The organism is Chromohalobacter moromii (genome assembly GCF_023091865.1).
Classification (GTDB): Bacteria; Pseudomonadota; Gammaproteobacteria; order Pseudomonadales; family Halomonadaceae; genus Chromohalobacter; species Chromohalobacter moromii.
This window is the reverse complement of sequence record NZ_JAHXDI010000001.1, coordinates 690,247-747,917: the sequence shown is the minus strand read 5'-3', so window position 1 is coordinate 747,917 and position 57,671 is coordinate 690,247. Positions and strand designations below refer to the sequence as shown.

The window sequence follows — 57,671 nt, the reverse complement described above, 5'->3', positions numbered from 1 at the left end:
AGGCTTGAGGATGACACTGTTGCCAGCCGCCAGCGCCGGGCCGATCTTCCAGGCCGTCATCATCAACGGGAAGTTCCAGGGCACGATCGACGCCACCACACCCAGCGGCTCGCGCAGAACCAGCCCCAGGCTATCCTCGCCGGTGGGCGCGATTTCACCATAGAGCTTGTCGATGGACTCGGCATGGTGACGAATGCAACCGATGGCACCGGCCATGTCGCCCATGGCACTCGATACCGGCTTCCCCATGTCCAGGCTGTCGAGCAGTGCCAGCTCGTGCTTGTGCGCCTCCATCAGGTCGGCCAGACGCAGCAGCACGGCCTTGCGTTCGCCCGGTGACGAACGCGACCACGTGCCGTCTTCGAAGGTACGCCGCGCCGCCGACACCGCCGTCTCGGCGTCGGCCGCATCGCAACTGGCCACTTCGGCGAGCGTCTCGCCAGTGGCCGGATTGAGCGTGATGAATGTCGCGCCATCGACGGCATCGACGAAGGTGTCATCGATATAGGCACGCGCCTCGAGGCCTGCTTCGACAGTCAGGTGCTCGGCCAGGGCCTGCCAATCGGCGTGAGTGACGGGGTTTGAAGGGGTGGAGTGAGTCATGTTGTTCTCCCAGTATCAGGATGCACGGTTGGCGCGTTCAAGAATCGCATCGCAGAGCACTTGCGTGCCTGCAGCACAGTCTTCCGGCGTGGCGTATTCGGCCTCGTTGTGGCTGATGCCGTCGCGGCAGGGCACGAAGATCATGGCCGTCGGCGCGACCCGCGACACATAGACGGCATCATGACCGGCACCGCTCATCATGCGACGGTATTTCAGCCCCTGCTCACGGGCGCCGCGTTCCACCGCAGCGACGCATTCGGGGGCGAACTCGACCACCGGCGAGGCCCAGATCCGCTCCTGGGTCACCGTGACGCCGCAGGTCTCGCCCACTTCGCTGAGCAGTCCCTCGAAATACGCCTGCAATGCGTCGAGTTCGTTCTCTACCACATGGCGCAGGTCGATGGTGAGCTTGACGTCGCCTGGCACCACATTGCGAGACGCGGACACGATCTCCAGGCAGCCGCAGGTCACCTTGGTGTCGCCGCTTGCGTCGGCCAGCGCATGGGCCTGCAGCCGGTCGATCAGACGCGCCGCCGCGGCCAGGGCATCACGCCGATAACGCATGGGGGTGGGACCGGCATGGGCCGACTGCCCCGCAAGCGTCACGTCGAACCAGCGCATGCCCTGGACACCGGTCACCACGCCGATGGTCTCGCCTTCTTCCTCGAGCACCGGGCCCTGTTCGATGTGCAGCTCGAAGAAGCTGTCCAGACGCGGCTCGCCGACCGGCGATTCGCCGGCATAACCGCAGGCCTCGAGAGCCTCGCCGAACGTCACGCCGTCGCGGTCCTCACGGGCCAGGGTCGACACGACGCTGAACGCACCGGCATAGGTACCGGAAGCGACCATGGCCGGCGCGAAACGGCTGCCTTCCTCGTTGGTCCAGACCACCAGTACCAGCGGCCGCTCGGTGACGATGTCGCGGTCCGCGAGTGTGCGCAGCACTTCGAGTCCGCCCAGAACGCCGAGAATGCCGTCGAAGCGACCGCCCTTGGGCTGGGTGTCCAGATGACTCCCCATGGCCACCGGCGCGAGATCGTCGCGCTGGCCGGCGCGGCGGATGAAGAGGTTGCCGACGCGATCGACCTGCCAGGTACAACCGAGCGCCTCGCACCAGTCGAGCAGCAGGCGTCGTCCGGCGGCATCTTCCGGCGTCAAGGCCAGGCGACAACTACCACCGTTTTCGGTCGGGCCGATCTCGGCCATCGCCATCAGACTGTCCCACAGCCGTTGGCCGTCAATGGAAACCGCCATGAAGTCTCCCCTTTGTGCTTGTCAGGTGTTTGGGTCATGGAACACATTAGGCGGCTCCCGGGTCGTTGCGATATACCCCTATCAGGATATATTCCCGCCCTACCCTTCCTCGCTAGTCTCTTTGCGAACGCAACGACGTATCACAACGACGACTCATCGCGGCCACCCATCCCGGCACTGACCGCTTTCAACGTGCGAGACGACACCATGACCATCGAGACCCGTGCCCACGATGCCCAAGCGCTGTGGCAGAAAGACAAGGATCACTTCATCCACCCGTTCACCGACTTCAGCACCTTTCACGAGGGGGGCTGCGACCTGATCACCGACAGCGACGGCATCTACGTCCAGGATGCCAAGGGCAACCGTTTCATCGACGGCATCGCCGGGCTGTGGTGCGTCAACGTCGGTCACGGCCGCCGCGAGATCGGCGAGGCGATGGCCGATCAGGCCACCCGCATGGCCTACTTCTCGACCTTCAACAACCTGTCCAACGCCCCGGCCGCCGAGCTTTCCGCCAGGCTGGCCGAGCTCGCCCCCGCGCACCTCAACCACGTCTTCTACAGCTGCGGCGGCTCGACGGCCAACGACGCCACCATCCGCCTGGTGCATTACTACTTCAACCGCCTCGGCAAGCCGGCCAAGAAGCGCATCATTTCACGCAACAACGCCTACCACGGCACCACCTACCTCGCCTCCACCCTGACCGGCATCGCCAGCAACAACTGGGACTTCGACACCCTCGATCACCTGGTCACTCATCTGAGCGAGGCCAATTGCTATCGGCGCCCCGACGGGATGAGCGAGGCCGACTACTGCGACCAACTGGTCCGGGAGTTCGAGGACACCGTCGCCGAGATCGGCGCCGACAACATCGCCGCCTTCATCGCCGAGCCGATCATGGGCGCCGGCGGCGTGCTGGTGGCACCGAGGGACTATCACAAGCGCATGCAGGCGGTGTGTCGCGCCAACGACATCCTTTACATCGCCGACGAGGTCGTGACCGGTTTCGGTCGCCTGGGGCACTTCTTCGCCTCCGAGGCGATGTACGAGACCCAACCCGATATCATCAACTGCGCCAAGGGGCTGTCGTCCGGCTATGCGCCGCTGGGCGCGACGCTGATCTCCGACGCGCTCTACGACGTGCTGTCCATCCCGCAGGGACCGGGTGGCGTACTGAGCACCGGCTTCACCTATTCCGGGCACCCGGTGAGCTGCGCGGCGGCACTCAAGAATATCGAGATCATCGAGCGCGAGGGGATCTGCGAAAACGTGCGCGAGGTGGGCCCCTATCTCGAGGAACGCCTGGCATCGTTGTCGCAACACGCCACGGTGGGCGACGTGCGCGGCAGCCATTTCATGATGTGTCTCGAAAACGTCGCCGACAAGCAGACCAAGGCGCTCTTCCCGGTGGAGGCACGCGTGGGCGACCGAGTCGCCTTCGAGGCACAGCAGCGCGGTCTGATCATTCGCCCGGTCGGACACCTCAACATCGTGTCGCCCCCGCTGATCTGGACGCGGGAAACCGTCGACCGCGTGGTGGATATCCTCGACGCCGCGCTGACCGCCACGACAGCGACCCTCAAGGCCGACGGCTACCTGTAAAAGCGCCTTCACGACCTGCCCGATGGGAGCAGCCGTGGCAGGTCGTCCGTCAGAAGGGCATTCGCCATGGGGGCGAATATAGCGCCCATGGAAGGGTTTAACGCGCCTTCGAACAGGGCGGCCTGCCGAGGTCCAACCACGGGCTCGATCCCCGACACCACAATCACAAAAGAGTATGACATGGACACTTACGGACTCTGGAGCCTGTTCCCCACCCTGATTGTGCTGATCATGGCCATCGTCACCCGCCGCACCATCGAGTCGCTGATGACCGGCGCCCTGGTCGGCATGTTGATGATCGATCCGACCAGCGTGGTGACCCAGGCTTCCGACACGTTGCTCACGGTGCTCGGCAACGACACCGTGACATGGATCATCCTGGTCTGCGGGCTGTTCGGCAGCCTAATCGCGCTACTGGTGCGTACCGGTGGCGTGCTGACCTTCGGCGACGTCATGACCCGTCGCATCCACGGCCGGCGCCAGGGACTGCTGACCACCTGGCTCCTCGGTCTGGCCATCTTCGTCGACGACTATCTCAACGCCCTGGCGATCAGCGCCTCGATGAAGAAGATCACCGACCGCTTCAAGGTCTCGCGAGAGATGCTCGCCTACATCGTCGACTCCACCGCCGCGCCGATCTGCATCCTGGTCCCCTTCTCGACCTGGGCCGTGTTCTTCGCCGGACTGCTCGAGGAAAACGATGTGACCGGCAGCGGCATGGGACTTTACATCGAGGCGATCCCCTACATGTTCTACGCCTGGATTGCCGCCGCGGTAGTCCCGCTGGTCGCGCTGGGCTGGATTCCCGCCATCGGTCCCATGAAGACGGCCGAACTGCGCGCCAGCGGCGGCCAGGTGATGCCCAACGGCGCCGAGGAAAACGCCCTGGAGACCGAAGACAAAGGCCAGCACCGCCCGCACCTGCTCAATTTCCTGCTGCCCATCGCCAGCCTGATCTTCTTCACCTGGTATTTCGATATCGACATACTGCGCGGCGTGATCGTGGCCCTGGCCGTGACACTGGTACTGATCTTCAGCCAGCGCCTGATGAGCTTTCACGCCACCTTCGATACCGCGCTCGATGGCTTCAAATCGATGCTCATGCCGTTGGGCACGCTGGTCGCCGGCTTCACGCTCAAGGAAGTCAACGATGGGCTGGGACTCACCGAATACGTGATCCAGACGCTGCAACCGCTGATGACGGCTCAGTTGTTGCCGGCAGTGAGCTTCGTCACCATGGCGTTCCTGGCCTTTGCCACTGGCTCGTTCTGGGGGCTGTTCGCCGTAGCGATGCCGATCGTTCTGCCGCTGGCGAGCAGCGTTCACGCCGAGATGCCATTGGTGATCGGCGCATTGATCTCGGCCAGCGCCTTCGGCAGCCATGCCTGTTTCTACGGCGACTCCACTGTGCTGTCGGCCCAAGGTAGCGGCTGCACGCCCATGGCCCATGCCCTGACCCAGCTTCCCTATGCGCTTATTGCCGCCTTCCTTGCCATGCTGGTATTTCTGGCGGCAGGTTATCTTTGAGGTTCGTCATGAACGACACAGACATCGCGACGGAGCGTCGCACCGCCACCCCGGCAGAACGCGGTTTTTGCATGCCCGCCGAGTTCGCCGCGCACGACGCCTGCTGGATGCTCTGGCCACAGCGTCCCGACAACTGGCGCTATGGCGCCAAGCCGGCCCAGGCGGCGTTCGTCGCCGTGGCCCGGGCGATCGCCGAGAGCGAGACGGTATTCGTCGGCGTCAACGACGATCAATACGAGAACGCCCGCAACCAGTTGCCGAGCCACATCCGAGTGATCGAGCTTTCCAGTAACGACGCCTGGATGCGCGATGTCGGGCCGACCTTCCTGACCCATCCGGATGGTCGCCTGGCCATGGTCGACTGGGAATTCAACGCCTGGGGCGGACTCAACGGTGGGCTCTACTTTCCCTGGGACAAGGATCGTCGCATCCGCCAGAAGATCGCCGAGGTACTCGGTATCGAACGCTTCATCACCCCGCTGGTGGTCGAAGGGGGGGCCATCCACGTCGATGGCGAGGGGACCCTGATCACTACCGAGGAATGCCTGCTCAACCCCAATCGCAATCCCGATCTCGACAAGCCCGAGATCGAACGGCTGTTGTGTGCCTACCTGGGTGTCGAAAAGATCATCTGGCTGCCGCGGGGCTGTTTCCAGGACGAGACCGACGGCCACGTCGACAACCTGTGCTGCTTCGTCGCCCCCGGCGAAGTGGCCCTGACCTGGACCGATGACGATAGCGATCCGCAACATGCCATCTCTCGCGAGGCTCTGGGGATTCTCGAGGCGGCCACCGATGCCAGGGGGCGGCGGCTGACCGTGCACAAGCTACCGATGCCCGGCCCGCTGACCATCGCCGAGACCGAAGCCAGCGGCGTCGACCGTCTGAGCAGTTCGCGTCCACGGCAACCGGGCGACCGCATGGCCGCCTCCTACGTCAATTTCTACATCGGCAACTCGGTGGTGGTGATGCCCAGGCTCGACCCGGCACATGACGACGAGGCTCGCGCCATTCTCGAGAACTTGTTTCCAGACCGCCGAGTGGTCGCCGTCGATGCCCGCGAGGTCCTGCTCGGCGGCGGCAACATCCACTGCATCACCCAACAGCAGCCGCGTGTCTGAGCGTTGCACGGGCTTTCGGGATCATCGGGCTATCGCGACATGGCCCGCCTGATCCCGAATGGCCACATCGAGCGTTGTATGGGCAAGCCGAGCGTTTTCAGATAACGCGTGAGCACGCTCAACGACGTCGCCCCTGCTGCAGGAACTCGGCCATCCAGTGGGCGACCTGCAGCGAATCCGTCTGCGCCGACGCCTCGTCGAGCGCGACCAGCGCCGGGTCGGTCGCCGTCGACGGAATCGGGGCGTCGCGACGTGACTGAAGCAACCGCGTTTCGAACGCCACGTCGAACTCTGGATGCGCCTGGAGGGTCAGGATGCGGTCGTCGTACTGAAGGGCCGCAAACGGGCAGAACGCCGAAGAGGCGATGACCTCAGCCTGCTCCGGTTTGCTCAGCACCTGATCCTGATGCACTGCATTCAGCGTGAATCGGCCATCCAGGGCGCTCAGTTCCGGCACGCTCTTCTCCAGTCGATAGGTATGCAGTCCCACGCCCCAGCCTTGCGGGTACTGGTTAACGTCGGCGCCGAAGGCTTCCGCCACGATCTGGTGGCCGAAGCAAATGCCCACGATCGGACGTCCGGTGTCGTAGATTTCCAGGATCAGGGCTTTCAACCGTGCCATCCAGGGTGTCTTGTCGCAGACGCTGGACTTCGAGCCGGTGATGATCCAGGCATCACAGGCATCGGCTGATTCGGGAAAGATATCGTCCCGGACATCGAAGGTAATGAAGGTAAAGGCATAACCGGCTTGCCCGAACAAACGAACGAACATGTCGGCGTAGGAACCATACATTTCGATCAGGTTGTCCGGCGTCGTGCCGGTGGCCAGTATGCCGACTTTCAGCGTCATGACTGATTCCTCGCTCACGGTCTTATCAGGCCTGGCCGGGGTCAGAGCAATCCCAGATAGGCCTCATATTCAACATCGGAGATGCGCTCGTTCAAAAGGCGGCGCTCCTGACATTTGGCATGCGCGTAGACACGCACGAACTCGTCGCTCAGGTATTCCCTGAGTTTCTCGCTCTGCTCGAAGCGAGAGATGGCGTCCTGCCATTCACAAGGCAACGGATATTGGGGATTCTCTTCGGCGTAAGCATCACCTTCCACCAGGGCATCCGGCTCGAGTGCGTTTTCCATGCCATGCAGCGCACCGGCGAGAATGGATGCCAATACCAGATACGGATTGGCATCCGCACCGGCCACCCGATGTTCGATCCGCCGCGCCTGATTAGGGCTTTCCGGCACACGCAGGGCCACCGTCCGGTTCTCGTAGCCCCAGCTAGCATGGGTCGGAGCATGGGCGCCCGGCATGAAGCGACGATAGGAGTTCAGATGCGGCGCGAACACCAGCATACTCTCCGGCATCAACTGCATCAGCCCGGCGATGGCATGGCGCAATAGATCACTGCCCTGCTCGGTGCCGTCATCGAAGACATTGTGACCGTCGCGGTCGAGCAGGCTGAAATGCGTGTGAAAGCCGTTGCCGCTTTCCTCGACGTAAGGCTTGGCCATGAAGGTCGCCGAATAACCGTGGCGACGGGAAACACCACGTACGAGACGCTTGAAGAGAATCGCCTGATCGCCCGCATTCAGCGGATCGGCCACGTGGTTGAGGTTCACCTCGAACTGCCCGGGGCCCATCTCGGCAATGATGGTGTCGGCGCCGATCCCCTGTGCCTGGCAAGCCGCGCGGATATCCGCGAAGAAGGCCTCGAAGCCATCCATTTCCTCAACGGAATAACCTTCCGCATTGGCGAGGCGACGCCCTTTACCATCGGCCAGTCCCGGCGGAATCGGCCGCTGGACGCTTTCCGACTCGGCATCCATCAGGTAAAACTCGAGTTCGGTGGCCATCACCGGTGTCAGCCCCTTTTCGGCGAAGCGATCCACCATGCGCTTTAGCACCTGCCGAGGATCGGCCTCGAAGGGCGTGCCATCGGGATTGAACATCATCGCCAACATCTGGTCACGCGGCGCCTCCGACCAGGGCACAGGAATCGGCTCTTGGCTGACAGGCATGCAAACACCATCACTGTCACCGGTCTCGAATACCAGCCCATTGGCCAGAACATCGGCGCCCCAGAAATCAAATCCCACCACCGAACGCGGCAGCTTGAGCCCTTCCTTGCGAACCTTTTTCAAACCGCTGGCAGGCAGGCGCTTGCCGCGTAAGTTCCCGTTCAAATCCGTGATGAAGAGATCCAGATCGCGGGTCTTGTCCTGTTTGTTATGCGTCGCCATACGCGTGACTCTTGAATGCTTTTCGAAAATCAGAGCATCAAGATATCCCATCCAGATAGCGGTGTATCTATCACCCCAGGGGTATCCGGTCGGTGTAAGACGTCATTTATCTCTGCCTGCCGCATGGCCCGAAGGCGCGCCGGACTGGTGCCAGCCCACCATCTAGCTTAGCCTTGGGGAAATTCCCGATAACGCCCTGCCGGCGGCGTACACGAGCAAGGACAAGCGATGAGAGATCGCGTCAATCAGATACAGACCAATGAAAGTTGGCAGAAAAACTTGGCCGTACTCATCGAGCATCAGCGACTGCGCAGTTTTCCGGCGATGCTGGAGGCCTTCCTGTCGACTCTGTGTTTCTTCGACACGATTTTGCTACTGACCTACAAAAAATCGCTGCGACCGATTCTCGTCCATCCTTCCGATCCGGCGGAGCAGAGCGATACTCTGCGCCAGTACATCAATCATGCCTATGTACTCGACCCGCTTTTCCACGCCATCAAGGACACTGCCTCCCCCGGCATCGTACGACTTGCCGACATCATGCCGGATTCCTTCAAGAGCACTGAGTACTATCAAACCTGCTACCAGAACTTCGGGCTGGTGGATGAAATCAATCTCTTGATCCGTCTCGATGACGAAGTGACCTGCGCCATCACGCTCGGGCGAAAAGCCTCACTAGAAAGCATTTCGCGCACCGAGTTGAATGCCCTACAAGAGTTTCACCCGGTCATCAGCGCGCTCATGCGCCAGTTCTGGCAGATCCAGTCCGACGAGTTCCTGCAATACGGCCGTTCCGACGGCCCCATGAAGCGCGCGCTGCGCACTTTCGCCAGTGGCGTGCTGACGCAGCGTGAACGGGAAATTACCGACCTCATCCTGCGGGGTTTTTCTTCTCAAGCGATTGCCGACCACCTAAAAATCAGCGTCGGTACCGTAAAGGTGCATCGCAAGAACATCCATACGCGACTGAACACCTCCACTCAGGCGGAAATTTTCACGCAGTTCATCAACCACCTGAATCATCTTGAAGAGCACCACTAGACGGGCCGATCAAGCGTATGAGCTGAATCATTACATTTAGCCGTCGCTGGAGCCCTAATCTCTCCGAGATCGTGAGCCCACTGTCAGACACACATGCGTCGGCGGCGATATAGCCACGCAACATCACTCATGAACGAGTACCACAGCAATACCAGCGCCAGGCCCACACTCCAAGTGGCCCAGAAGGGCGGTACCCAAGGCAGTAACGCCGCCAGAAGGCTGATCACCTGCCACACGCAAATCACCTTACGGCGTAAACTCGACGGCAACGGCCACCGCAACCATGTCCATGCATATCCTGCCGCGACGAAGACATATCGCAGCGCCCCGCATAACAGCACCCAACCGCCCAGCTTGTCGAGCACCACGAGCGCGCAGCACAACACTGCGATGAAGAAGGCATCCAGCTCCATGTCAAACCGGGCACCGAAGGCCGTGGCGGAATGCGTACGTCGTGCTACCCAGCCGTCGATGCCATCCAAGCACAAGGCCAACAATGCCAACCCAACCATTTCCAGCGCATGACGCTGCATAAAGGCGGGAAACGCCATACTACCGGCCAGCAGTGCGATCAATACCCCACGCAGCAAGGTCACACGATTGGCCCAGCCCAGCCAACGCAATGCTACTGGCCACCCCCATACGATCATGACCGCCATCGCCAGATACACGCCCCCTACCGTCCAGCCAAGCCCAGGGGGCGCCGCCAAATGCCACTGGAGGGTTTCCACCAACAGCCCCACCAGGCACAAGCCCAACAGTAGTTCCAATACCGCCGGCAACCCATGTACCCACGATGCTCTGCGACCAGTGGCGTGGTGTGATGTGTCACGCATGACCTTTCTCCCCAACGTCTGCGTCTAACTATGGCAGAAGGCCCAATAAACAGCGCGATTTTCACTACGCTGATAGCACTCAATACTCAAAATAAAATGGTACACAAACGCCTCTATGTACAATACCTGTACATGAATGGTGTCATGGACGATACTCAAGGTGAATAAGGAGATTTGCCATGCTCGCAACGAACGCCCAAGCCTTTTGGATACAGGCACCGGGGCACGGTGAAATTAGACAGCACGCCTTGCCTAGCCGCCAGACGCATGAGCTGTTGGTCAGAACACGCTACAGCGCCGTCAGCCGCGGCACCGAAAGCCTGGTTTTTCAAGGCAAGGTCCCGGAGAGCGAATACACCCGCATGCGCGCGCCTTTTCAAGAAGGGGATTTCCCGGGGCCGGTAAAATATGGCTATGCCAACGTCGGCGTGGTCGAAGAGGGGCCGGAGGCTTGGTGTGGTCGCGAAGTCTTCTGTCTTTATCCTCACCAGACACGTTACGTCGTTCCCATCGAGGCCGTCGTGCCCTTACCCGAGGATCTTCCCGCCACACGTGCGGTCCTCGCGGCCAACATGGAAACCGCCGTCAACGCTTTGTGGGACGCCGCCCCACGCGTCGGCGACCGGATCAGCGTCATCGGCGCCGGCGTGGTCGGCAACCTGGTCGCCTGGTTATGCCAACAAACGGCTGGTGTTCGCGTGCAACTGCTCGACATCGATGCCGGTAAGGCCGAATTGGCCGCCGCGTTGGGCTTGCCGTTTCGCCACCCGCACGATGCCGAGGAGGAACAAGACATCGTGATCAATGCCAGCGGCAACCCGCATGGCCTGCGCAGCGCCCTTGAACTGGCGGGATACGAAGCAGAAATCATCGAACTGAGTTGGTTTGGACGCGACGAGGTAACATTGCCCCTCGGCGAGGCTTTCCACTCGCAGCGGTTAACGCTGCGTGCCAGCCAGGTCGGCGGTGTCTCGCCAGCAAGACGCGCGCGGCGCAGCCATGCTCAGCGTCTACAACTGGCCCTAACGCTACTACGCGATGCCCGCCTCGATGCTTTGATCGACGGCGAAAGCGACTTCCTTGACCTACCCGCCGCGTTGGCACGGCTGAGCGACGCGGATCGCCCGCCACTGTGCCATCGCATACGCTATGCCTGACGCTGCCACTATGCGACGACGCCCACATAAAACGCATAACCGGTCATACACATACCGGCAATACAAAAGGAGCCACACGGATGTTCAGCCTAACGGTTCGAGATCATTTCATGATCGCGCACAGCTTCAACGGCGAGATATTCGGCCCCGCGCAACGTTTGCACGGCGCTACCTATGTGGTCGATGTCGCCTTCAAGCGCCCCGAACTCGACCGTGACGACTTGATCGTCGACATCGGCCTGGCCAGCCAGACACTTTCCCGCGTGCTGAGCGAGCTCAATTTCAACAACCTCGACGAGGTTCCCGAGTTCCAGGGGCGCAACACCACCACCGAGTTCATGGCCAAGGTGATTTTCGAGCGGCTCGCCCACGCCATTCGCCAGGGCGAACTCGGCGAGACCGGGCATGGCCTGACGGCCCTCAGTGTCACGCTACATGAGTCGCATATCGCCTGGGCCAGTTACGAGGGCGCGATATGAGCGAAGTGCTGACATTGATCGTGGCCGGCGATCCCGATCAGTTGACCGGCGGCTACATTTACGATGCGCGCGTCGTCACGGCCCTGCGCGAACACGGCTGGTCGGTCGAGGTCATCGGCCTCGAGGGGCGTTTTCCCGCCCCCGACGCCACGGCAAAAAAGGCACTGGAAAACGCCTTGGCGGCCCAGCCCGAAGGCGCCCATGTCATTATCGACGGACTCGCGATGGGTGGGTTGCCCGACGTACTTGAACCCCATGCCCAGCGCTTGACGCTCACCGCCCTGGTTCACCATCCGCTCGCCGACGAAACCGGTCTTGGTGACGCCGAACGCGAACGTTTCACGATCAGCGAAACCCGGGCGCTGTCGGCCGTGCGCGATGTCATCGTCACCAGTGCGTTCACCGCTCGCCGCCTCGCCGATTTCGGTGTGACGGCCGAACGCTTGCATGTGGTCGAACCCGGCGTGATGCGCGCCGCGCCGGCACGTGGCAATGCTGAGGTGCCTCGCCTTTTGTGCGTGGCTACGGTCACTCCGCGCAAGGGGCATGATGTGCTCGTCGAAGCGCTGGCCACGCTGACCGACCTGCCCTGGACATGCGATTGCATCGGTGGTCTGGATCGGGCACCGGCGCATGTCGAGCATGTCCAGGCACGTATCGCCGCCCATGGCCTTGAAGAACGCGTCCACTTGCTCGGCGAGCGGCCTGCCGACGCCCTCAGCGAGGCTTATCACACCAGCGACATCTTCGTGCTGCCCTCGCATTACGAAGGCTACGGCATGGTCGTCAGCGAGGCCTTGGCACATGCCTTGCCCGTGATCACCACGACCGGAGGGGCGCTGGCGCATACCCTGCCCGACGAGGCCGGCCTGAAGGTGCCCGCCGGCGATGTCGCTGCGCTTGCCGACGCCCTGCGCGAGATGCTCGGTGACCCGCGCAAGCGTCAGGCATGGCGCGAAGGCGCCGAGCGTGCACGAGCCTCGCAGCGCGACTGGTCGCAGGTCGGTTCGGCCTTCGCCGCCGCTTTGCAACGAGGCGCCGCATGAACGCCGCCGGTACGTTCAGCGAGTCTTGGCTGGCGATGCGCGAGCAGGCCGACCACGACGCTCGCGCCACGGCTCCCTTGCAGGCCGCCGGCGACTGGCTTGCCGCACACTGCCAGGCACGCGAAGCACGACTCGTCGATCTGGGCAGCGGCAGCGGTGCCAACGTGCGCTATCTCACACCGCGTCTTCCCGGGCCTCAGACATGGCGGCTCGTCGATCATGACGCCGATCTGCTGGAGCATGCCTTGGGACGCTGCCAACCGCTTCGCGACATGGACGGCATGCCGATTCGCCTGACCACCCAGCAACACGATCTGAACGCCTTGGCGGCAGATTGGCTGACAAACGTCGATCTGGTCACCGCCTCGGCGCTGTGCGATCTGGTCAGCGCCACCTGGGTCGAGGCCCTCGCCGACGCCTGTGCGGTTCATCGCTGCGCCGCCCTGATCACCCTAAGCGTGGAGGGCGATACGCGCTTTTGTACCAACGACGCCGATGCTACCGATCGCGACGATGCTTGGTTGTTCGCCACCCTGGCCGCGCATCAGCGCCGCGACAAGGGCTTCGGGCCTGCCTTGGGCACGGCCGCCCCTCAGGCGCTCGCCACTGCCTTCGGCGACCGGGGTTTCCGGCTCGTCGATGCCCCGAGTCCTTGGCGACTGGGCCCCGCCCAACGCCCTCTGGCCCTGAGCTTGCTCGACGGCTGGGCCGAGGCCGCCCGCGAACAGGCGCCGGAAGAACGCGCACGTATCGACCGCTGGTGGCGACGTCGCCGCGAAGCGCTGGATCAAGGCCAGGTCGACCTCTACGTCGGTCATCGCGATGTGTTCGCCGCACCGGAGCCGGACCATGACCCGCGCTAACGCCATGTGGCTGCGCCTGGGTGTCAGCGGCGCCTTGATCGGCCTGCTCGCCTGGCGACTGGATGCCCAGGCACTACGCGACGCTTTCGTCGCCCCCGCCCCGGGCTGGCTATTGCTGGCATTGGCCCTCAGCGTGCCCCAGGTCGTGCTCTCCGCCTGGCGCTGGCGACTGACCGCCCGGCGCATGGGGCTAACGCTGCCGCTACGTCGTGCCGTGGCGGAATACTACATGGCGACCTTTCTCAACCAAGTACTGCCGGGCGGGGTAATGGGCGATGCCTCGCGAGCCTGGCGCCATGCCCGATCGAGCGTGGACCGACCACGGGCATGGCGCGCCGTCATCATCGAACGCCTCTCCGGCCAACTGATGCTGGCACTGATCGCCATAATGGGACTGCTAGCTTCACCGACCTTGCGCGATAGCGTGCTCGGTGGCCTTGCCCGGCTGGGTAATGCCCCCGGGGCGCTGACGACAGGGGTTATCGTGCTGGGCGGGCTAGGAGTCTGGGGGTATCGCCACCCGCCGGCCTGGCTGCATCACACATTGGACGATCTCGGCACCGCCCTGGTCGCCTCGCGTATGTGGCTCTGGCAATGCCTCAGCTCCCTGGGTGTCGTGGCAAGCTACATCACGATCTATGCCATCACCGCCCGTGCCGTAGGGGCCGATATCGACCTCGCCACCCTGTTGCCCTTGATTCCACCGGTGCTGATGGTCATGGCGATTCCCCTCTCGATAGCCGGTTGGGGGCTCCGTGAGAGTGCCGCCGCACTGGTGTGGATGGGCGCCGGGCTCGAGCCCGCCCAGGGCGTGGCCATTTCGCTGATCTACGGGGTCATCGTGCTGATCTCGAGTCTGCCAGGTGCCTGGATGCTCTGCCGCCGGCGTCGTCAGCGTCGAGACCGTGACACCTCGACAGGCGCCCCGCTAACGAGCAAGAGCGGAGGAGGCTGCCATGCGCGATAACGCAGAGGGTATTTACAAAAGGCCTGCACTCGACAATCCGGCGTTAAAATCGGCCTCAAAAGACTCATTTACCCCATGTAAACTCCGTGTTTTCGGCCAATTTTGCCTTGTCTTGCCATCGTTCGCCTGTTTTGTAAACACCCTCTTACCCCACGTGACCGGGACGCAGCGCCAGATCGAACAGCGTGTCGTCGCCCATCGCAAACGTGCGACATGGCGGACGCAGAGCGGCATCGAGGGTCTCGATCTCGGCCAAGCTAACCGCTGGGCGCCCCGAACCGATCAGCAACGGTGCCACGACCACATGCAAACGGTCGAGCTGACCATCCGCCAGGAAGCGCGACACGGTCTGTCCGCCGCCTTCGATGAGCACGCGTCGAAGCCCGCGTGCCGCCAGGGTGTCGAGCATCGCGGACGGCGTCAGATCGGCCGCGCCGTCGGGCACCAGCGATTCGACATGGGCGCCCAGGGTTTCGCGCGGCAACGGATGCCGGGTGATATGCAACGTCGGGGCGTCGCCGCGCTGAAGTACGCCACTGGTCGCGGGCACGCGACCGTTGGGATCGAGAATCACGCGTACCGGGTTGTCCCCCGTCACATGCCGCACGGTGAGTTGCGGGTCGTCGGCACAAGCCGTGCCCGCCCCGATGACCACGGCATCGACCAGCGCGCGAAGGCGATGCAGATGCACACGGCTCGCCTCGCCAGTGACATAGTGCGAGGCCCCAGTGACCGTGGCGATACGTCCATCGAGGCTCTGCCCGAGTTGCGCGATGACGAAACGCCCGGGCGTGGCGCTGCTCGGCAGCAGGCTATCGAGCAGTGCCGCCGCCTCCGCCGTGACCGGGGCGTCGGCCTGCCAGGCGCCGCCGCGCCAGATTCGCAACCGGCCGGCTGCCAGCGTCAACGCCGCATGGGCGTCCCAGTTCTGGCGTCGAGCCTCGCGAATACCTTGCCAGGCCAGCGCCACATCGAGTGTCGCAGGGCTCATACGGTCTCCAGTGCCGTGTGCCAACGAAAGTGTCATGACACGTCATCGAAGCATTACGACGCGCAAAAACCAAGGAGAGGCTCATGAGACAGGTAGAACGTGCAATCTTCGACTTGCGCCGCGGCCTGCCGGTCGTGCTGCGAACCCCGCAAGAAGACATCTTGATCCAGCCATTGGAAGGCATCGACGACACCGCTCTGGCTGAGCTTGCCAATACGGCCGGCCATGCGCCAAGCCTGGTGATCACCAAGCATCGTCTCGCCCGACTGGGCGCAATCGCTCCCGATGACGCCGACGCAGTACACCTCCCCCTGGGCAGACATCACCGTGCCCGCGATATCGTCGCCTGGGCCATGGCCGCCATGGCCGAGCCTCCGAACGCCAATGCGCCCGAACCCGCATCCGCTGCCGAGACAGCCGCGTTGGGCTTGATGCGACGCGGCCTGCTGGTCCCCGCCGCGCTCAGCGCCCGGGTCGATGCCACCCAGCGCGAGGCACTGGCCGCGCTCATCGACGACGGTACTCTGCTCGGTGTGGCACTCGACGACGTGCAACGCTATGGCGAAGGCGATATGACCTCGCTCAAGCGTATCAGTGAAGCCGACGTGCCCCTCGCCAATGCCGAACACGCCCGCTTCGTGCTGTTCCGTGAAAGCGACGGCCTCCGCGAGCATCTGGCAGTACTCGTCGGCGATCCCGCCGACTGGACGGATGCCGTGCCGGTACGCTTGCATTCGGCCTGCCTGACAGGCGATTTGTTCGGTAGCCTGCGCTGCGATTGTGGCGAACAGTTACGCACCAGCGTGGCGGCCATTAGCGAACGTGGCGGCGGTATCTTATTGTATCTCGCCCAGGAAGGGCGCGGCATCGGCCTGGCCAACAAGCTGCGTGCCTATGGCCTGCAGGATGCCGGACTGGATACCGTCGATGCCGATCAGGTGCTGGGATTCGGCGAGGACGAACGGCAGTACCGCGCAGCGTTGCAGATGCTGGCCGAGCTCGATGTCACGCGTATCGCGCTTTTGACCAACAACCCCGAAAAGATCGCGGCCATGAGCCTCGGCGGCATCGACGTGGTGGGCCGCGAAGCTTGCTACGGCCAACTCAACGAGCACAATCGACGCTACCTGAGCGCCAAGGCCGAACGCGCCGGACACTGGCTGGAGGACCTGCTCGAAAGCCCCGACGCCAGCGACAGGCGCGTCCCGCGCCGCGATACGTCAGGCTCGCTCTAATGAACTCGCTCTAATAAGGTGACGCGCGCCATGCCGGCGCGCCACTCATCCTAAGGGCCTTGTTCGCGTAGCTGGGCGAGATCAAAGCAGCGCGCTTCCTCGATCACGCTCGCCAGACGCCCAGCGAAATGCGCGACCAACCGTTCTCCCAGGATCGGCGTGGCCAGCGTTGCGTTGCCTACCACGCCGCTGGGGTGCAGATCCTGCGCCATCCAGGCGAATCCAGCATCGCCCTCGGGGAGTAGCGTGCGCCCGGCGCGTTCCTGATGAGCCCCTAGCGAGACTGCCTCATCGAGTTCGGCCTGGCGTATCTTGTGTGGCGCAAGATGCATCATCATCGCGGTTTCCAACGCGCCACCATGCAGCCCGTGGCGCAATTCTTCGGCGGGCAGCGCGTCGTCGGGCGGCGCAAAGCGAAAGTAATTCGCTTTGACCACCAGCAAGCCATGGCGCTCACGTAACTTGAGTGCCGCTAAATCGACCACCGCCTTATTGCCGCCATGGCTATTGAACAGCACCAGGCGGCGGACCCCGGCGCGCGCCACGCTGGCGCCGATCTCTACCAAGTGCGCAATGGCAATCTCCGGCGTCAGACTCAAGGTGCCCGCGAAATCGCCATGCTCCATGCTCGCCCCCACCGCCACCGTCGGCAGTACCAGTAACTCGAGGTCGCGTGCCACGCGGGTACGAGCCGCCGCCACCAGGCCGTCGGCGATATCCACATCGGTCGACAGCGGCAGGTGCGCACCGTGCTGTTCAATGGCCCCCAGCGGCAATAAAGCCACGCTCTCCGGGCCTACGTGCCGAGCCAACTCGGGGCTGCTCAGCGACGCCCAGTCGATGCCACCGATCGCGGCATGTTCAAGCGATGAAGCATTCATGATGTCTCCTCCTCTTCCAATGCCGCCACCCAGTCGGCGAAGCCGCTGTCACGTACCACGCGTCGGTGCAGCGCGCTGTCCATGACCCGCGCGTCGCCGCCGGCCAACGTCAACCGGCGCTTGGCGCGGGTAATACCGGTATACACCAGCTCGCGAGTCAGAATCGGGGTGGCGTGCTCAGGCAGTACGAACAGCACGTGGTCGAACTCGGAGCCCTGCGATTTATGTACCGTCATCGCGAACACCGTCTCGCAGGCCTCAAGACGCGAAGGCAACACCGCCCGCGCGCCATCAGCGGTCGCAAAAAACACCCGCAGACGCTGCTGCGCCTCGGGGTCGGGCAAGACGATACCGATGTCACCGTTATAAAGCCCCAGTTGTGGATCGTTACGCGTTACCATCACCGGGCGCCCGGCGTACCAACCCTGGTGATCGTCGATGAAACCTTCCCGCCAAAGACGTGTGGCGATACGCGCGTTGAGCCCCTCGACGCCCCAGGGGCCACGTTTGAGCGCACACAGCACCTGGAAGTCCCCTAGCCGTTCCAGCACCTCTACCGCCGTGGTGCCTGCCGCGATACGCCGGTAAAGAGCGCGATAGCCGGCCAGCGCGGCACGCTCAATGGCCGCCCGATCATGCGCCGCCGCCAGCCAGTCGATATCCGCGTAACCTGCGTCCCACGCACGGCGAAACGCCGCGACGTCGCCGGCATTGGTCGCCGCCGCCAGGGCACCGATGCCGCTATGCGCATCGAAGCGATAGCTCTTGCGCAGCATGACCACGTGATCGGCCAGCGGCGAGCACGCGGCATCGGGTGTCATCGAGATTCCCGCCAGCCGCTCGAGAACGTCACAGGCATGAGGCGAATAGCCCTGATCCAGGGCATTGGCGCAAAGATCGCCAAGCACCGAGCCGGCTTCCACCGAGGCGAGCTGATCCTTGTCGCCAAGCAGAATCAGACGCGCCTCGGGCGGCATGGCCTCGAGTAGCGCGGCCATCAACTCCAGATCCACCATCGAGGCTTCGTCCACCACCAACAGGTCGAGACTCAGCGGGTGCCCGGCGTGATGGCGAAAACGACGCGTATCCGGTCGCGCGCCCAGCAAGCGATGCAACGTCAACGCCTCGCGTGGCAAGGCCGCCTTGACGTCATCGCCGACGTCGAGATCCTGCACCGCGCCAGCGATCGACTCGGACAAGCGTGCCGCCGCCTTGCCGGTGGGCGCGGCCAGTTGGATACGCAGACCGTTAGTCGCCTCCGCCGACGACAGCGCCTGCGTCTGAAGCAATGCCAAAAGCCGCGTCACGGTCGTGGTCTTGCCGGTGCCGGGGCCGCCGGAAATGATCGTCAGTCGGTTACGCAGCGCCAGCGTGCACGCCACCTTCTGCCAATCCGGCGTATCGTCGTGCGTGGCGTTCGCGGCAAAAAGCCGCGCCAAAGGGTCGGCCAACGACGCCTCCACCGGCAGAGGCCGCCCCAGACGCTCACCGAGATGCGCCGCCACTGCTCGTTCGGCCGACCAGTAGCGGCGTAGATACAATCGCTCGCCCTCCAGCACTAACGGCGTGGTACCCGGCCCGGGCGGCGCCACCAATGGCGACGCAGCCAATCGCGACGCCCAGGTAGCACTATCCAATCCCTGAAGGAAGTCCACGGGAAGCGGCACCTCGGCCTGTGGCGCGCTTTCTTCCAGCGGCGGCAGCGACAGCACGTCTCGCGGCGCTGCCAAGGCACGCGACAACGCCAGGCAGACATGGCCTCGTCCCAGTTGATGGCTGGCGAGCGCCGCCGCCAGCAGGACCTCGGCCGGTGCCTGGGCGTCGTGCTCGGCGAGAAAGCGCACGAAGTGAGCATCCAGCGCACGCAGCCAGCCCAGCGCCTCCCACCACGTCAGGCTCTCGAACAATCGCGTGCGCGAAGGCGGCGTCGCCTCCAGGATCAAGGAATACTGTGCGTCGCTCATAAAGCCTCTCCCGAAACGGTCTCAGGCACAGCGACGCCGTATTCGCGACGCAGCGCCTCGACGGGCGCCCCATCGCCGGCGAGCCAGGCATCCAGGGCCTCGATCAAGCGCCGCTCGGGGCGTCGATGAAAGACGCCATGATCCGGCGTGCCATCGAAGCCGCGTAGAAACACGTAACAGGCGCCCCCCATGTGAGTGTCGTAATCGTAATCCTCGAGACGCGCCGTCAACAGGCGGTGCAATGCCAACACGTACAACACGTACTGAAGATCGTAGCGATGCGCGACCATGGCCTCGGCCAGCCCCTCGTGGTGATAGTCGGCCAGGGCATCGCCGAGATGATTGGACTTCCAGTCGAGGACGTACCAGCGACCGTCCTCGGCCTCGAACACCAGATCGATGAAGCCCTTGAGCATGCCATTGAGCTTGCGCGGCGCCAGTCGGGGGCGCGGCGTCGGCAAGGGCTCCAATGCGCAAACCAGCGCATCCAGCGGCGTACTCCAGGCATCCTCGGCGGGCAACCAGAACTCCAGCTCGGCACGCCAGGCGGCCAGTCCATCGAGACGGATCACCGCGCCCTGATGGCCGGCGAACGGCGCCGGCAGCGCCTGGCACAACCAATCGAGCAATACCGGCGCCCACTCGGCGTCGAAGCCGCCGAGATGCAGACGCGTGCTGACCAGACGCTGCAATTCATCGCGATAAGTCGGTTCACTCAGACGGTCGAAGTCCACCGCTTCCAGCAGGCCATGCAGAAAGGTCCCTGGACGCGGGCCGCGCGGAAAATCACGCAGCGTACGTGCGGCGGGACGCGGCACCGGATCGCGCTCGCGACTGACCTCGACATCCAGTGTCGCCGGGGCATCCCAGGGCAGCGCCTGCGTGCCAGTGCCAGTGCCAGTCTCGAGACGCGCGTCGACGATCAACGCCGAATACGAGGCGATCCACCAATCATCGTCGATGCCTCCCGTAAAACGTCGCGCCGGCGCCACTTCCGGAGCAGTGTCGCCAAGCCGCAGGCGATGCGCGGGCGGCGCGGGCAGGTCTTCGACGTTCAGCGCCGCCGCCAGACGTTCACGCAAAGCATGGCCGTCGTCATCGGCCTGACAACCCAGCAACCGGCCCAACGCCGTTTCGTGTAGGCAGGTCGACGCGCCGCGCCCGCGCCCCAATGGGGCGACGCCCAAGCGACAGGCATGCGCGGCCCGCGTGAGTGCGACATAGAGCAGGCGTACATCCTCGTCCAACCGCGCCTGCTCGGCGGCCGCCAGTTGCGTGTCGTCGGCACCGTGCATCCAGACCCGTCCCTGTTGCGGATCGCGCCATTCGAGCAGGCCGGTATTGCGGTCCGGGGCCGCCGGACGATAATCGCAGACGAACGGCAACAGCACGATGGGATACTCGAGGCCCTTCGCCTTGTGGATGGTGATGACCTTGACCAGATCCTCGTCGCTTTCCAGGCGCTGACTGACGGCCTCGGCATCGAGCTCGGCCGCCCCTTCGAGGAGCGCGCGATGCCACCAGCGCAACAGCGCATGCTCGCCGTCGAGCCGCGCCGACACCGTCTGCGCCAGCTCCCCCAGATGCAACAGGTCGGTCAGCGCACGCTCACCATCGTCGCGCTGTCCCAAGCGTTCGGCGACCCGGAAATCGCGCATCACCGCACGCAGCATGGGCAGCACGCCACGCCGCTGCCATTGGCGATGATAGTCGGCGAAACGCTCGACTTCACGCTCCCACGCCAGCTCATCGGCGAGCAACGCTTCCAGCGTCGCTGGCGTGTCGCACAACAGGCGCGTCGCCAGCGCTGCCTTGAGGCGAGCGTCCTGGCGCGGCTGCGCAACCGCCTCGAACAGCTGCAACAGCTCGAAGGCCAACGGCGTATCGAAGACGCTGGTACGCTCACTGAGATAGACGCTGCGAATGCCACCCTCGGCCAGCGCGCGACGTACCGCCAAAGCCTCGGCGCCCTTGCGCACCAGAATCGCAATGTCCGCGGGACGTACCGGACGCCGGGCGCCGCTGGCAGCGTCGGAGCTGTTATCTACAAAATAAGCACCACCCTCGAGCATCCGCTGGACCTCGGCACGCGCGGCGCTTGCCATGCGGGCCTGGTAATCCGCCTTGGTGTGACGCTCCTCGTCCGGCCACCAGGCGCCGAGCGCCGCCATGTCGTGCCCATCGGCATCCACCAGACGCGTCGATTTCCCCTGAGCCTCGACCTCGATGAAGGGAATCTCATCGCTGCCGAAGGGTTCGGGATGGCGCACGAAGAGCGTGTTGACCGCCTCGACCATGGCCTGGCTAGAGCGAAAGTTGCGCGCCAACGTGAAGCGGCTCGGAGTGTCGCGCCGTGCCGCTAGATAGGTGTCGATATCGGCGCCGCGAAAGGCGTAGATCGCCTGCTTGGGATCGCCGATCATCAGCAAGGTGGTCGTGATCTCCACCTCGGGCGCCCGGTAAATGCGCGAGAAGATGCGGTACTGCAGCGGGTCGGTGTCCTGAAACTCGTCGATCAGCGCCACCGGCAGTGCCTGACGAATACGTCCCGCGAGGCGCAAGGCGGCTTCGGGGGCCGTGTCGGGGTCGAGCGCGACATCCAGGTCCCGCAGCAGATCACCGAATTCCCACAATCCCTGGCGACGCTTCTCCGCGGCGAACATCGCCGCCACCGTATCGCGAGCATGGGCCAGCACTTGCGGCGCCAACTGATCGAAGGGTGTGGCGGCCTCGGCCAGCTCGTCGAGCAGCGCGAAGAAGGCATGCGCGGGGGTGTCGTGGCCCTTCTTGGTGGCCCCCTCGAGCTTGGCCTGGCTCAGCCAGAAGCGTCCTTGGCTGTCGGTCGTATCGTCATCGCTGCCCGTTTCAAGTGTCGTCAGCCACTGCTCGAATGCCGCCAGGCGTGTCTCGAGCTCTTCCGACTTATAACTACGCTTGTTGAGGGCGCCACGCTCGAAGGCGTCTTGCAAGCAGGCCGCAATGGCGTCGCGATCCCACGCCTGTCGCAGCCGCGCTTCCAGTTCACTGCGCGCGGCCAACGAGCGCTCTGCGCTCTCCAACAACGCGGGCAGCGACGCGGGCGCCTGGATAGGCTCGCCATCCCACCACAGTGGCTGCGCCCGCCCTTCCTTGAGCAACGGTGTCAACGCACGGCTCAGCGCCTCCGGCCCCTCCCAGCGGCGGCGTATTTCGCGCTGCCAGTGCGCGGCGAGGGGATAAAAATGGCAACGCCAATAGTCCTCCACGACCCGCGTCAACAAGCCCGAGCCGTCTTGCAGCAGCTCGGCGCCGAAACGCGCGCCGGCATCGAAAGCGTGGCGCGTCAGCATGCGCTGGCAAAAACCATGGATGGTGAAGATCGCCGCCTCGTCCATCAGTCTCGCGGCCTGGTCGAGGCGCTTGGCGGCTCCGGCCAAGGCCTCGTCACCGGCCTCGACCAAGGGCCCCAACAGCGCCGCGAGCACCTTGTCGTCACGCGCCTCCTGCGACGCCAGCAACCAGTCTCGGGCCTCCTTGAGCCGTGCACGAATACGCCCACGTAGCTCGGCGGTGGCGGCTTCGGTAAAGGTCACCACGAGAATTTCCGGCGGCAATAGCGGGCGCGGGAAATCGTGCTCTTCGCGCCCGGGCAACGGACCGAGCACCAGACGCACGTAGAGCGCCGCCAGGGTGAAGGTCTTGCCGGTGCCCGCACTGGCCTCGATCAGGTGATGGCCGGTCAGCGGCAGGGTCTCGAGTACCAAGGGCTCAACGGCCGGCGCAGTGGCATGACCAGGCGATGTCATGAACGACCTCCGTGTACCCGTTGGGTGATCCGCGCCAGCATGTTCATGAGCGGCGCATACTGGTTGAGCGAGGCAGCGATGCCGCCCGCTGCCTCGAAGGTGGCAAAATCGGGCCACAGCTGGCCTAGGGCGCCGTCGCTGTTACGCAGCGCCGCCGGACCGGCGAAGGCATCGGTCTCATAACGCGCGATGAGCGCCTCACGCAGGCCAGCCTCCGGCACCTCGCCTGCCATCAACGGCGCCCAATCGGCACGCGGCAAACGTTTCCAGACCTCCTTGGCGATCTCATCGATGGCTGGCCACGGCGCCCGATAGGCACGCGCCCAAGCCGCCAGCAAGCCGTCGAGCTCGCCTGCGGCGCTGGCCTTGTCGAGGCCCGGAAGGCTCAGGCAGCGATCCTCGAAGATCGCCGTCCAGGCACACGACGCCTCCAACGTGGCGTTGGCGAGCAGCCAGCGCAGATAACCAGCATACAATCGATGCAACTTGCCAACATGGCGATAAGGACCTTCACCCTCGACCTTGAGGTGCCCATAGTGTCCTGGCTCCAGCGTCACCAGCCGCCAGGGCGCCGTGGCCTCTTCGGGCGCGGCGAAAAGCCCGTCGAGACGCGCTTCGAGTGTCAATGCTTTGTCGTGACCATCGACATAACGCACCAGCGGCGGCGGCGACGCGACGCATTCGGCCACCTCGCGGCGCCAGCTTTCCACCTGACGCGACAGGCGCGCCAGACGCGGTTCGATCAATGCCTCGCCGAAACCGGCCGTCGGCAAGCGCCCGGCCATGCGCAGCCGCTCGGCGACGGCGGTCAGCGACACACCCTCGCGAGCACCCTCGAGCAGCTCGCGCTTGAGACCATGATCTTCCAGGCCATCCGGAGCGAACGGTTCGTTGTCCTCATCGGGCACATGGGCGTCGGCGAAATGTACGCCCAGGCGCCCGAGATAAACCGTCCAAGGCCGACGCAGTACGCGTTGTAGATCACCCAACCCGAGCGGTTCACTAGGCAACTCGACCGCCGTGGCGGCATGGGGTGGCCCGGATTCGTCACGCTCGGATGCCATATACAGCGCCTCCCAACTCGACTCATAGGTGAAGCGCGGGTCGTCGCGTTCGAAGTAGCGTCGCGAGAACGGCTGCAGAGGATGTGTCTCGATCAGGCGCTGCGCGAGGCGCGTGGCACGGTCGGCGGCATCGCTCGCCGGCGCGTCCCAGCCTTGTTCGATGGTATCGAGCAACTCGCCAATCAGCACCGACGGTGGGCGCGGGGTATTGTCGCGCACGTCGCGCCCCACCCAGGAAAGCGTCAGGCGTTCGCGCGCCGATAGCATGGCCTCGAGCATCAGGTAACGATCATCGTCACGCCGCGAACGATCACCGGGACGCGGCCGCGTCGCCATCAAGTCGAAGTCCTGGGGCTGACGCACGCGGGGATAATCGCCGTCATTCATGCCCAGCAGATAGACATGGCGAAAGGGAATCGCGCGCATCGGCATCAAGGTGGCGAAATTCACCTTGCCGGCCAGGAAGCGCTGCGCGAGGCCGCCTTCGTCCAATTCGGCACGTAGCGCATCACGCACCACACCGAGTCCCACCGGGGCCTCGAAACCGGCCTGTCGACATTGCTGCGACCAACGCCCCAGCGCCGCATCGAGGCGCGCCACGACATCATGCTCCTCCGTCGTGGTGGGACTCAGACACGCCGTGAACAACGTCTGCAAACGCCCCAGCCATGCCTCGGGAGGCAACCGCTCACTCAGGGCCGCGCACTGCGTTTCCAAGGTATCGAGCAGGGCCGCCACACGCCCCGCCAGATCGGCCTCCAGACCGCCCACCTCGGCATACGGCACGACCCCCTGGAAGTCCCAACTCGGCGTGCGCCCCAGTGAGTCATCACTTTCGCCCCGAGATGCGACAGATGGCGGTTCGCCCACGGCGTAGCCGAGCAGCATGCGCGACAGCCCGAAGCGCCAGCTGTTCTCGCCCAGCGCCGGAAACCCAAGTGCCTGACGGTGCTCGGCACTCAGCCCCCAGCGCACGCCGCTGCCTGCCAGCCATTGGCGCAGCCGTTCGAGCTCGGCCTCGTCGATGGCGAAACGCGCGCGAAAGGCGGGCACTTCCAGGGCATCGAGTACCTCGCTGACGGTCAGCCGGCGCTCCGGCAAGTCGAGCAACAGCAAGGCCAGCACCATGAGCGGGTCCGCCTCGCTGGCTACCTGGTCGGCGATGGTGAAGGGGATGTGCCGGGGATGCGACGGCGGCAACTGGCCGAAGACCGCCTCGATGCAGGGCGCGTAGCGGTCGATCTCCGGCACCATAACCACGATGTCGCGAGGCCGCAGCGGTTCGCCCGCCGCTTCAGCGTCTTCAAAGGCCGCCAGCAAGCGGTCGTGCAGGATCTCTACTTCGCGCAGCGGTGAGTGAGCGCTGACCAGGGCCAGGGAGTCGTCGTCCTCGGCGATCGTTCTCGGCCCGCCTTCCTGTCGGGTCCGCTCGCCAGGGTGCACCAGCTCGAGCACGTCCTGCTGCAACTGCTGAAGCAATGTCGACGACTGCTCGGGCGCCATGTCGCGGAAGACGTCGGTTTCCAGATCGAATCCGCGGTCGCTTTCGAAATCGTAGAGACCCACGATGAAGTCACGTCCCTGCGTGCCCCACCCCGCCAATAACGGGTTGGCATGCAAATGCAGGGCCTCCTCGTCGAGTTCGGCCAGCCACGGCGCCTCGGGATGCCGTGCTTCCTGTTCATGGCGAGCCTGGGCCGATAACCGTCCGGCGCGCTTGATGGCATCGCGGTCGGAGACGATGTCCCCCCAGTAATGACGACAAGGGTTGGCGATCATCAGGAACACGTCGACCACGCCGGAGAGCGCGTGCAAGGCCTCCAGCGTTTGCGCCGGCAACGCCGAGATTCCGAACACGAAGACGCGGGGCGGCACGTCGCGAGGCCGCTCGCGAAGCTGCCGGGCAGCATCGAGAAAACGCCGGTGCAGACGCGCGCGATGATGCTCACGCGCCTGCGCCGGGGCATCCTCGATCAGCGCGCGCCACAGCGCCGGCTGCCAGCGTTGGTCGTCGGGCAGGTCCGCGGGCGCGTGTTCGCCTCGTTCCCAGGCCTCGATCCATTCGGGGCGGTAGATCAGGTATTGATCGAAGAGGTCGGCGAGGCGCACCGCCAGATGCCAACGGCGCCGCTCGCGCGCTTCTTCTGCGGCGCCCGGCAAGGGACTCGCTTCCAGTGCCTCGCCCTGAAGATAGTCGCGCAGCGGCGCATAGCATGTCGGGTCGTCGGGAGACGTCTCGGGATCGAGGCAACGTTCCAGCAACGCCATCAACCGCCAGGCCAGGGGTGTCTTGTCGAACGGGGACTGCTCGGGGATGTCGTCACCCAGCACCGCGCGATAGGCGCGCCACACGAAGCTGGAAGGCAGCGGAAAGTCCACCGAGGCGGCGATGCCATCGGCCTCGGCCAAGGTCATGCGCAGCCACTGCGCCATGCCGTTGGATTGCACGAGGAAGGTTTCCGGCACCAGCGGCGGTTGACGATGGCGCCGAATGACATCGAGCGCGAGCGTCCCCAGGTCCTCGAGGTGATTGGCGTGTATGACGCTGAACATGCAGGCTCCCGGCGGTCGAGGTGGCGTCCAGCGGCATCTTACACCATCGCGAGGGCCGCCCCGAGCCCGGGGCGGACGGAAGACAACCGACACGTCTCGCGGTCAGCACTTCAGACACCACGAGCCACCAGGCGGTCAACCTAAAATAATAGACAGGTTGACATATCGCCGCAGCCTCGTACCCTCTTGGTCAACTTTTTTAATTCCACAAGTTAACTAAGAGCGAGAACATCATGTCTGCCCCGCCCCGCGACCCTACTTGGGCCGATTCGTCGTCAGCCTCTCGACCGCCGATGCGTCACGACTGGTCCCTGGAGGAGATCGAAGCGCTGTTCGCGCTGCCCTTCAACGATCTGCTTTTCCGTGCCCAGCAGGTGCACAAAGCACATTTCGATCCCAACGCCGTGCAGGTCTCCACCCTACTCTCGATCAAGACCGGCGCCTGCCCCGAAGACTGCAAGTACTGCCCGCAATCCGGGCACTACAACACCGGGCTCGGCAAGGAAAAGCTGCTCGAGATCGAGAAGGTTGTGGAGCAGGCCCGTGCCGCCAAGGAAGCCGGCGCCAGCCGTTTCTGCATGGGCGCCGCCTGGCGCAGCCCGCAAGAGAAGGACCTGCGCGTGGTGGCGGAGATGGTCGGCCAAGTCAAAGCGCTGGGACTGGAAACCTGCATGACGTTGGGCATGGTCGACGTCGATCAGGCCAAGCGCCTCGCCGAGGCCGGGCTCGACTATTACAACCACAACCTGGATACCTCGCCGGAGTACTATGGCGAGATCATTACCACCCGCACCTACGCCGACCGCCTGGATACCCTGGCCAACGTGCGCGAGGCCGGCATGAAGGTCTGTTCCGGCGGCATCCTGGGCATGGGCGAGGCGCCCCGTGACCGCGCTGCCCTGCTCCAGCAGTTGGTACGTCTGGAGCCGCACCCCGAGTCGGTGCCGATCAACATGCTGGTCAAGGTGCCGGGCACCCCGATGGAAAACGTCGAGGACATGGACCCGCTGGAGTTCATTCGCGCCATCGCCGTGGCCCGCATCCTGATGCCCAAAAGCCACGTGCGCCTGTCCGCCGGCCGCGAGCAGATGGACGAGTCGACCCAGGCCCTGGCCTTCCTGGCCGGCGCCAACTCGATCTTCTACGGCGACACCCTGCTGACCACCGGCAATCCCCAGGTGGAACGCGACCGGGCACTGTTCGATAAGCTCGGCCTGCATCCTGAGCCTATCGATCCGAATGCGCGCGACGCCCGCAGCGACGACGAACAAGCCGAAATCACGCTGGCCCATGCCATTCAGCGCCAACGCGACGACGCTCTTTTCTACGACGCTACCCCGGGCTGAGTCATGGGCTCGCATACGGATCCCTGGTCGACACGGCTGGCGAAGGCCGCGGAACAGCGTCGTGCCGACGGCGGCTGGCGACAACGCCCCACGCTGAGCGATGTCGCGCCCTTCACCGACTTCGCCGGCAACGATTATCTGGGCCTGGCCGACGACCCGCGCTTGGCCGAGGCTCAGGCCGAGGCCGCGAGACGCCTGGGAGCCGGGGCCAAGGCATCGCACCTGGTCTCCGGGCATTTGGAGATCCACGAACGCCTCGAGCGACATCTGGCCGACTTGACCGGACGCCCCCGGGCGCTACTGTTCTCCACCGGCTACATGGCCAACCTCGGCGTCCTGCAGGCGCTGTGCGACCGCCATACGCGCGTGTTCCAGGATCGCCTGAACCACGCCTCGCTGATCGATGGCGCAAGGCTCGCCGGCGCGACCTCACGGCGTTTCCATCATCGCGACCTCGAGGATCTGGAGCGCCTGCTCGCCCGCGCCCCTGACGACACGCCGACGCTGGTGGTCAGCGACGGCGTGTTCAGCATGGACGGCGACGTGGCCGAGGTGGGAGAGCTCGCCGCGACCGCGCGTCGCCACGGGGCCTGGCTGATGATCGACGACGCCCATGGTCTCGGCGTGCTCGGCGAGGTCGGCGACGGTTGCGTGGGGCGCGCCCATGATCGTCGTGAGGTGCCGGTTCTGGTCGGCACGCTCGGCAAGGCACTGGGCAGCGCCGGCGCCTTCGTGGCCGGCGACGAGGCACTGATCGACCACTTGATCCAGTTTGCCCGTCCCTACGTCTACACCACCGCCCAGCCGCCCGGCGTGGTGGCGGCCACCCTGGCCGCCCTGGATGTGCTCGCGCGCGAACCCGAGCGCCGCGCCCGGCTGCATGAACGCATCGCGCGCTTTCGGCGCGAAACTGTGACGCTCGGCTTGCCGTTGACCGGCTCTCGGACGCCCATTCAGCCCCTTGTGCTGGGCGACAACGCCCGCGTCATGCGCTGGGCCGAGCGCTTGGCCCGGGCGGGATTGCGTGTCGGCGCCATCCGCGCGCCCACGGTCCCCAAGGGCGAGGCGCGGCTACGTATCACGCTCTCCGCCGCCCACGGCGACGATGCCCTGGACGCCCTACTCGACGGGTTGGCCGCTTGCCAGCGGGAGGAAGTCGCATGAGCGAGTCGGCAACGCCGCGACTGGTACTGCTTTCCGGCTGGGGCTGCGACGCTCGCCTGTGGCAGGCGCTGGACGATCACTTGCCGGCCGGGCTCGAGGTCATGACGCCAGACTGGCCCGGCTACGGCGCACACGCCGCGCTCGATAACCCTGCCTCGCTGGACGCCCTGGCCGAGGCCATGGCCGATGATCTGCCGCGTGACGCCGTCTGGGTCGGCTGGTCGCTGGGGGGCCTGCTGGCCGGCGCTCTGCTCGATCGGCTGCCCGCGCCCCGCGCGCTGGTGCTGCTCGGCATGGGAGAACGCTTCCCGCATCCCGAGGGCGTCAGCCCGACCGCTCTGGCCCGCTTTCGCCAAGCCTTCCGGCGCGATCCGGTGGCGACCCACGCCCACTTCATGCGCTGGCAGCTCGGCGGCGAGCCGTCACCTCGGGCCGCCCATCGAAGGCTGCGCACCCTGCTCGGCGACGAGATCAACGCCGATGCCGCCACCCTGGCCGCGGGGCTCGCGCATCTCGCGGAGATCGACAATACCCAGCGCCTGGCCACGCCGCCCTGCCCGGTGCATCGGCTGGCCGGCGAGTACGACCCGCTGCTGGCCCCGGCGGTCCGCGAACGGGCCGACTACCGCCTGCCCGTGGCCGGCCACTGCCCGCCGATCAGTCAACCGCTGCGACTCACCCGTGCACTGGCCGCCATCGCCGTGGCGCCGGCACAGTCACTCGCCGAGGCCTCCCTGGAGACGACGCCATGACCGCGCTGCCATGCCACGGCCTCGATGCGGGTACCGATGCCCGGGCGCGCGACTGGCGCACCCGGGTCGCGCATGCCTTTTCCCGAGCCGCACCGCATTACGCCCGCCGCGCCACCGCCCAGCACGCCATGGGCAAGCGACTGCTCGAGCGATTGCCCGATCACGCTCGCGATGTGCTGGATCTGGGCTGCGGCCCCGGCGACCTGACCGCTGCGCTGGCAACGCATTACGACGCCGCCTGCACGGTCAGCGGCCTGGACCTGGCGCCGGGCATGCTCGCCGAAGCGCGTCGACGCCACCCCGGCGCGATCCGCTGGCTATGCGGCGACGCCGCCGACCTGCCGCTACCCAGTGCGAGCCTCGACCTCGTGGTCTCCAACCTGGCCATCCAGTGGTGCCCGGACCTGGACGCGGTGCTCGCCGAGATCCGCCGCGTGTCGAGACCGGGCGGCCGCGTGCTGATCAACACCCTGGCGCCGGGCACGCTGGACGAGGTCGGCCGGGCCTGGGAACGCCCGGCCGCGCTGCTCGAATTTCGCGACGCGGCCCGCCACCGCCGTGCCGCCTACGCAGCCGGCTTCCGCCGGGTCGAGGTCACGGCGCGTCTCGAGCGCTTCCATTATCCCGACCTCGCCGCGGTGATGGCCTCCATCAAGGGGGTGGGCGCCCAAGTGGCCCGCAGCGGGGCGCGGCTCTCGCGCGCCGACGTGGCCCGCGCCGCCCGGCGCTTCGAGACGCTGCGCACCGACGCCGGCCTGCCCGTCTCCTACCACCTTCTGACGCTCGATCTGGAACGCTGACATGACCGCCTACTTCGTGACCGGCACCGACACCGACGCCGGCAAGACCTTCGTGGCCAGCGGCCTGCTAGCGCTGGCCCGCCGCCATGGACTGACCACCCTGGGGCTCAAGCCCGTGGCCTCCGGCTGCGAGTCTACCGCCGAAGGGCTGCGCAACATCGACGCCCTGACGCTGCAGGCCCAGAGCATGCCGACCACGCCCTACGCCACCATCAACCCTTACACCTATGAACCGGCCATCGCACCTCACCTGGCCGCCCGCCGGGCCGGCGAGATACCCACCCTCGATGCCCTGGTCGCGCACGTCGCCGAACCGTTGGCCGAGAAACGCGATCTGACGCTGATCGAGGGCGCCGGCGGCTGGCGCGTGCCCCTCAACGACGACGAGGATCTCGCCGGCCTGGCAGTGCGCCTCGAACTGCCGGTGATCCTGGTCGTCGGGCTCGAGCTCGGCTGCCTGAACCACGCCCGGCTCAGCGCCGAGGCGATCCGCGCCGACGGTCTGACTCTGGCCGGCTGGGTGGGCAACCTGATCGACCCGGGCCTGTCCTTCGACGAGGTCGCCGACGACGCCTGCTATCGCGACAACCTGGCGACCCTCGAACGCACGCTGGAGGCTCCCTGCCTGGGCATCGTGCCGCGCCTGGCCGCCGACACGCCGGATGCGCGCGCCCTTGCCGCCGCCGACTACCTGACGCTGCCCGGCGATGCGTGACGTCCAACCCACGCGCCCCGATACGCACCCCACATGCGAGGAACCCCGATGACATCTCCCGTCTGGCATCCTTACGCGCACCTCAAGACCCAAGCCCCCGCCCCCAAGGTGGTCGGCGGCGACGGGCCGCGCTTCACCCTGGACACCGGCGAGTCGCTGCTCGACGCCACCTGTTCCTGGTGGTGCATGATCCACGGCTATCGTCATCCCCGCCTGGTGCGCGCCATCCAGCAACAGGCCGATGAACTCTGCCACGTGATGCTCGGCGGCCTGACCCACGCGCCGGCCGACCGCCTGGCCCGCGAACTGGTGCGCGTCACGCCGGAAGGCTTGAACCACGTGTTCTTCTCCGACAGCGGTTCGGTGGGCATGGAAGTGGCCATGAAGATGGCGGTGCAGTACCACTATCTACGCGGTAAGCCGGCCAAGCACCGTATGCTGACGCTGATGAAGGCCTATCACGGTGACACCGCCGGCTGCATGGCGGTGTGCGATCCCGAGGAAGGCATGCATTCGCTGTTCGCCGGCTTTCTGCCGCAGCATCACTTCGCGCCGGCGCCTACCGCCGGCTTCGAGGCCGGCAAGGATGAGGTCCAGGCCGATCTCGACGCCCTGCGCGCCGTACTGGAAGCTCATCACGACGAGATCGGCGCGCTGCTGATGGAACCGCTGCTGCAGGCGGCCGGCGGGCTCAACATGACGTCGCCCCACTACCTGCGTGGCGCCCGGGAGCTGTGCGACGAATTCGACGTGCTGATGATCTTCGACGAGGTGGCCACTGGCTTCGGCCGCACCGGCAGGATGTTCGCCGCCGACCACGCCGACGTGACGCCGGACATCATGGTGCTCTCCAAGGGTCTCACCGGCGGCTACCTGGGCCATGCAGCGACCCTGGCCACCGACTGCGTCCACAACGCCTTCATCGGCGACAGCGAGCTTCACGCCTTCATGCACGGCCCCACCTTCATGGGTAACCCGCTGGCCTGTCGCGTCGCGCTGGAAAGCCTGGCGGTGTTCGAGGAGGACGACTACCTAGGCCGCATCCAGTCGCTCAACGGCGTGCTGCGCGAGGAACTGCTCGACGATGCGGCGCTGCGTGCGCATCCGGACGTGGCCGACGTGCGCGTGCTGGGCGCCACTGCGGTGATCGAGGTCCACGATGCCGAGGCACTCAAAGGCGTGGCCGACTTCGCCCGATCCCGGGGCGTGTGGTTGCGTCCCTTCGGTCGCTGGCTATACACCATGCCGGCCTACATCACCTCAAAGTACGACTTGCGCCAAATTACCGATGCCATGAAGCATTGGTTTTTCGAGTGCCACACAACCTCGAGCCCGCGATGAGACCGCTGCCCACCTCAATATCCACATACCCCGGCTAGGCGCCGGGTTACGTCTTCGCCCATCGGCAATGTTAACCTATCAGGCTCATGTGCCCTTTCATTCACCGGCACCGCGAATTCCGCGAGGAGTCATCCGTGCAGCCATTGCCGCCTCCCTACCCGAATACCGCCGAGGGACGCCCACGGCGGGTCGGCGTGGAAATCGAATTCGCCGGCATCATGCCCGACACCGCCGCACGGTTGGTCACCGACTGCTTCGGTGGCGACATTGTGCGCAGGAGCCCCCACCGCATGAGTGTCGAGGGCACGCCCTGGGGCAAGTTCACCATCGAGCTGGACAGCAAGTACGTCCACCCTGACGACGCGGTCATGAAAGCGAACGGGATGGCGCCCGGGCAGGCAGCGTCAGCGGGGCGCGAATGGCGCGTGGAGTTCCATCAACGCTCGCGCGAGTGGCTCGGCGAAATGGTCGCCGGCCTGGTGCCAACCGAAATCGTCTCACCGCCGATTCCCTGGTCGGAACTCGGCGAGTTCGACCGGCTTTTCGAAGCCTTGCGGCGGCATGGCGCAGAAGGTACCGATGCCAGCGTCTTCTATGGTTTCGGGCTGCATCTCAATCCCGAAGTCCCCGCGACCGATACGCCGAGCGTCCTCGCGCATCTGCAGGCCTATATCATCCTCGCCGCCTGGCTGCGCGATCAGATCCGGGTCGACATCACGCGCGAGATACTGCCGCATACCAATCCGTTTCCCAAGGCCTATGCCTTGAAGGTTCTCGACCCCGATTACGCACCGACGCAGGCGCAGTTGATCAGCGACTACCTGCGCGACAACCCGACGCGTAATCGCGAACTCGACATGTGCCCCTTGTTCGCCCATCTCGCGCCCGAGGCCGCGCATCCCTTGCTTCAGGAAAGCCTGGTCAAGCCGCGCCCTACCTTTCACTTTCGCCTGCCCAACGCCCAGCTCGACACGCTCGACTGGGGCAGCGTCACGGAGTGGAACCGCTGGGTAACGGTCGAACGACTGGCCGCCGACCCACACAGCCTGCGTACTCAGATGCAGGCTTATCGCGCCCACCATACGCAATCGACGATGGGCCACTGGCGGGACAAACTGAAACGCTGGGTCGAGAAATGAGTTCACGACCGCTGATCGGCATCACCACCTCGGACCACAAGAGCTTTCTGGCATGGGCATGTGACCGGCTTGCCGTGTGGCGTGCCGGCGGTCAACCGGTGCGGCTCTCGCCCTCGCGCGAGATTCCCGAGGGGCTCGCGGGCTTGATGATCGGCGGTGGCGACGACATCGGCGCTCAGCTCTACGGCGGAGAAATGCGACTCGACGTGCGCGTCGACCCGGCACGCGACCGACTGGAACTCGCTCTGCTCGAGCGCTTTCTGCCCCAGCAGTTGCCCGTGCTGGGGATCTGCCGAGGCGCGCAGATCATCAACGTGCACTGCGGCGGCACCCTGATCGGCGATATTTATACCACCTACGATCATGTGCGCCGCCAGCGCACCGTGCTGCCTCGCAAGCATGTCGACATCGCTACCGGAAGCCGCTTGCATACCCTGCTTGGCGTCTCGCGCTGTCGCGTCAACAGCCTGCATCACCAGGCAGTGGATCGGCTCGGCGATGCACTGGAGGTCGTAGCGCGCGATCGCGACGACTTGATCCAGGCCATCGAGGCGCCAACCCATCCGTACCTCATCGGTGTCCAGTGGCATCCCGAATTCCTGCTCTTCAATCGTCCCCAACAGCGCCTGATCCGAGGCCTCGTCGATGCCGCACGCCAGCATTGAGCGCTTTACAGCGCTGACCTCCCCACACGACGACGCCCCGCATGATGGCGGGGCGTCGCGGTCTGCGTGCGGCTTTCGTGGCGTACGTCTCAGCGGTTCATGAGGCCATGACCGCCAGCCGCCGACCACTCGTCGCACGCATCAGATAAAACCCGATGACGATGCCCAATCCGCCTAGCCCGGCAACATAAACCGCCGGAAACAGAGGATGTACGGTCATCAATACCGAGACGACGATGGGGGTAAAGCCGCCGAAGATGGCGTAGGCGACGTTATAGGAAAACGACAGCCCAGTGAAGCGCACCATCGCCGGAAACGACTTGACGGCAATCGTCGGTACCACGCCGACGATGCCCACGGCGAAGCCGCACAGGATGTAAAGCGGCGTCAGCCACTCGGGATGCGTCCCGACGGTGGTCATCATCGCCCAGTAGCTAATCGCCAGCAGCAATCCCCAGAGCATGATGGTGGGGCCGCTACCGAAGCGGTCCGCGCTCCACCCTGAGGCTAGGCATCCGACCAGCACGCCGAGGATGGCATAAACATTGGCCAGCGAGGCATCCAGTCCGTAGCGGCTTTGCAGAAGGCTCGGTGTCATCAGGATGACCACCACGACGGCGGCAGTCAGAATCCAGGTCACGCCCATCGACAGCACTACGCTCGGCAAATGATTGCGAAGCACGCTCTTGACCGGTAGCTCTTCGGCCAGCGCCTTCTTCGCCTGCATCTCGGCGAACACCGGCGTCTCGTGCAGCCAGCGCCGCAGGTACACGGCCACCAACCCGAACACGCCACCGATCAGAAACGGAATCCGCCAGGCGTACGCGGCCAACTCCGCATCACTGTAGGTGGTCTTGATGAACGCCGACATCAGCGAGCCGATGAGAATGCCCGATACCAGGCCAGCGGATAGTGTCCCGCAGGCAAAGCCCACGTGACGACGCTTGACGTGCTCAGTGACGAAGACCCAGGCGCCAGGGACTTCCCCGCCCACCGCGGCGCCCTGCAGGATACGCAGCGCCACCAGCAGCAGGGGCGCCGCATAGCCCAAGGTGTCGTAGGTCGGCATCACACCGATCAGCAGCGTCGGCAACGCCATCAGGAAGATCGACAAGGTGAACATCTTCTTGCGCCCCAGCAAGTCGCCGAAGTGCGCCATGATGATGCCACCCAATGGGCGAGCCAGATAGCCGGCGGCGAAGATCCCGAACGTCTGAATCTGGCGTAGCCATTCGGGCATCTCAGGGGGAAAGAACAACTGCCCCACCACCGTCGCGAAATACACGAAGATGATGAAATCGTAAAACTCCAGTGCACCGCCCAGGGCAGACAGCGACAGCACCTTGACGTCGCGGCGATTCAGCGGGCGCGACGAAGCCGCATCGGTCTCTTGCGAAGTAGCCATGATGAATGAAATCTTCCGTCGAATGATCGTTGGTTATGTTATGTCAGCGTCCAGCGTCGCGGCACCCAAACAAGGCGGGAGGTACCGACCGACGAGCGTATAGGAGGCTAACAGATTCGCGGAAAGACTGCATCGGCGACGTTGTCAAGCACCAACGACGCTAAGGTAAGAGGCCTATGTAAAGGGCCGGCACAAGGCCGGCCCCGGAGAATCGATACTGATCAGCTTTCCAGCGTTGCGTCCAGCGTGATCTCGGCATTGAGCACACGCGAGATCGGGCAACCTTCCTTGGCTTTCTGGGCGGCGTCGTCGAAGCTCGACTGATCGATGCCCGGCACCTTGGCGCGGGTGACGAGATGCACCTTGGTGATCTTGAAACCGCTGTCGTCCTGATCCAGCGTCACAGTTGCCTCGGTACGCACATCGTCAGGATCATGGCCAGCTTCTCCCAAGATCATCGACAGCGCCATCGAATAACAACTGGCGTGGGACGCCGCGATCAATTCCTCGGGGTTGGTGCCCGGCTCGCCTTCGAAGCGCGTGTTGAAACCATAGGGATTGTCCTTGAGTGCACCGCTTTGGGTAGAGACCGTCCCCTTGCCACGCTTGAGACTGCCTTGCCAATGGGCGGAACCGGTTTTCTCGATACTCATTCGTGCCTCCTTTCGTGAGTGGGCGTCATGCCCCTACACCATAGTCCATATGGGTGATGTCGTGGACTTCAAGGGGCCAGTGATTAGTCTCTCGCCCGCACACGACGACACGCCGCCCACTGCTCGGCCAGCGCGGCACTGCCGATTTCACGCAAGGCCGCGACATTGATCTCGGGAATCGACTCGGGGTCCGGGTATGCCGCCACGGCCGCCTCGACGCTGGACTCGCGCAGCAGATGCCACATCGGCCACGGCGACCGATTGGTGTAATTGGCAGGATCGTCGGCCGCTACGCCCTCAAAGACATAGTCGGGATGAAAGCTCGCCAACTGGTAAACCCCCATATAGCCCTCCGCCTCGAGCAACGCATCGGCGACACCTAGCAGATCCAGATAATCGTCGAAGTCGGCCACCCCTTCCGGCAGGATCATCAGCGTGGTCTCGATGGCCGGCTCAGCATCCAGACGATGACATTCCTCGATCAAGGTATGCAGAAGATGTTCGGGGTCATCATCGTTCGCCACGACATAACGCAGGCTGTCACGGCGCACCTCGCGGCCAGCAAAGGGACAAACGTCGTGCGCCACGACGAAGTTCGCCACCCAGGCGCGGGTCATGGCGATGACATCGGCATCCAGGGGACGCTCGGACATATGAATCGATCCTGAAACGAGAAAGAGCTGCCAGTATAACGGACTTGTCGCATCCCGCCGTATCGGCGCACCCTGAAGGCTAGCCCACATCCATGCCAGACTTGCCAGGGAGGCTCCCCCATGACCACGTCCCCCGCCAACGACATTCCCCGCGTCACGCTTGACGCCACCGAGCGTGAACCCGCCGTCGCCCTGCCCGCCATCGGCCAGGGCAGTTGGCACATGGGCGAGAACCGTGCCCCGCGCCGCGACGAGATCCATGCCCTGCAATACGGCCTCGATCTAGGGATGACACTGATCGACACCGCCGAGATGTACGCCGACGGTGGCGCCGAGGAAATCGTCGGCGAGGCCCTGCGCGGGCGTCGCGACGAGGCCTTCGTGGTCTCCAAGGTCTACCCGTGGAACGCCGGCCGTCACGACGCCGTCGCCGCCTGCGAGCGCAGCCTGCAACGCCTGGGCACCGACTATCTGGATATGTATCTGCTGCATTGGCCCGGCAACGTGCCCTTGGAAGAAACGCTGGAAGCGTTCGAGCACCTGCAAGCCCAAGGCAAGATACGTCGCTACGGCGTCTCCAACTTCGACGTCGACGAGATGCAAGCCCTGCAGGCCGTTCCCGGTGGCGACCGCTGCACCGTCAACCAGGTGCTCTACCATCTCGGCTCGCGCGGCATCGAGCACAGTCTGCTGCCCTGGCAGCGTGAACGCGGCCTGCCGGCCATGGCCTACTGCCCCTTGGCCCAAGGCGGTCGAGAACTCGACCACCCAGAGGTTCGCGCTATCGCCGACGCGCTCGGCGTCAGCCCTGCCCAGGTGCTGCTGGCCTGGGCGACCCGCCCCGCGCCCGACGGGCAACGCGATGTCATCGCCATCCCCAAGGCCGTACAGCCCGCACACGTCGAAGCCAATGCCGCCGCCATGCGGCTCGCGTTGGACGACGCCAGTCTCGCAAGGCTGGACGCCACCTTTCCCGCGCCGTCGCGCAAGCCGCCCCTGGATATCGTCTAGGCGTTGACGGCGCCATACCGACGCTCAATCCTCGGGTGTGACACCGCCAAGGCAGGCGGCCTCTTGCTCCCCGTAGCCATATTCATCTTGCAACCCCTGATGAATGGCTCGGCGTTCGTCGAGCGACTTGTGCTGGCTCGCCTTGCGCTTGCCTTCGAGGCGGTCGACGGTGATCTCAATCCCGACGATGGCGCGGCACATCGCGGCGATATAATCGTCGGGGGCATCGCTTACCCGCCAAGGCCTCTCCCGCTCGCCTTCGAAGCGCTCGGTGAGGGTGGTCACCATCTCGCGAAGCCAGTGTGGATCGTCGATCAGGCGTAGCCGGCCATGCACGTGCACCACCTGATAATTCCAGGTCGGCACCACCTTGCCGTGTTCACGCTTGGCCGGGTACCAGCTCGGCGTGATGTAGGCCTGAGGACCATGAAAGATCGCCAGTGCTTCGATGCTCCCCAAGGGGTTTTCGATTCTCCTGGCAAGCGGGTTGGCACGCGCGATATGGCCAAGCAGGATATCCGATGCGCACTCGTCCTCCGCCGGTGCCAGCAAAAGTGGCAAGTGATCGGCGCTTAGCTCGCCGGATGCATCACGGGTCACAAGCGTGGCGAAGGGAGCAGCCTCGATGATCCGCTGGCATTCGGTGCGACTGTCGATGCAAAACTGGGGCGGCTGATACATGGCTCGACTCTCAGGAGGGAAAAGGATCGTGACGCAGGGCGGCCGTCATCGACGTGAGCGAACGATGCTGGCGGCCCGTGGCATCGAAGTTCTCGGGGGCCAGCCAGCGGCGGTGGCACTCGCGAACCGCCGGCCACTCGCCATCTAGGACCGAGAACCATGCCGTGTCACGATTGTTCCCGGCCACGACTCGATGCTGACGGAAGACACCCTCGAAGCGAAAACCGAGCCGCTCGGCGGCGCGGCGCGAAGGTGCGTTCAGGGCATCGCACTTCCATTCGAGACGCCGATATCCCATATCGAAGGCGTGCGCCATCATCAGCATCAGTGCCTCACTGGATATCGGCGTGCGTGCCATGCGGGGCGAGAAGCTGATATGGCCGATCTCGATGCGACCATCGACCGGCACGATATTGAGATAAGCCGCCATGCCCACCGCCGTCTCATCGGCGAGGTCGACCACGGCATAGCAAAGCAACTCGCAGTCCGCGCCCATACGCGCCAGCCAGGCCCGGCAACCAGCCTCGTCGTCGAAGGGGCGACCGCCCAGATAGGTCCAGCGGGCGCGTCCCTCGGTGTCGTTGTCGATCTCCGGGGCCGGCACCTGCCACGCCTGCCACAGGGCCTCGGCGTGACGGGCGGCATCCAGCGGTTCCAGTCGGCAGAAACGCCCTGCCAGGCATTCGGCACTGGGTTTTGACGGCGCTTGCCAGCGGTCGAGGTTCGAGCCGATCGGCTGTCCGTAAGCGTTATAGGCTTGGCTCATGGAGGACTTTCCTCAGGATATGACGAAGCATTAGTCTGGCGACATAACGGTTCCCCAAGAAGAACCAATATTGCCGATATGCGAGGAACCAGTGACCGATCCGAATGCCCACCGTCTCTGGATTCAAGAGGCATTGAATCTTCAACTGGCCGAGCCGGACGACCGCACGCTCAGCCAGCGTCTTTATGATGCCCTGCGCGGCGGCATCCAGCAGGGCCGGCTCCCTCCGGGGAGCGCCCTGCCCTCGTCCCGGCAATTGGCCGCCAGCCTGGGTATGGGCCGCAATACCGTGCTGAGCGCGGTCGACCGTCTCATCGCTGAGGGCTTTCTGGTATCGCGTCCCGGTGCCGGGGTTTTCGTTGCCGATTGGCAGTGGGGAACACAGCAGCGCCTCGAAGCGCCAGAACCGCTATCCGTGGCGCTCTCGCAACGCGGCGAACGCCTTCTCGAATTCACGGCGCCTTCGAGCGAACGTCATACCGCCTTCGCGCCCGGCGTTCCGGCGCTGGATCGTTTTCCCCGGGAACGCTGGCAGCGCTTGCTTAGACGCCATCAGCAGCGAGCCCCGGTGGAATGGTTCGATTACCAAAATGTGGGAGGCGTCAGCACGCTACGCGAGGTGCTGTGCGATTATCTGCGTCTAGCGCGCTCGGTGCGCTGCCGGCCGGAGCAGATCCTGATCACCCAGGGTGCGCAGCAGGGCTTCGAGCTGATCGCACGACTGCTTGCCGACGTCGGGGATAGCGTCTGGATGGAGGAGCCCGGCTACGGCGGCGCGCAAGCCTGCTTCGCCTCGGCTGGACTGGCCCTGCAGCCGGTACCGGTCGACGATGAAGGCCTGAATGCCGCCTCGCTTCCCTCCGAGACACCATCTCCCAAGTTGATCTACGTGACGCCATCGCACCAGTACCCCTGCGGCGCGACTCTGCCGATGTCACGTCGCGCGGCGCTGCTGGCGCTCGCCCAGCGGCATGGCGCCTGGATCATCGAGGACGACTACGACAGCGAGTTCCGCTATACCAGCGCGCCGATCGCCTCGCTTCAGGGGTTGATGGATAACGCCCCGGTAATCTATGTAGGCACCTTCAGTAAGGTTCTCTATCCGGGGCTACGGCTGGGGTATCTGGTGCTGCCGCCCTCGCTGGTGGCAAGCTTCCAGCGCATCAACGCTCGCCTGCACCGAGAAGGGCAATATGTCGCTCAGGCGGCGCTGGCCGACTTTATCGGCGAGGGTCATTTCTCGCGCCATGTAGCGCGCATGCGCAGGTGCTACCGACACCGCCAGTCAGCGCTTCGCCAGGCGCTGGCGCCGGCGGTTTCCAACGGGCTAGAACTCTCGTCCGGCCATGCGGGAATGCACCTGGTCGCGTATCTGGAAAGCCATGAACTGGAAAACGAACTGGTCCACCAGGGCAAGCAAGCAGGCCTGCGGCTATCGCCGCTATCCGGCTTTTATTTGCAAGCGCCCGGCCAGCCGGGGCTGGTCCTCGGCTATGCCGGCGCGACGGAGGCCGAGATAGAGCGTGCCGGGCGTTGGCTTAGCGAAACGTGGCTTTCACTGACAGGACACTCCATCAGCCATGGCCCTGTTTAGCCCTTGCGCGACGCCAACCGATCCGCCAGCCGGGTCGGTTCGGGCAGCTTGGTCTTGCCCAGGCAGGCAATCGCCCATTCCAGCGCGGAGTCCTGATCCAGCCGATGCCCGAGAGAGACGATCACCGGCTTGACGTTCTCGCGGGAACGCAGCATTGCGCCGATGACCACGCGTCCCTCGGCATCGACCTCGACGTCGGCGGGGTCCTCGGTGCGGCGACGGTCGGTGAGCGGCGTCCATTCACCGCGCATGGCCGGTACTTCGCCGTGACGACCGCAAAGCACCTTCTTGGCCACGCCGATCGTCGGCAGATCGAGCCATAGGCCCAGGTGCGAGGCCACGCCGAGACGCCGTGGATGCGCGATACCCTGGCCGTCGACCATCACCAGATCGGGGTGTGCTTCCAACCGTGCGAAGGCGCCCAGCGCGGCGGGAATCTCGCGAAACGATAGCAAGCCGGGAATGTAGGGCATGCGCGTGGGTTCGCGGTGGACCACCGACTCGCGTACCGTAAGCGACGGCCACTCCAGCACCACCACCGCCGCACGCGTCGTCTCGCCGCCATCCTCGAAGCCGATATCCACGCCCGCGATGCAGCTCACCGCATCCGGCTTTCCGTGCCTGACCACGCGCGGTGCCAAGCGACGCTGCAGTGCCACGGCCTCCTCGGGGGTCAGCGTCCAAGCATGCAGGTCTTCATGATGAGTCATACCGCCTCCTTGTGCTTCGTTCTCCTTGTCAGTGCCCCATTGGGCCGCCCTCCCGCAACCGGTAGACTGACGCTCCGGTATAGGAGATCTGCGTGAAACTCATCCACACAGCGGACTGGCATCTCGGCCAGACCTTCCACGGGCAAGAGCGCCACACCGAGCAACGCGCGTTCCTCGACTGGCTATTGGCGACTCTCGACGCGCGACGCCCGGACGCTTTGCTCATCGCAGGCGATGTCTTCGATGTCGTCAATCCATCGTTGCGCGCCCAGGAGCTGCTCTACGACTTCATCGTCGAGGCACATCAGCGTTTACCGCAACTGACCATCGTCATGATCGCCGGCAACCACGACAGCGGCAACCGTATCGAATTGCCCGCGCCACTGATGCAGCGCCTCAACACCCACGCCCTGGGCCGAGTGAGTTGGCTCGACGATGGACGACTCGACGCCTCGCGTCTTTTGGTACCGCTGACCGATGCCGAGGGCCAGATTCGCGCCTGGTGCCTGGCGCTGCCCTTCTTGAGGCCCGCCGAGGTCACCGGCGGCACAGCGACGAACGGCGACGAGACCGACGACGCCTCGCGCAATACCTATGTCGCTGGCATCACGCGCGTTCACCAACAGCTCATCGACGCAGCGCGCGAACGTCGCGTCCCCGGCCAGGCGCTCATTGCCATGAGTCATGCTCATCTGCACGGCGCCGCGGTCTCCGAGGCCAGCGAGCGGCCCATCGTCATCGGCGGCGAAGAATCGATCCCGGCCTCGTTGTTCCCCTCCGACATCGCTTATGTGGCGCTGGGTCACCTGCACCGCGCCCAGCAGGTCGGCGAGACGCGCATCCGCTACAGCGGCAGTCCATTGCCGTTGGACTTCAGCGAAGTGGCCTATCCCCATCAGGTCGTCGAAGTCACGCTCGACGGCGACGCCTTGCACGATGTCGAGAGCCTACCCGTACCACGTCCGGTGGCCATGCATCGGCTCGGCCCGGCGCCACTGGATGACGTACTCGCCGAGCTGGACGCCCTGGAAGATACGCCCGAGCTATCGACAGATCAGGGACGAGATCTCCCTAGAGAACGTTGGCCCTGGCTCGAGGTACGCGTCGAACTCGACGCCCCGATGCCCGACCTGCGTGCCCGTATAGACGCAGCGCTCGACGGCAAGCAATTGCGCCTGCTGCGTCTGGAACGTCGCCTGCCGAGAGTCGCTGCCGAGGACGCGCCCGCGCGCATCGACCTGGCGGCGCTCGGCCCACGCAAGCTGTTCGAGCGCACCTGGCAAGCGCGCTGGGGCGAGCCGCCCGCCGACGACGTGCTCGCCGACTTCGACCGGCTACATCAGGACGTGCTCGACGACGAGGAAACAACGACATGAAGATCCTCGCCCTGCGCCTGACCAACCTGGCCTCGATCCCCGGCCCATTGGAACTCGACTTCACCGCCGCGCCGCTCGCGGAGGCCGGCCTGTTCGCCATCACCGGTCCCACCGGCGCCGGCAAGAGCACCTTGCTCGATGCATTGTGCTTGGCGCTCTACGGCAGCACGCCCCGACTGCGCCAGGCGCCGGGCCAGAACGCCCCGCTGCCCGACGTGGGCGACGCCACCCTCAATACCGCCGATCCGCGTACGCTATTGCGCCGAGGCACTGCCAGCGGCCATGCCGAGGTCGATTTCTTGGGCCGCGATGGCCGCCGCTATCGCGCCCGCTGGGCCGTGCGCCGCGCCCGCGAGAAGGCCGATGGCAAATTGCAGAAAATCGAGCAGTCGCTCACCGACTTGGATAGCGACCGCCTGTTGACCACCCAGAAACGCGAGTTCGACCGCCTGCTGCCCGAGCGCCTGGGCCTCAGCTTCGAGCAATTCACCCGCGCCGTGCTGCTGGCCCAGAGTGAGTTCGCCGCCTTCCTCAAGGCCGACGACAACGAGCGCAGCGACCTGCTCGAGCGCCTCACCGGTACCGCCGAGTACTCCGAGATCTCGGTCGCCGCCTATCGCCGCGCCAACCAAGCAAAGCACGCCGTCGAGGCGCTGAACGCCAAGCTCGCCGACGACCTGCCCGCCGAGGCCGAGGCTCGCGCCGCGCTCGAAAAGACCGCCGAGACCGCTCAAGCCGAGCTCGACACCGTGCAACGCCATGCCAAGCGCCTGGAAACACAGGCGCAGTGGCACGCCACGGATGCCAAGCTTCGCGATGCTCACGCCCAAGGGCAACGCGAGCACCACGATGCCGAGACGCATTGGCAAACGCTGGCCCCGGCCCGCGCCGACCGTGACTGGCAGCGCCTGATCGCACCGCAACGCCATCGCCTGGCACGTCAGACCGCACTTCCCGGCGAGATATCGAGGCTCGAAGCGACGCATGCCGATACGCGTGAGGCCCTGGCGCAGGCCGAGACCACACTGCAGCAGGCCAAACAGACCCACGCCACGGCCGAACGGACCCTTCAAGACGCCGACGCGGCACGCCGCACGGCCGAGCCTCAACTGCATCAAGCCCGCGAGCAGGCGCAGCAACTGGCGACACGCGAGCATCAGTTGGCCGAGCTCGACAACGCCCACGCTACGCATCGCCGCGAAGCGCAGACGCTGACCACGCGCTATCAGGAAGCCCACGCGACACAGCAACGCCAGCGCCGCCAGCGTGATGACTGGCAGGCCACCCTACGCCAGTTGATGGGCGAGCACGCCCGCGTCGAGGACGCCCGCCAGGCCGTACAGCGCGCGCATGATCTCGCCGCCCAGCGTCACTTGGCACTCGGCGAGCTGCAAAGCCGCTGGCAGACCACCTATCGTGCCGACCACACCCGGCGCACACTCAATGAGCGCCTAACGCAAGATGCAAAGCGCCTCGAGGCATTGATCGCCCAAGGCCAGGCCGCACGTCAACGTCTCGATGAGCGTGAGCGCCACTATCGCAGCGTGCTGGAATTCGTCGAACGCGGTCGCGCGGTGCGCAGCGAGAGTGTCACGCACCTGCGCGACGCCCTCGAGGAAGGCCAGCCCTGCCCGGTGTGCGGCGGTTTCGAGCATCCTTGGCGCCACCAGCCGCCGCAGACACCTGAAGCCGCCCAACTTGCCGCGCAGCAAGCGGACGAAGACCGCCAGTTAGCGGATGCCCAGCGACAACGCGACCACGCCCAGCAACAGCGCGACGAACTGCTGGGCCAATACCGCGCACTCGAGGCTTCGCTCACGCAACAACGCCAGGACGGTGCGGATGCCAATAAGCGCCACCAAGAGGCGCACCAGGCGCTCGACGAACATCCGCTACACGCCGAGCTTGCCGGCATCGATCACGACCGGCGCGACACCTGGCTAACCGAGCAACGCCAGACAAGCGACGCCCAGCGCGCGCAACACGAGGAAACGCTTCAGGCCCTTGCCCGCGCCGAGACCGAACTGGCACCGCTCGACGAGGCATTGCGCCAGAGCGAGCTGACACTGGCGCAACTCGACACCCAGCGCACACGACTCGACGAGGAACTCACAGAACTCGATGCGCGCCTGCCTCCGCTACGCCGCGAGCGGGACGACATCGCCGCCCGGCTCAAGGCCTTGCTCGGCGAGCATGCCTCGCCGGACGCCTGGCAGCAGCAGCTCGATACGCGCCAGGCCACCGCACGCCAGGCACGGGATACGGCACTTGCCAAATGCCATGACAGTGAGCGGGAAACCCAACGGCTTGCCCAACAATCGCACTATGAAGCCGAGCAACTCGCCCGGCTCAAGCAGGAACTCGACACCCTCACCCGTGAGCTGGATGCCTGGCGCCAAGCGCATCCCGGGCTGGACGACGCCACCTTGCAGCGGCTACTCGACGAAACCGACGATGCCACTGAACGCAGGGAACGGGAACTGACTCAGGCCGAGCAGGCTCGCCAGCAGACCGCCGCCACCCTCGCCGAACGCCGCCAGGCCCTCATCGCGCATCGCCGCGACCAGGCCTTGACCGAGCACGATGCGCACGCGGAGGCGCTATTGAGCGAGGCGGTCGACGCCCGAATCGAGCGGCGTCGAGAGGCGCTCGACACCAAACGTGACGCCCTGGCACCACGCCATGATGCCTCCCAGGCACGTCGCGACGACGCCCTGCACGCCCTGCGCGATGACGACCGCAAGCGTCAGCGCCAACGCGAAGGGCAAGCCGAACTCGACGCCGCGCGCGCCGAGTACCGCCGCTGGGGCTGCATCAGCGAACTGATCGGTTCCGCGGACGGCAAGGTCTTTCGGCGCATCGCGCAGGCCTACAACCTGGAGCAATTGCTGGAGCACGCCAACACGCACCTGATGGGGTTGAGTCGCCGTTACAAGCTGATTCGCGGTGGCAGCGAGCTGGGTCTGCTGGTGGAGGACCGCGATATGGGCGACGAGCGCCGCTCGGTGCATTCACTCTCCGGCGGCGAAACCTTCCTCGTTTCGCTGGCGCTGGCGCTGGGACTCGCCTCCATGGCCTCCGGCGAACTCGTCATCGAATCACTGTTCATCGACGAAGGCTTCGGCAGCCTCGACCCGCAATCCCTGGCGCTCGCCATGGACGCCCTCGACGGCCTGCAAGCACTGGGCCGCCGCGTCGGCGTGATATCCCACGTGCAGGAAATGCACGAACGCATCCCGGTGCAGATACAAGTCGAGCCGCTGGGCAATGGCACGAGTCGCGCGAGGTTGGTGAGTACCTAGGCAATATTGAGTAACTAGGAAATATGAATTCTCAATAAATAAAGGACGGCTACCTCCGCCGTCCTCGGCTCAGTATCATAACGCCCGAAGCCGCCGCCAAAGACGGCCGATACCGACGGAGCTGGCGAACAGTATGATCCCGATACTCGCGGAAAGACCACCACGCCAGAGACTGTCTGGACTGGCGGCGCCCAGCGTTTCCAGTCGCGCATAATGCGTGCCCAGCGTGACCAGACCCGACGCCAGATAACCGATGCCAATCAAGGCAGTCCCCACGGCCATCAGAGTGGCCGACGAGGCTGAGACTTCCTCCTCAGAGGATGTTAACCATCGACTGATCGGCTTACGCGCCAGGAGAAGCCCCGCTCCAAGCAGCACACTGACGAAGAAATGCACACCCTGGATGGCGAGCATATTCGGTGCATCCGCCTCTTGAGCTACCGACGAACTGGACCAGACAATATAAAGAGACGTGGCCTGGTTTGAGAGCGTCCTGACCAGCAACCAGATCCCCGCAATACCCAACAGCGCTTCGCACAACGAGCGAGTATGGAAACTGGGCATATATCTCCTTGTAGTGAGGGCATGTCGAAAAAATCGCGTTCCGTGTACATGCCCTCAACATGTGTCGATGCCGTGAACATATCAACTTGCTTCCCATAGAGTGCCATTGAGAGGCCATCCCTCGGTAGCCAGGCATTGCGTACTATTTTGCCATCAACGACCCTGCCGCCAACGAAGACGGTATCCGCGTCACTGAGCTGATCGATATCCTATCCGCGAATCGCCCACGCTGGTGATGACGCAATGCGTGGTGATATAAAAAGCCCGGAAAACCTGACACGAGGTGCCCATGAAATTCGCCATTGGCTTACTCTTGCTGATCAGCGTGGGGCTGGTGAGCGCTACCGCCTTGGCGCTGATCTTCGGCGGCCCATCCCGGCCGCCGACCCTGGAAGGCATCAATGCGCCATTCAGGGCACTCGACGATAGCGACTTACCAGCACTCAGCACCTACCAGGCGCGAGATGGCACGCCTCTCGCGTTTCGCCGTTACGCATCTTCTGCAGACACATCACACGGCAGTGTGGTGCTGCTCCACGGCTCCGCCGCTGACAGCCGCAGCATGCATCCGCTGGCCAAGGCTTTCGCCGCCGCCGGGTATACCGCATACACGCTGGATGTTCGCGGACACGGTTCCTCCGGCACCAACGGCGACATCGCCTACGTGGGACAACTCGAGGATGATCTGGAAGATTTCATGCAGACCATTGAGCCGGTCACGCCCACCACGCTCGTGGGTTTCTCTTCCGGTGGTGGATTCGCGCTCAGGGTGGCCGGTGGTCAACGCCAGCAGCTGTTTTCCAACTACCTGCTACTGTCGCCGTTCATCAGTCAGGAGGCATCGACGTATCGGGCCGATAGCGGCGGTTGGACCCGCGTCGGATTACCGCGTTACATCGCCATCATGTTATTGAATCGTCTCGGTATCGACGCCTTCAATCATCTGCCTGTGGTCCGCTATGCCGTCGACGAAAGTGCCGACCTGACACCAGCCTACTCGTACGACCTGGCCCAGAATTACCGGCCGAAAGCCGATTACCGAGCCGCCCTACGCGCGACGAATCACCCGATGCGGGTGCTGGTGGGCGAGGATGACCAAATCTTTCGTGCCGGTCAGTTCGCTACTGTGTTTCAAAACGCCGGCAGCGACGTAGCGGTCGATCAACTCCCCGACATCGACCACATCGGCCTGATACTCGATCCCGACGCTATCGATGCCGCCGTCGCCGCCATCCAGGCGCTGAACGGGCAAAAAGCACCTGCCCCGTAGTAGAGGGTGGGTTAAATACTTAGGCGACGTGTCGAAAAAACGCGCTTCGTGTACATATCTCCGACACTAAAACGCCGTGCACTAAGGCACGGCGTTTTGGCGTCTTTCGAAGCGCTTCGAACGGGGCTCAGCCGGCGAGTTTGGCGGCCATTTCAGCGGTGTGCTGGCCCTGAAAGCGGGCGATGGTGAGTTCATTTTCGCTGGGTTGGCGGCTGCCGTCGCCACCGGCGATGGTTGTCGCGCCGTAAGGCGTGCCACCGGAGACGTCATTGAGCTCGCTCAGCGCCGCGCAGGAGTACGGCACACCGACGATCGCCATGCCGTGGTGAAGCAAGGTAGTGTGAATCGAGGTCAGTGTGGTTTCCTGCCCGCCGTGCTGGCTGGCGGTAGAAGTGAAGGCACCGCCCAGCTTGCCAATCAGTTTGCCTTGCGCCCAGAGACCGCCCGTCTTGTCCCAGAAATTGCGCATCTGCGAGGCCATGTTGCCGAAGCGCGTGGGCGTACCGACGAGAATCGCATCGTACTCGGCCAGTAGGCTGGGGTCATCCAGCACGGCGGCAGTGCTGTCCGCCTTGTAGCCAGATTTTTCGGCGACGTCAGCGGGCACGAGTTCGGCCACGCGATACAGATCCACCTGAGTGCCGGCCACGCCGCGTGCGCCTTCGGCGACGGCATTGGCCAATGTTTCGATGTGCCCGTAACTGGAGTAATAAAGGACGAGAATCTTGCTCACGAGGGTACTCTCCTGACTGGATGTATGGACGCTTTCAAGATGGCGCACGCTCGCGCCACCGTCAAAGTGACGTGCTAGGCTGGCGCAAAACATCCGCTGGAGGTCGCCATGCCCAACACCACCGCCCTACTCGAGCACTTGGTTGGCTTCGATACCGTCTCGCGTCACTCCAACCTGGAATTGATCGCCTTCATCGAACGTTATCTCGCCGAGCACGACGTGCCCTGTACCCGCATCGACAACGATGACGGCAGCAAGGCCAATCTGCTGGCCCGCATCGGCCCCAAGGTCGCGGGCGGCGTGGTGCTGTCCGGGCATACCGACGTGGTACCGGTGGACGGTCAGCCCTGGAGCAGCGACCCTTTCACGCTGATCGAAAAAGACGACGGCCGCCTCTACGGACGTGGCAGTTGCGACATGAAGGGATTCATCGCCAGCGCACTGGCACAAGTACCGCAGTGGCAAACGCTCGACTTGCAGCGACCCATCTACCTGGCGTTTTCCTACGACGAGGAAGTCGGTTGCCTGGGCGCGCCGCGCTTGATCGAACGCTTGATGGCCGATGCACCGACGCCAGCGGCGGTCATCGTCGGCGAGCCCACGCTGATGGCGCCGGTGGTGGCCCAGAAGGGCATCACTAACCTGCGTACCACGGTGACCGGTCGCGAAGCGCATTCAAGCCAGGTGCGCCAGGGTGTATCCGCCGTCCACGTGGCCGCCCGCCTGGTGACCCGCATCGAAGACATCATGGCGGAACTTGTCAGCGAGGGGCGTGTCGATCCGCTCTTCAACGTCCCCCACTCCAGTCTCCACGTGGGCAAGATCCAGGGCGGTACGGCGATCAACATCATGGCGCGCGAGTGCCATTTCGACTGGGAGATCCGCCATCTACCAACGGACGGTTTCGAAGCCTTGTTCGAGCGTTTCCAGCACTACGCCGATTCATTGGTACACGACTTGCGCCCACGCGCGCCGCAGATCGCCATCCATACCGACCACCTCACCGAGACCGTGCCCGCCCTGGCCGACCGCGACAACCAAGCGGCGGTGGCACTATGCCAGTCGCTGCTCGGCGCCGCCGACAACCAAGCCGTGGCCTATGCCACCGAAGCGGGGCAATTTCAACGCGCCGGCCTATCCACGGTGATTTGCGGCCCCGGCAGCATCGCTCAGGCACATCAACCCGACGAATATCTGGACGTCGCCCAGCTCGAGGCAGCGGATGCCTTCATGGCGGCGCTTGGGAAGCGCATGGCAAGCGCCGACTAGCATCGCAACATCTCCACCGAGAGGACCTCTACCATCGGCGCCTTGTCGAAATGTTCGACATATGCCAGCGTGAACGAAATGATTCGGAACGATGTCACGTGAAGAGCAAGCAAACCCCATCCCGAAAACGTCCCAGCGTCGCCGAGGCGCTGGCAAAGGAGATCTTCTCCGGCGAATACCAACCCGGGGATTTCGTGCCCCGCGAGATCGATCTATGCGCGCGCTTCGCTCTCAATCGCTCGGCGGTCCGCAGCGATCTACGCCAGTTGGTCGACGCCGGAATCATCGAACGCATTTCCGGACACGGTTCGAAGGTCCGCGAGTATCCGGAGTGGAACATTCTCGATGCTCAAGTCACCGAGTGGATGACGCGCTACGCCGCGCCCAACCCCGGCGTGCAGCGTGAGATCCTGGCCTTTCGTCTGGACGTGGAGCCCTATGTCGCCATGACCGCCGCCAAGCACGCGACGGCGCATGACTTGGTCGCCATCGAGGAGGCCTTCAACGGCATGGGCAGTGACCTCGACGACCCCTCTTCCAACCGTGACGGCCGCTTGCATAGCGACTATGACATCGCCTTCCATGTGGCTATCTTCAAGGCCACGCACAATATCGTCTGGTCACAGCTCTCGCACATTCTGCGTCCCTCGATATTGCTATTGATCGAGACCTCGAACGTCAGCGCCAGCGACCCGGCGGAGAGCCTGGAGCGCCACCGGTTGCTGATGGAAAGCATTCGCGCACGCCGGCCACGCGATGCCTTTCGCGCCTCACAGGCCGTACTCGCTGGCACCGCCAGCGCCTTGGGGTTGGAAATCCCCGACACGCCTCTTGGGCATAGCGCCGAGCTGTTGTCCGAAAGCTGACAAGCGCTACCTCTGACACTCGACAGACAAACCGGGCGTCGCATGGCGACGCCCGGTTTGTCTGGTCAAGTGCTTAGCATCAAGTACTCAGTGATTGTCGCGGGGCGGGCTCTTACGCGCGACGTCGCGGTACTTAGTGGCAGGGCCTAGCGTCATGCCACGATCGAGCTGCTCGACCATGCCGCGTTGAATTTCCTGCCAAGGCGTCTGGTCCACCGGGTAAATATAACCGCCACGCGACTCCAGCGCCTGGCGACGCCGTAACAACTCGGCGTCATCGACCAGCAGATTGGCTTCGCCGCGCTTGAGGTCGATACGAATTCGATCCCCCGTTTCCAGTAGTGCCAAGCCGCCGCCCACGGCAGCTTCAGGTGCCGCATTGAGGATCGAGGGCGAGCCCGAGGTCCCCGACTGACGACCGTCACCGATGCACGGCAGCGATTCGATACCTTGACGTATCAACGCCTCTGGCGGCTGCATGTTGACGACCTCGGCACTGCCCGGATGGCCGATTGGTCCGGCACCGCGCATGATCAGGATGGTCTTCTCGTCGATCTCGAGTGACGGGTCGTCGATGCGTGCATGATAATCTTCGGAGCCGTCGAATACCGCCACCTTGCCTTCGAAAGCATCCAGATCATCGGCCTGACTCAGGAAACGCTGCCGGAAGTCGCTGGCGATCACGCTGGTCTTCATTAACGCCGAATCGAACAGGTTGCCCTTGAGATTGATGAAGCCGGCCTCTTCCACCAGCGGATTGTCATAGCGGCGAATGATATCGTCGTCCAGGGTTTCACGCCCGGCCGTATTCTCCGCCAATGTCTTGCCATTGACCGTCGGCACATCGCCATGCAGACGTCCCGCTTTGATCAACTCGCTGAGCACCGCGGGCACGCCACCGGCCCGGTGGAACTCCTCGGAAAGATAGATCCCTGCCGGCATCACGTTGGCAAGCAGCGGAATCTCATGCCCAAGGCGTTGCCAATCGTCGTTGGTCAGCTCGATCCCCGCGTGACGAGCGATGGCGTTGATATGCACCGGCGCGTTGGAAGAACCGCCTAGCGCCGAACACACCACGATGGCATTCTCGCAGGCCTCTCGGGTGATGATATCCAACGGACGCAGGTCTTCCCATACCATGTCGACGATGCGCGTCCCGGTTTGATAGGCGACCATCGAGCGTTCCTTGTAGGGCGCCGGAATCATCGCCGAGCCGGGCAGGCTCATGCCCAACGCTTCGGCCATGGAGTTCATCGTCGAGGCGGTGCCCATGGTGTTGCAGTGGCCCACTGAAGGCGCCGAATCGGTGGCGCGGGACAGGAATTCCTCGTAGCCGATATCCCCCGCCGCGAGACGCTTGCGGAGTTCCCAGATGATGGTACCCGAGCCCACACGTTCCTGGGTGCCGCGCCAGCCATTGAGCATGGGGCCGCCGGAGAGCACGATCGCCGGAATATTCGCGGTCGCCGCTGCCATGAGGCAGGCGGGCGTGGTCTTATCACAGCCAGTGGTTAGCACCACACCGTCTAGCGGGTAACCATGCAGGACCTCCACCAGCCCTAGGTACGCGAGGTTGCGATCCAGCGCTGCCGTCGGCCGACGCACGTTTTCATGGATGGGATGCAGGGGAAACTCGAACGGCACGCCCCCGGCGGCGCGGATGCCATCCTTGACGCGTTTCACCAGATCGATGTGATGACGATTGCAAGGCGTCAAGTCGGAGCCCGACTGCGCGATGCCGATGATCGGCTTGCCGCTCTTGAGCTCCTCCAGCGTCAAGCCGTAATTCATGTAACGCTCGATGCACAGCGCGGTGGTTCCCGGATGCTCGGGGTTGTCGAACCACCAGCGCGAACGCAGTTGATCGGGGGTCATGCGGCGATTGTCGGCGGACATCGGGTTATCTCCTCTCGAAAGAACAATCGGCTCCTATGTAAGTCAAACATATTGCGAGTATGTTCAACATACTCCGATAGGTGTAGAGACGCCGCTTGTCCGCGCTGAGCAATGCCGCAACGCAAGAAGGCGGCCCGATGGGCCGCCTTCTCGTTTTGCGTACGCTCTTTTTCGTTAGTCCAAGCCCTCAGTGCGAGTGCCGCGGTACCTCTGCGCCGCGACAGCCGACCAGGAAGTCGAAATCGCAGCCTCGATCGGCCTGCAGTACATGCTCGATGTAGAGCTGGCGATAGCCGCCGGTACTGGCGATTTGGGTCGACTCAGCGGTGGGATCAGACTCAGCCAGGCGCGCAGTCAGTTCGGCATCGTCGACCTCCAGATGCAACGTGCCGGCGTAGGCATCGAGGGCGATCAGGTCGCCATTACGGACCGCCGCGAGCGGCCCTCCGGCAGCGGCTTCCGGCGCCACGTGGAGAACCACGGTACCGTAGGCGGTACCGCTCATACGCGCATCGGAAATGCGCACCATGTCGGTAATGCCCTGCTCGAGCAGCTTGGACGGCAGCCCCATGTTGCCGACCTCGGCCATGCCGTGATAACCGCGTGGCCCGCAGTTTTTCATCACCAGAATGTCGTCGGCGGTGACATCGAGATCGGGATCGTTGATGCGCGCCTTGTAGTCATCGAAATTCTCGAAGACCACGGCACGGCCACGGTGCATCATCAGCTCGGGGGTCGCCGCGGAAGGCTTGAGGACGGCACCGTTGGGCGCGAGATTACCGCGCATCACGCACATGCCGCCGTCCTCGCGCAATGGCGTGTCGAGGGGGCGAATCACGGCGTCGTTGTAAAGCGGCGCGTCCTGGACGTTCTCCCACAGCGTCTTGCCGTTGATGGTCAGAGCATCCTTGTGCGGCAGCCGGTCGGCCTCGCCAAGGCGCCGCAACACGGCGGGCAAGCCGCCGGCATAGTAGAACTCTTCCATCAGGTAGCGACCCGAAGGCTGCAGGTCGACGATGGTCGGCGTGCCGCGTCCGATGCGCGTCCAGTCATCCAGCGTCAGGTCGACCCCGATGCGTCCGGCGATGGCTTGCAAGTGAATGACCGCATTGGTCGAGCCACCGATGGCCGCGTTGGTGCGAATAGCGTTCTCGAAGGCTTGCTTGGTCAGCACCTTGGAGAGTTTGAGATCCTCGTGGACCATCTCGACGATACGATTGCCGGACAGGTGCGCCAGTACATAGCGGCGCGAATCGACGGCCGGTATCGCCGCATTGTGGGGCAACGAGGTACCCAGCGATTCGGCCATGCAGGCCATGGTCGAGGCGGTCCCCATGGTGTTGCAGGTACCGGCGGAGCGCGACATGCCTGCTTCGGCGGCCATGAAGTCATGCAGCGATATCTTGCCGGCTTTCACCTCCTCGGAGAGCTGCCAGACGACGGTTCCCGAGCCAATGTCCTTGCCCTCGTGCTTGCCGTTGAGCATCGGGCCGCCAGTGACCACAAGAGTGGGAATATCGCAGCTCGCCGCGCCCATCAGCAGCGCCGGCGTGGTCTTGTCGCAGCCCACCAGCAGAATCACGGCATCGAGCGGGTTGCCGCGAATCGCCTCCTCGACATCCATGCTCGCCAGGTTGCGGGTGAACATCGCGGTGGGACGCAGGTTGGACTCACCGTTAGAGAACACCGGAAACTCGACCGGGTAACCGCCAGCCTCGAGCACCCCTTTCTTGACGTGTTCGGCGAGCTTGCGGAAATGCGCGTTGCAGGGGGTGAGCTCCGACCAGGTATTACAGATGCCGATGATCGGTTTACCCTGGAATTCATGGTCGGGAATGCCCTGGTTCTTCATCCAACTGCGATACATGAAGCCGTTCTTGTCGGCAGTGCCGAACCACTCGGCACTGCGCAGTCGGCGGGGGGACTGGCTCATCAGGGGCTCCTTCTCGTGGCATTCGCATTCGCGTTGCCAACACCATAAACGCCCCTTTCAATAACCGGATAATGTCAAAAAAGACCTTCTTTGATGTAAAAAAAAATATCAAAAATAATATCGCGCTTTTTCCACCCTCTTCAGGAACAGACATCGAGACTGAGGCACAATGACGAAAAGCGCCGTCAGGGTACTGATTAAAGGGCATTTTTATCTAACGAACGTTGAAATTGCGGCGTCGATTACCCCCCATACCGGCAGCCAGGGTGCCTGGGGTAGATTGCAATGGGTATACCAAAGTCTATGTTGAACATGTAAGCACTATGTTCAACATTTACCGCCTGATGCGACGAATCCAAGGGCGCTCCCATGAATGAATTTCACCCGTTTCTCCCCCAGGATGCCGGCAACGATAGCTTGATCGGCCGCGTATGGGACCCCGATGCGCAAGGTCCCCGCCTGGTCACCGTACGTGACGGCATGCTGCACGATATCAGCGCGCTGGCTCCCACGTTCAGCGCCCTGCTGGAGTTCGACGATCTAGCAACACGCATCGCCCAAGCACCGGATGCACCTCTCCTCACGGTTAGCAATTGCCTGGAGGCCTCGCTCGACGCCGAGGGCGACCCCGCCACCTGGCATCTTCTAGCGCCCTGCGATTTGCAGGCGATCAAGGCCTGTGGGGTAACGTTCGCGTCATCGATGCTGGAGCGAGTGATCGAGGAACAGGCGCGTGGCGATAGCCAGAAGGCCGCGGCATTGCGCGACACCGTCACCTCGCTGATCGGCGACGACCTTTCCCGGCTAACGCCGGGATCTGCCGAGGCCGAGGCCCTAAAGGCCAAGCTGGTGGAGCTCGACGTTTGGTCGCAATACCTGGAAGTCGGCATCGGCCCCGACGCCGAAGTGTTCACCAAGTCGCAACCCATGTCGGCGGTGGGCCTGGGTCACCGGGTCGGGATTCACCCGGCCTCGAAGTGGAACAACCCCGAGCCTGAAGTCGTGCTGGCGGTGGACTCGCGCGGCCAAGTACGTGGCGCCACGCTCGGCAACGATGTCAACCTACGCGATGTCGAAGGACGGAGTGCTCTGTTGCTGGGCAAGGCCAAGGATAACAACGCCTCCTGCGCCATCGGCCCCTTCGTGCGCCTGTTCGATGACGACTTCGACATCGACAGTGTCCGCGCCCTGGAAGTCACCCTGGATGTCCGCGGCGAGGATGGTTTTCACCTAGATGCGGTGAGCTCGATGAATCAAATCAGTCGCGACCCGCTCGATCTCGTCGACCAAACACTGGGGGCGCATCACCAGTACCCGGACGGCTTCATGCTGTTCCTGGGAACCTTATTCGCCCCGACCCAGGACCGTGATACCCAAGGTAGTGGCTTCACTCACCACCTCGAAGATGTGGTGACCATCGCCACGCCCACACTCGGGGCGCTGGTCAATCGCGTCGACACCAGCGACCGCATTCGGCCCTGGCAGTTCGGTAGCGGCGCTCTGCTGAATTATCTCGTACGACAGCGTCCCGGCGCTTGACGGTCGGCTTTTCAACACCAACATGGCCTGCCACTGAAGATTTGTGCCTGGCCATGGCATCCACTCAAAACAGTACTCTCGATGACATGGGAGGCGCACGCGACGCCACGGGGTCACGCCGCAACATCGGTGCGACTTAACGCCCCTTGACTCTAGCGCTCAGCGTCGCCATGTCTCATATATGCCCATCAATGCCAGGAGGCAAGCATGATATTGGAAGGCAAACAGATCATCGGACAAGACATCGCAGCCGGCCCCGGCACTAGCTTCCAGGCGGTTGACCCTGCCAATGGTGAGACTTTGCCCCCCGAGTTT

The 57,671-nt window shown here is 64.2% G+C and carries 47 protein-coding genes (2 of these 47 only partly in view); 27 read left to right on the top strand and 20 right to left on the bottom strand.

Features of this window, described 5'->3' with window-relative positions; all coding sequences use genetic code 11:
- A protein-coding gene (locus tag KZO83_RS03345; protein WP_247619763.1) for an aldehyde dehydrogenase crosses the window boundary here: on the bottom strand, nucleotides 1–603 show its 5' end (the start). It extends 933 nt beyond the left edge of the window; 603 of the gene's 1,536 nt are visible here — the first part of the coding sequence; its start codon is at nucleotides 601–603; its stop codon lies off the left edge, out of view.
- A 15-nt stretch (nucleotides 604–618) separates the two neighbouring features.
- Nucleotides 619–1,857 carry a Zn-dependent hydrolase gene (locus KZO83_RS03340; RefSeq protein ID WP_247619762.1) on the bottom strand — a complete coding sequence of 413 codons (1,239 nt, stop codon included), beginning with the start codon at nucleotides 1,855–1,857 and terminating at the stop codon, nucleotides 619–621.
- Nucleotides 1,858–2,064: 207 nt separating this feature from the next.
- On the opposite strand from KZO83_RS03340, the gene KZO83_RS03335 reads away from it, so the two are divergent.
- From KZO83_RS03335 to aguA, 3 genes are all read left to right on the top strand, one after another.
- On the top strand, nucleotides 2,065–3,462 hold the full coding sequence (locus tag KZO83_RS03335) for an aminotransferase (RefSeq protein ID WP_247619761.1): 1,398 nt from the start codon (nucleotides 2,065–2,067) through the stop codon (nucleotides 3,460–3,462).
- A gap of 180 nt (nucleotides 3,463–3,642) precedes the next feature.
- Nucleotides 3,643–4,989: a Na+/H+ antiporter NhaC family protein gene (locus KZO83_RS03330; protein WP_040244108.1), complete on the top strand. Its 1,347-nt coding sequence runs from the start codon at nucleotides 3,643–3,645 to the stop codon at nucleotides 4,987–4,989.
- 8 nt (nucleotides 4,990–4,997) lie between these two features.
- Nucleotides 4,998–6,110, top strand: a complete 1,113-nt coding sequence (gene aguA / locus KZO83_RS03325; protein ID WP_247619760.1) for an agmatine deiminase — start codon at nucleotides 4,998–5,000, stop codon at nucleotides 6,108–6,110.
- A gap of 118 nt (nucleotides 6,111–6,228) precedes the next feature.
- Here aguA and KZO83_RS03320 read toward each other — a convergent pair whose 3' ends face one another.
- Together KZO83_RS03320 and KZO83_RS03315 are read right to left on the bottom strand one after the other, a co-directional pair.
- Nucleotides 6,229–6,960 (bottom strand): glutamine amidotransferase-related protein, encoded by a 732-nt coding sequence (locus KZO83_RS03320; protein WP_247619759.1) that lies wholly within the window; start codon nucleotides 6,958–6,960, stop codon nucleotides 6,229–6,231.
- 41 nt (nucleotides 6,961–7,001) lie between these two features.
- A complete protein-coding gene (locus KZO83_RS03315) occupies nucleotides 7,002–8,351 on the bottom strand; it encodes a glutamine synthetase family protein (protein WP_247619758.1) in 1,350 nt (449 codons plus the stop codon).
- Nucleotides 8,352–8,579: 228 nt separating this feature from the next.
- On the opposite strand from KZO83_RS03315, the gene KZO83_RS03310 reads away from it, so the two are divergent.
- Nucleotides 8,580–9,392 carry a helix-turn-helix domain-containing protein gene (locus KZO83_RS03310; protein ID WP_178999397.1) on the top strand — a complete coding sequence of 271 codons (813 nt, stop codon included), beginning with the start codon at nucleotides 8,580–8,582 and terminating at the stop codon, nucleotides 9,390–9,392.
- Nucleotides 9,393–9,475: 83 nt separating this feature from the next.
- Here KZO83_RS03310 and KZO83_RS03305 read toward each other — a convergent pair whose 3' ends face one another.
- Complete coding sequence (locus KZO83_RS03305) at nucleotides 9,476–10,228, bottom strand: CDP-alcohol phosphatidyltransferase family protein (RefSeq protein WP_247619757.1); 753 nt, start codon at nucleotides 10,226–10,228, stop codon at nucleotides 9,476–9,478.
- A gap of 179 nt (nucleotides 10,229–10,407) precedes the next feature.
- On the opposite strand from KZO83_RS03305, the gene KZO83_RS03300 reads away from it, so the two are divergent.
- The 5 genes from KZO83_RS03300 (at nucleotide 10,408) to KZO83_RS03280 (ending at nucleotide 14,740) form a co-directional block, all read left to right on the top strand.
- Nucleotides 10,408–11,385, top strand: coding sequence for a zinc-dependent alcohol dehydrogenase (locus KZO83_RS03300; protein ID WP_247619756.1), 978 nt, complete (start codon nucleotides 10,408–10,410; stop codon nucleotides 11,383–11,385).
- Nucleotides 11,386–11,465: 80 nt separating this feature from the next.
- Nucleotides 11,466–11,864, top strand: coding sequence for a 6-pyruvoyl trahydropterin synthase family protein (locus KZO83_RS03295; protein ID WP_247619755.1), 399 nt, complete (start codon nucleotides 11,466–11,468; stop codon nucleotides 11,862–11,864).
- A complete protein-coding gene (locus KZO83_RS03290; protein ID WP_247619754.1) occupies nucleotides 11,861–12,910 on the top strand; it encodes a glycosyltransferase family 4 protein in 1,050 nt (349 codons plus the stop codon). Before KZO83_RS03295 ends, KZO83_RS03290 begins: the two co-directional genes overlap by 4 nt.
- The gene (locus KZO83_RS03285; RefSeq protein WP_247619753.1) at nucleotides 12,907–13,773 is read left to right on the top strand and encodes a class I SAM-dependent methyltransferase; all 867 of its coding nucleotides are present in this window, start codon (nucleotides 12,907–12,909) and stop codon (nucleotides 13,771–13,773) included. The genes KZO83_RS03290 and KZO83_RS03285 overlap by 4 nt, the downstream gene beginning before the upstream one ends.
- On the top strand, nucleotides 13,760–14,740 hold the full coding sequence (locus KZO83_RS03280; protein ID WP_247619752.1) for a lysylphosphatidylglycerol synthase transmembrane domain-containing protein: 981 nt from the start codon (nucleotides 13,760–13,762) through the stop codon (nucleotides 14,738–14,740). Before KZO83_RS03285 ends, KZO83_RS03280 begins: the two co-directional genes overlap by 14 nt.
- Before the next feature lie 145 nt (nucleotides 14,741–14,885).
- On the opposite strand, the gene KZO83_RS03275 is transcribed toward KZO83_RS03280, so the two are convergent.
- Complete coding sequence (locus KZO83_RS03275) at nucleotides 14,886–15,731, bottom strand: RibD family protein (RefSeq protein ID WP_247619751.1); 846 nt, start codon at nucleotides 15,729–15,731, stop codon at nucleotides 14,886–14,888.
- 83 nt (nucleotides 15,732–15,814) lie between these two features.
- On the opposite strand from KZO83_RS03275, the gene KZO83_RS03270 reads away from it, so the two are divergent.
- Entirely contained in the window at nucleotides 15,815–16,966 is a 1,152-nt protein-coding gene (locus KZO83_RS03270) for a GTP cyclohydrolase II (protein ID WP_247619750.1), read from the top strand.
- A 50-nt stretch (nucleotides 16,967–17,016) separates the two neighbouring features.
- Here the strand turns inward: KZO83_RS03270 and KZO83_RS03265 are convergent, their stop codons facing one another.
- The 4 genes from KZO83_RS03265 to recC are packed head-to-tail and all read right to left on the bottom strand — an operon-like array spanning nucleotide 17,017 to nucleotide 27,213.
- Nucleotides 17,017–17,847, bottom strand: coding sequence for a creatininase family protein (locus KZO83_RS03265; protein ID WP_247619749.1), 831 nt, complete (start codon nucleotides 17,845–17,847; stop codon nucleotides 17,017–17,019).
- Complete coding sequence (gene recD / locus KZO83_RS03260) at nucleotides 17,844–19,811, bottom strand: exodeoxyribonuclease V subunit alpha (RefSeq protein ID WP_247619748.1); 1,968 nt, start codon at nucleotides 19,809–19,811, stop codon at nucleotides 17,844–17,846. Before recD ends, KZO83_RS03265 begins: the two co-directional genes overlap by 4 nt.
- Nucleotides 19,808–23,596, bottom strand: a complete 3,789-nt coding sequence (gene recB, locus KZO83_RS03255) for an exodeoxyribonuclease V subunit beta (RefSeq protein ID WP_247619747.1) — start codon at nucleotides 23,594–23,596, stop codon at nucleotides 19,808–19,810. Before recB ends, recD begins: the two co-directional genes overlap by 4 nt.
- Nucleotides 23,593–27,213 (bottom strand): exodeoxyribonuclease V subunit gamma, encoded by a 3,621-nt coding sequence (recC, locus tag KZO83_RS03250; protein WP_247619746.1) that lies wholly within the window; start codon nucleotides 27,211–27,213, stop codon nucleotides 23,593–23,595. Before recC ends, recB begins: the two co-directional genes overlap by 4 nt.
- Before the next feature lie 233 nt (nucleotides 27,214–27,446).
- Between recC and bioB the strand changes: the two genes are divergently transcribed.
- The 8 genes from bioB (at nucleotide 27,447) to KZO83_RS03210 (ending at nucleotide 35,135) form a co-directional block, all read left to right on the top strand.
- Nucleotides 27,447–28,559, top strand: coding sequence for a biotin synthase BioB (bioB, locus tag KZO83_RS03245; RefSeq protein WP_418904292.1), 1,113 nt, complete (start codon nucleotides 27,447–27,449; stop codon nucleotides 28,557–28,559).
- A gap of 3 nt (nucleotides 28,560–28,562) precedes the next feature.
- Nucleotides 28,563–29,723 carry an 8-amino-7-oxononanoate synthase gene (gene bioF, locus KZO83_RS03240; protein ID WP_247619745.1) on the top strand — a complete coding sequence of 387 codons (1,161 nt, stop codon included), beginning with the start codon at nucleotides 28,563–28,565 and terminating at the stop codon, nucleotides 29,721–29,723.
- The gene (locus tag KZO83_RS03235; protein ID WP_247619744.1) at nucleotides 29,720–30,475 is read left to right on the top strand and encodes an alpha/beta fold hydrolase; all 756 of its coding nucleotides are present in this window, start codon (nucleotides 29,720–29,722) and stop codon (nucleotides 30,473–30,475) included. The genes bioF and KZO83_RS03235 overlap by 4 nt, the downstream gene beginning before the upstream one ends.
- Nucleotides 30,472–31,275 carry a methyltransferase domain-containing protein gene (locus KZO83_RS03230; RefSeq protein WP_247619743.1) on the top strand — a complete coding sequence of 268 codons (804 nt, stop codon included), beginning with the start codon at nucleotides 30,472–30,474 and terminating at the stop codon, nucleotides 31,273–31,275. The genes KZO83_RS03235 and KZO83_RS03230 overlap by 4 nt, the downstream gene beginning before the upstream one ends.
- A 1-nt stretch (nucleotide 31,276) precedes the next feature.
- Nucleotides 31,277–31,990 (top strand): dethiobiotin synthase, encoded by a 714-nt coding sequence (bioD, locus tag KZO83_RS03225; protein WP_247619742.1) that lies wholly within the window; start codon nucleotides 31,277–31,279, stop codon nucleotides 31,988–31,990.
- 48 nt (nucleotides 31,991–32,038) lie between these two features.
- Nucleotides 32,039–33,331 (top strand): adenosylmethionine--8-amino-7-oxononanoate transaminase, encoded by a 1,293-nt coding sequence (gene bioA / locus KZO83_RS03220; protein ID WP_247619741.1) that lies wholly within the window; start codon nucleotides 32,039–32,041, stop codon nucleotides 33,329–33,331.
- A gap of 134 nt (nucleotides 33,332–33,465) precedes the next feature.
- Nucleotides 33,466–34,470: an amidoligase family protein gene (locus KZO83_RS03215; protein WP_247619740.1), complete on the top strand. Its 1,005-nt coding sequence runs from the start codon at nucleotides 33,466–33,468 to the stop codon at nucleotides 34,468–34,470.
- Nucleotides 34,467–35,135 (top strand): gamma-glutamyl-gamma-aminobutyrate hydrolase family protein, encoded by a 669-nt coding sequence (locus KZO83_RS03210; protein ID WP_247619739.1) that lies wholly within the window; start codon nucleotides 34,467–34,469, stop codon nucleotides 35,133–35,135. Before KZO83_RS03215 ends, KZO83_RS03210 begins: the two co-directional genes overlap by 4 nt.
- A gap of 97 nt (nucleotides 35,136–35,232) precedes the next feature.
- Here the strand turns inward: KZO83_RS03210 and KZO83_RS03205 are convergent, their stop codons facing one another.
- The 3 genes from KZO83_RS03205 to KZO83_RS03195 form a co-directional block, all read right to left on the bottom strand.
- Nucleotides 35,233–36,540, bottom strand: a complete 1,308-nt coding sequence (locus KZO83_RS03205) for an MFS transporter (RefSeq protein ID WP_247619738.1) — start codon at nucleotides 36,538–36,540, stop codon at nucleotides 35,233–35,235.
- A 221-nt stretch (nucleotides 36,541–36,761) separates the two neighbouring features.
- Nucleotides 36,762–37,193, bottom strand: coding sequence for an OsmC family protein (locus KZO83_RS03200; RefSeq protein ID WP_246941374.1), 432 nt, complete (start codon nucleotides 37,191–37,193; stop codon nucleotides 36,762–36,764).
- A gap of 83 nt (nucleotides 37,194–37,276) precedes the next feature.
- Complete coding sequence (locus KZO83_RS03195) at nucleotides 37,277–37,846, bottom strand: DUF1415 domain-containing protein (protein WP_246941372.1); 570 nt, start codon at nucleotides 37,844–37,846, stop codon at nucleotides 37,277–37,279.
- 120 nt (nucleotides 37,847–37,966) lie between these two features.
- Between KZO83_RS03195 and KZO83_RS03190 the strand changes: the two genes are divergently transcribed.
- A complete protein-coding gene (locus KZO83_RS03190) occupies nucleotides 37,967–38,857 on the top strand; it encodes an aldo/keto reductase (protein WP_261505555.1) in 891 nt (296 codons plus the stop codon).
- A gap of 24 nt (nucleotides 38,858–38,881) precedes the next feature.
- Here the strand turns inward: KZO83_RS03190 and KZO83_RS03185 are convergent, their stop codons facing one another.
- The gene (locus tag KZO83_RS03185; protein WP_247619737.1) at nucleotides 38,882–39,538 is read right to left on the bottom strand and encodes an FMN-binding negative transcriptional regulator; all 657 of its coding nucleotides are present in this window, start codon (nucleotides 39,536–39,538) and stop codon (nucleotides 38,882–38,884) included.
- Nucleotides 39,539–39,548: 10 nt separating this feature from the next.
- Nucleotides 39,549–40,304, bottom strand: a complete 756-nt coding sequence (locus KZO83_RS03180) for a GNAT family N-acetyltransferase (protein ID WP_247619736.1) — start codon at nucleotides 40,302–40,304, stop codon at nucleotides 39,549–39,551.
- A gap of 91 nt (nucleotides 40,305–40,395) precedes the next feature.
- On the opposite strand from KZO83_RS03180, the gene pdxR reads away from it, so the two are divergent.
- Nucleotides 40,396–41,898 (top strand): MocR-like pyridoxine biosynthesis transcription factor PdxR, encoded by a 1,503-nt coding sequence (gene pdxR, locus KZO83_RS03175; protein ID WP_247619735.1) that lies wholly within the window; start codon nucleotides 40,396–40,398, stop codon nucleotides 41,896–41,898.
- Here pdxR and nfi read toward each other — a convergent pair.
- Nucleotides 41,895–42,608, bottom strand: a complete 714-nt coding sequence (gene nfi / locus KZO83_RS03170; RefSeq protein ID WP_247619734.1) for a deoxyribonuclease V — start codon at nucleotides 42,606–42,608, stop codon at nucleotides 41,895–41,897. The two genes, pdxR and nfi, sit on opposite strands and share 4 nt — an antisense overlap.
- Nucleotides 42,609–42,700: 92 nt before the next feature.
- Here nfi and KZO83_RS03165 point away from each other — a divergent pair, with 92 nt between their 5' ends.
- Both KZO83_RS03165 and KZO83_RS03160 read left to right on the top strand, forming a co-directional pair.
- Nucleotides 42,701–43,984 carry an exonuclease SbcCD subunit D gene (locus tag KZO83_RS03165; RefSeq protein ID WP_247619733.1) on the top strand — a complete coding sequence of 428 codons (1,284 nt, stop codon included), beginning with the start codon at nucleotides 42,701–42,703 and terminating at the stop codon, nucleotides 43,982–43,984.
- On the top strand, nucleotides 43,981–47,286 hold the full coding sequence (locus tag KZO83_RS03160) for an AAA family ATPase (protein WP_247619732.1): 3,306 nt from the start codon (nucleotides 43,981–43,983) through the stop codon (nucleotides 47,284–47,286). The genes KZO83_RS03165 and KZO83_RS03160 overlap by 4 nt, the downstream gene beginning before the upstream one ends.
- A 75-nt stretch (nucleotides 47,287–47,361) precedes the next feature.
- Here KZO83_RS03160 and KZO83_RS03155 read toward each other — a convergent pair whose 3' ends face one another.
- Nucleotides 47,362–47,850: a hypothetical protein gene (locus KZO83_RS03155; protein WP_247619731.1), complete on the bottom strand. Its 489-nt coding sequence runs from the start codon at nucleotides 47,848–47,850 to the stop codon at nucleotides 47,362–47,364.
- 289 nt (nucleotides 47,851–48,139) lie between these two features.
- On the opposite strand from KZO83_RS03155, the gene KZO83_RS03150 reads away from it, so the two are divergent.
- On the top strand, nucleotides 48,140–49,120 hold the full coding sequence (locus tag KZO83_RS03150; RefSeq protein WP_247619730.1) for an alpha/beta hydrolase: 981 nt from the start codon (nucleotides 48,140–48,142) through the stop codon (nucleotides 49,118–49,120).
- Nucleotides 49,121–49,247: 127 nt separating this feature from the next.
- On the opposite strand, the gene wrbA is transcribed toward KZO83_RS03150, so the two are convergent.
- A complete protein-coding gene (wrbA, locus tag KZO83_RS03145) occupies nucleotides 49,248–49,853 on the bottom strand; it encodes an NAD(P)H:quinone oxidoreductase (protein ID WP_097022476.1) in 606 nt (201 codons plus the stop codon).
- 108 nt (nucleotides 49,854–49,961) lie between these two features.
- Between wrbA and argE the strand changes: the two genes are divergently transcribed.
- Both argE and KZO83_RS03135 read left to right on the top strand, forming a co-directional pair.
- The gene (gene argE, locus KZO83_RS03140; protein ID WP_247619729.1) at nucleotides 49,962–51,122 is read left to right on the top strand and encodes an acetylornithine deacetylase; all 1,161 of its coding nucleotides are present in this window, start codon (nucleotides 49,962–49,964) and stop codon (nucleotides 51,120–51,122) included.
- A 50-nt stretch (nucleotides 51,123–51,172) separates the two neighbouring features.
- On the top strand, nucleotides 51,173–51,988 hold the full coding sequence (locus tag KZO83_RS03135) for a FadR/GntR family transcriptional regulator (RefSeq protein WP_247619728.1): 816 nt from the start codon (nucleotides 51,173–51,175) through the stop codon (nucleotides 51,986–51,988).
- A gap of 87 nt (nucleotides 51,989–52,075) precedes the next feature.
- On the opposite strand, the gene KZO83_RS03130 is transcribed toward KZO83_RS03135, so the two are convergent.
- Both KZO83_RS03130 and KZO83_RS03125 read right to left on the bottom strand, forming a co-directional pair.
- The gene (locus KZO83_RS03130; RefSeq protein ID WP_247619727.1) at nucleotides 52,076–53,884 is read right to left on the bottom strand and encodes an IlvD/Edd family dehydratase; all 1,809 of its coding nucleotides are present in this window, start codon (nucleotides 53,882–53,884) and stop codon (nucleotides 52,076–52,078) included.
- 187 nt (nucleotides 53,885–54,071) lie between these two features.
- Nucleotides 54,072–55,817: an IlvD/Edd family dehydratase gene (locus tag KZO83_RS03125; protein ID WP_247619726.1), complete on the bottom strand. Its 1,746-nt coding sequence runs from the start codon at nucleotides 55,815–55,817 to the stop codon at nucleotides 54,072–54,074.
- 369 nt (nucleotides 55,818–56,186) lie between these two features.
- On the opposite strand from KZO83_RS03125, the gene KZO83_RS03120 reads away from it, so the two are divergent.
- Both KZO83_RS03120 and KZO83_RS03115 read left to right on the top strand, forming a co-directional pair.
- A complete protein-coding gene (locus KZO83_RS03120; RefSeq protein WP_247619725.1) occupies nucleotides 56,187–57,356 on the top strand; it encodes a fumarylacetoacetate hydrolase family protein in 1,170 nt (389 codons plus the stop codon).
- 207 nt (nucleotides 57,357–57,563) lie between these two features.
- On the top strand, nucleotides 57,564–57,671 hold the start of the coding sequence (locus KZO83_RS03115; RefSeq protein WP_178999357.1) for an aldehyde dehydrogenase (NADP(+)). The gene runs 1,470 nt beyond the window's last position; the window shows 108 of its 1,578 coding nt (coding positions 1–108); it begins with the start codon at nucleotides 57,564–57,566; its stop codon lies beyond the right edge, outside the window.

Coding starts and splice junctions, on each gene's coding strand:
- KZO83_RS03340 (WP_247619762.1), bottom strand. CDS start 1,857: ATGGCGGTTTCCATTGACGGCCAACGGCTGTGGGACAGTCTGATGGCG.
- KZO83_RS03335 (WP_247619761.1), top strand. CDS start 2,065: ATGACCATCGAGACCCGTGCCCACGATGCCCAAGCGCTGTGGCAGAAA.
- KZO83_RS03330 (WP_040244108.1), top strand. CDS start 3,643: ATGGACACTTACGGACTCTGGAGCCTGTTCCCCACCCTGATTGTGCTG.
- aguA (WP_247619760.1), top strand. CDS start 4,998: ATGAACGACACAGACATCGCGACGGAGCGTCGCACCGCCACCCCGGCA.
- KZO83_RS03320 (WP_247619759.1), bottom strand. CDS start 6,960: ATGACGCTGAAAGTCGGCATACTGGCCACCGGCACGACGCCGGACAAC.
- KZO83_RS03315 (WP_247619758.1), bottom strand. CDS start 8,351: ATGGCGACGCATAACAAACAGGACAAGACCCGCGATCTGGATCTCTTC.
- KZO83_RS03310 (WP_178999397.1), top strand. CDS start 8,580: ATGAGAGATCGCGTCAATCAGATACAGACCAATGAAAGTTGGCAGAAA.
- KZO83_RS03305 (WP_247619757.1), bottom strand. CDS start 10,228: ATGCGTGACACATCACACCACGCCACTGGTCGCAGAGCATCGTGGGTA.
- KZO83_RS03300 (WP_247619756.1), top strand. CDS start 10,408: ATGCTCGCAACGAACGCCCAAGCCTTTTGGATACAGGCACCGGGGCAC.
- KZO83_RS03295 (WP_247619755.1), top strand. CDS start 11,466: ATGTTCAGCCTAACGGTTCGAGATCATTTCATGATCGCGCACAGCTTC.
- KZO83_RS03290 (WP_247619754.1), top strand. CDS start 11,861: ATGAGCGAAGTGCTGACATTGATCGTGGCCGGCGATCCCGATCAGTTG.
- KZO83_RS03285 (WP_247619753.1), top strand. CDS start 12,907: ATGAACGCCGCCGGTACGTTCAGCGAGTCTTGGCTGGCGATGCGCGAG.
- KZO83_RS03280 (WP_247619752.1), top strand. CDS start 13,760: ATGACCCGCGCTAACGCCATGTGGCTGCGCCTGGGTGTCAGCGGCGCC.
- KZO83_RS03275 (WP_247619751.1), bottom strand. CDS start 15,731: ATGAGCCCTGCGACACTCGATGTGGCGCTGGCCTGGCAAGGTATTCGC.
- KZO83_RS03270 (WP_247619750.1), top strand. CDS start 15,815: ATGAGACAGGTAGAACGTGCAATCTTCGACTTGCGCCGCGGCCTGCCG.
- KZO83_RS03265 (WP_247619749.1), bottom strand. CDS start 17,847: ATGAATGCTTCATCGCTTGAACATGCCGCGATCGGTGGCATCGACTGG.
- recD (WP_247619748.1), bottom strand. CDS start 19,811: ATGAGCGACGCACAGTATTCCTTGATCCTGGAGGCGACGCCGCCTTCG.
- recB (WP_247619747.1), bottom strand. CDS start 23,596: ATGACATCGCCTGGTCATGCCACTGCGCCGGCCGTTGAGCCCTTGGTA.
- recC (WP_247619746.1), bottom strand. CDS start 27,213: ATGTTCAGCGTCATACACGCCAATCACCTCGAGGACCTGGGGACGCTC.
- bioB (WP_418904292.1), top strand. CDS start 27,447: ATGTCTGCCCCGCCCCGCGACCCTACTTGGGCCGATTCGTCGTCAGCC.
- bioF (WP_247619745.1), top strand. CDS start 28,563: ATGGGCTCGCATACGGATCCCTGGTCGACACGGCTGGCGAAGGCCGCG.
- KZO83_RS03235 (WP_247619744.1), top strand. CDS start 29,720: ATGAGCGAGTCGGCAACGCCGCGACTGGTACTGCTTTCCGGCTGGGGC.
- KZO83_RS03230 (WP_247619743.1), top strand. CDS start 30,472: ATGACCGCGCTGCCATGCCACGGCCTCGATGCGGGTACCGATGCCCGG.
- bioD (WP_247619742.1), top strand. CDS start 31,277: ATGACCGCCTACTTCGTGACCGGCACCGACACCGACGCCGGCAAGACC.
- bioA (WP_247619741.1), top strand. CDS start 32,039: ATGACATCTCCCGTCTGGCATCCTTACGCGCACCTCAAGACCCAAGCC.
- KZO83_RS03210 (WP_247619739.1), top strand. CDS start 34,467: ATGAGTTCACGACCGCTGATCGGCATCACCACCTCGGACCACAAGAGC.
- KZO83_RS03205 (WP_247619738.1), bottom strand. CDS start 36,540: ATGGCTACTTCGCAAGAGACCGATGCGGCTTCGTCGCGCCCGCTGAAT.
- KZO83_RS03200 (WP_246941374.1), bottom strand. CDS start 37,193: ATGAGTATCGAGAAAACCGGTTCCGCCCATTGGCAAGGCAGTCTCAAG.
- KZO83_RS03195 (WP_246941372.1), bottom strand. CDS start 37,846: ATGTCCGAGCGTCCCCTGGATGCCGATGTCATCGCCATGACCCGCGCC.
- KZO83_RS03190 (WP_261505555.1), top strand. CDS start 37,967: ATGACCACGTCCCCCGCCAACGACATTCCCCGCGTCACGCTTGACGCC.
- KZO83_RS03185 (WP_247619737.1), bottom strand. CDS start 39,538: ATGTATCAGCCGCCCCAGTTTTGCATCGACAGTCGCACCGAATGCCAG.
- KZO83_RS03180 (WP_247619736.1), bottom strand. CDS start 40,304: ATGAGCCAAGCCTATAACGCTTACGGACAGCCGATCGGCTCGAACCTC.
- nfi (WP_247619734.1), bottom strand. CDS start 42,608: ATGACTCATCATGAAGACCTGCATGCTTGGACGCTGACCCCCGAGGAG.
- KZO83_RS03160 (WP_247619732.1), top strand. CDS start 43,981: ATGAAGATCCTCGCCCTGCGCCTGACCAACCTGGCCTCGATCCCCGGC.
- KZO83_RS03155 (WP_247619731.1), bottom strand. CDS start 47,850: ATGCCCAGTTTCCATACTCGCTCGTTGTGCGAAGCGCTGTTGGGTATT.
- KZO83_RS03150 (WP_247619730.1), top strand. CDS start 48,140: ATGAAATTCGCCATTGGCTTACTCTTGCTGATCAGCGTGGGGCTGGTG.
- argE (WP_247619729.1), top strand. CDS start 49,962: ATGCCCAACACCACCGCCCTACTCGAGCACTTGGTTGGCTTCGATACC.
- KZO83_RS03135 (WP_247619728.1), top strand. CDS start 51,173: ATGTTCGACATATGCCAGCGTGAACGAAATGATTCGGAACGATGTCAC.
- KZO83_RS03130 (WP_247619727.1), bottom strand. CDS start 53,884: ATGTCCGCCGACAATCGCCGCATGACCCCCGATCAACTGCGTTCGCGC.
- KZO83_RS03125 (WP_247619726.1), bottom strand. CDS start 55,817: ATGAGCCAGTCCCCCCGCCGACTGCGCAGTGCCGAGTGGTTCGGCACT.
- KZO83_RS03120 (WP_247619725.1), top strand. CDS start 56,187: ATGAATGAATTTCACCCGTTTCTCCCCCAGGATGCCGGCAACGATAGC.